Raw genomic sequence first — 57671 nt, forward strand, 5'->3', positions numbered from 1 at the left:
GGCGCGAACATGCTGCCGCCCGGGGTGCAGCTCAGGAAGCGCAACGCCTCGCTGGACACCTCCGCCGCGCCGAGCGCCTCGGCCACGGGGGCCGTCTCCGGCGCCTGCGACGCACACGCCATCGACAGGGAGGACAGGGCGGCGATGAATCCCACGGACCACGACTTGCTCGGCGTGAAGCGCTGCATGCGGCGTCTCCTTTGTTGGAGACACCATCGCCTCCCTGCTCGACGGCCGCATTGACGATGGGATGAACGGTGGAGCTTCCGGGACGAACCGTGGAGCCCGCCCCGACCAACGCTCAGGAGGGCAGGTCCAGGGCCCGCTGCAGCCGGGCACGGTAGCTGCGTCCGGAGGTCAGCTTCGTGCCGTCCCGCAGGGTGAGCACCATCTCCCCGGGCGCCAGCGGCTCCACCTCCTCCACCCGGTCCAGCCGGACGATGAGCGAGCGGTGGATGCGCACGAAGTCCCTCGGGTCCAGCTTCTCCTCCACCGCGTTCATCGTCTCGCGCGTCAGGAAGGACTGCTTGCCCTGGTGGACGCAGACGTAGTTGCCCTCCGCCTCCAGGTAGTCGATGTCCTCCACGCGCAAGAAGCGCATGCGCCAGCCCACCTTGGCCACCAGCCGCGTCGCATACCGCTCCGGGGCGGGGGACAGTCTCGAGGACAGCGACTCCAGCCGCTCGACCAGCTCCGCGTCCAGCTCCGTCGCCCCCGTGCGCCTGCGCTCACGCACGCGCGAGAGGCTCCGCCGGAAGCGCTCCTGGTCGAAGGGCTTGAGCAGGTAGTCGAGCGCGTTCGCCTCGAACGCCTGCACCGCGAAGTCCCGGTGCGCCGTCACGAAGATGACCGCCGGCGGGTGCTCGCGCGACACCGCCCGCAGCACCCCGAAGCCATCCGGCTCCGGCATCTGCACGTCCAGCAGCACCAGGTCCGGGCGCTGCCTGCCGATGGCGTCGATGGCCTCGTTGCCGTCCCGGCACTCACCGATGACGGCCATGTCCGGCTCCTCCGAGAGCAGCTCCTTGAGCCGCGCCCGGGCGAGCGGTTCGTCGTCGACGATGAGCACGCGGATGGGCTGCGTCACGCCGCACGCTCCGTCCGGAAGGGAATGGCCAGCGACACCCGCGCCCCACCCTCCTCGCGAGCCTCCAGCTTCAGCCGATGCGCGGGGCCGTAGAGCTGCACCAGGCGCTCGCGGGTGATCCACAGCCCCTTGCCGCCCCGCTCGGACTTCGCCGCCGCGCCCTCGCGCAGCCCCACGCCGTCGTCGCGGACCTCCAGCAGCAGCTCCGGCCCCTCGCGCCTGGCCGTCACCGTCACCGTGCCCGGCGCCGAGCGCGGCGCGATGCCGTGCTGGATGGCGTTCTCCACCAGGGGCTGCAGCACCAGGTGCGGCACCCGCGCGCCCAGCGCCTCCCGCGAGATGTCCTGCTCCACCCGGAGCCGGTCGTTGAAGCGCACGCCCTGGATGTCCAGGTAGAGCTGGAGCGTGCGCAGCTCGTCGCGCAGGGGCACCTCCTCGCGCCCCGCCGCCTGGAGCGTCTCCCGCAGCAGGTCACTGAGGCGCGCAATCATCCGCTCGCTGCCCAGCGGGTCCCTGCGCACCAGCGCGCAGATGGAGTTGAGCGTGTTGAAGAGGAAGTGCGGATGCAGCTGCGCCTCCAGCGCGTGGAGCTGCGCGCGGGCGAGCTGGGTGTCACGCAGCCGCAGCTGCTCCGCGTAGTAGATGGCGTGGGCCACGCCCAGGAGCGTCAGGTAGATGAACGGGTTGTAGAGCAGCGCATGCTCGAGCACCGCCGTGTACGCGGGCGGCGCGTCGTACCAGTGGAAGTACGGGTCCAGCGAGTAGATGACCGTCGCCCGGAAGAACGAGACCGCGAGCGCGCCACCCACATGCAGCGCGAGCCGCGAGCGCCACAGGCGCCGGTCGAACGGAAAGCGCAGGCCGAAGTGCACCACCGCGATGGTGACGGGCGCCCACAGCGCCGTGGCGAAGCCATCCGTGAGCAGCGCATGCGTCCAGGACACGCCCCGCACGGAGTGCGCCTCACTGGAGGCCGCCAGTCCCTGCAAGGTCCAATAGGAGAAGGCCCCCACCCACAACAGCCAGCCGCGTCCGCGTGACATGGCAGCAAGGTACACAAACTCACATCGACATTCCCACCCGCGCGCATTCCTCCTCGGAGGCACGAACCCTGGCGAGCCCCTCCAGGACCTGACTTTCCTTCATTATGGCAATCGAGTGACAATAGAAACATGCCACTCCTTCGCGCCCTCTTCGCCTCGCTCGCCGTGGTCCTCGTTGGCTGCTCCGGGTCGCCCGCTCAACCAGAGGGGGAGGGCCCGCTGGACGAGGCGCTCGGCCAGGAAGCCCTGGGCGACGCGGGGACTCCCGACGCGGGAGACAGCCTCGCGGGGCTGACACACATCGCCACCGCGGAGTATCAGCTGTTCTACCTGGTGGACGGACGCGTGCTGGGGCTCGGCTCCAACCGCGCGGGGCAGCTCGGCGTGGGGCACTCCAACCCGTACAACCAGGTCCCGCCGGTGGACATCGCCCTGCCCCAGGGACTGCGCTTCAAGGACGTGGCGGGCGGCGGCTTCCAGAGCGTGGCGCTCGACACCCTGGGCCGCGTGTGGACCTTCGGGCAGAACCTCTACGGCCAACGCGGGGATGGCACCACGAACGACCAACCCAACCGCGCTACCACGCCGAACAACGGACAGCCGTACCTGGTCCTCACGGACTCCACCGGCGAGACGTTCGACAACGTCATCAAGGTGCGCAGCGCGCTGCTCTTCAACATGGCGCTCAAGGCGGACGGCTCCTTCTGGGTCTGGGGCATGAGCGGCACCGCGATTGGCAACACGCTGGGCATCGCCGGGGACGGGAACACGGCGCCGCGCAACATCACCCGGCCCACGAAGGTCCCCCTGCCCCAGGGTGTGCGAATCACGAGCTTCACCACCAACGACACCTCCATCTTCGCGCTGGATGACACGGGCAAGGCATGGGCCTGGGGCGGGAGCGCCGCGGCGGAGACGCTGGGCACGGGCAGGTTCAACGACTACGCGCGCCCCAACCCGCTGAGCATCCCGACGCGCGTGAAGGAGCTCGCCGCGGGTGGCAGCCGCTGGGCGGTGGCGCTCGATGAAGCAGGTGACCTCTGGGGCTGGGGCCTGCAGGGCACCTTCCTGGGACTCGGCCCGCCGGCGGGCGGCTGGTACCCCGTGGCCACGCCGCGCAAGCTGTCGTTCCCGGAGTTCGGCTCGCGCAGAATCGTGGACGTCACGGCGAACGGCCACGCCACGCACGTCATCCTGGACGACGGCTCGCTGTGGGGTTGGGGCGACAGCGCGATGGGCGAGGTGGGCAACGGCGTGATGCTGGACTTCGCCACCTACCACACGCCCTACCAATGGGACTGGTCCAACCACCAGAAGATGGTCTTCCGTCCCGTGCAGGTCGCCCCGGGCGTGACGTTCAAGGCGCTGCACAACACCGCGCAGTCCTTCTACGGCTACGCCACCGCCACGGACGGCACCCTCTACTCCTGGGGCCGCAACAAGACGGGGGTGCTGGGCAATGGGGTGCTGCCCACCGGAGACGTGGCGGGCCGCCCGGACAGCTGGAACGTGGCCACCGCCACGCCCGTGCCCGCGCACAGGCTCACCGTCGGCATCCCCACGCCGTCGAAGTAACCAGCGCTCATCCGGCGTTCAGCACGACGGCCCGTCCATGGATGAAGGGCTGGGCCGACGCGAAGCGGGGCGTCAGCGCCCAGCTCCCATCCGGGTGGACGTAGCCGAACAGGCCGCCCTCCTTCGCGGCGGCCAGCCCTTCCGAGAACCCGCCGTTCACCGCCTCGAAGCGGGGCTCGATGACCTGGGCCCCCTTCTTGTCGATGAAGCCGTAGCGTGTGGCGGACATGACGCGGACCCTAGGCAGCGGGCCCGCGCCCGTCCACGCTCAGGGCCTCGTGCAGGAGCGTCCACCGCCCGCGTGATACATGAGGTCTTGGTAAACGGTTTGCGCGACGACGGGTGTGGCGCTCTGGAGCCGTTGCACCGTGACGCCGTTGCGCTGGAGCTCGAACACGGGCGTGGTGCCGGGAACGAGCGGCGCCTGGAAGGCCGTCACGCCGGCGCTCGTCACGTCCAGCGTGCGCACGTCCGTGCCTTGCGTGATGACCAGCCGGCCCGGCTCCTTGAGGAACGCGAGCAGCTCCACCTGGTTGGACGCGGCCACGCCGCCGCGCAGCTTCATGGCGCGCGCGGTCTGCTTGGTGGCATCGAACGGCGCGTCGGTGCGGTGTCGGCGGTGCGTGTAGTAGAGCGTGTCGCGGACGATGGTGGGCCGCTGCCCCGTCTTGAACCAGGTGGTGTAGTACGCAATCCAATCCATGATGACGTAGCCGCGCTCCTGCGACGCCGTCATCCACGACTCGCCGTAGTCCGTCAGCGTCAGCAGCGTCACCCAGTCCGCGTCGCCCTCCATCGCCTTCTCGAACTGCGTGCGGAACGCCAGGCTGTTCTGCGCCTCCCAGTACACGCGGCTGCTGTTCTCGCTGTCGGTGAGCTTGTGGCGCACGTCCTCGAACGCGACGGGAGACATCCACCGCTTGCCGCGCCGGTGCGACTCCACGCTCCAGCGGCGCATCGCCTCCCCGGACTGCGCGGTGCGCTCACCCCAGGTGGAGAAGCCCGTCACCAGGTTGTTCCACTCCGCGTACTTCGTCACGTCTCCCGTGTACGAGAGCAGCGGCCAGTAGGTGACCTGGATGCCCTGGGACGCAAGCCGCGTCTTCACCTCCGTCCACCAGGCCACCGACTTGCGCTCCGGGTTGAAGCTGGCCAGCACGACAGCGCCGTCGAGCCTGTGCACGGACGGGTGGTTGGCGACGGAGGCAATCATCGACACCAGGCCGTCCGTGGTGCCCGTGGCCTCGGTGGGGAAGTCGGGGCTGAGGACGATGCGGAACTCCGGGTCCACGGCCGCCGCGGCGGCGAGCATCGTGGTCAGCTGGTTGTTCCGCGTGTCGGACGAGACGCGGTACGGGTGCTCGTAGAGGAAACCGTCCATGCCGGCGGCGATGGCGCGGCGCACCTCCACCTCGAAGTCACGCTGTCGCCACGCGCTGTCGGCCCAGGGGGCTCGCGGCAGCGGCCGGTCACGCATCAGCCCGCCGATGTTCGCGTACTCCCCCCCGCGCGCCTCGGGCGTCAGCCAGCTGGTCCAGTGGTCGTCGGCGGGCGCCTTGTTGTCGATGGAGATGGGGAAGATGGGGTAATAGAAGCCGAAGACCTTCTTCGGCGCCGCGCGCAGCACGCTCGTCGCGGGCATGTCGAACGGGTAGCACTGCGAGATGGGCGAGGGCGCGGGTGCCACCGTCGCGCTCAGCTCCAGGTCGAAGCGCGCATCCGACGTGTTGGCCGCGGACTGGTGCAGCTCCACCGCGAGCACGTTCGTGCCCGTGCGCAGCGCCGCCGTGTCGAGGGCCTGCGCGTGCCACGTCTGCTCCTCCACGGGCAGGGAGATGGTGGCGGGCGCCAGCGTGCGATAGCCCACCGTGCCCGAAGGCAGGTTGCTGCGGAGCACCTCCACACCATTCAGGTAGACGATGGCGCCGTCGTCGCGCTGCAAGCGCAGCCGCAGCTCGCGCACCGACGCCGCGTCCGTCACCGTGAAGGCGCGCCGGAAGTACGTGGTGATGTGCTTGCTTGCCGTGTTGCTCCCGAAGGAGACCGTCGTGGCCAGGTCCGTCTCCGCGTAGCCCAGCGGTGACGCGCCCGAGGCCCACGCGCCATCCGCGTAGCCCGGCGCCGTCCAGCCCGTGCCCAGGTCCACGCCCGTGTCCAGGTAGCGCCACGTCGCGCCCGACGCGACGAGCACCGTCTCCAGCGCGTCAGCGGCCGTCCCTAGGGAGCTCGCCTCCCCTGGCGTCGAGGGAGCCTCGTCCTGGGGAGTGCCGCCCGAGGAGACGTCCTGCTCCTCCGGTGCTCCACCCGCGCAGGACCACGAGAGCAACGGCACCAGCAAGGACACGGCGAGCCGTGCCCGGGGGAAAGCCCAGGGTGTGTGCATATGGATTGGACCTCGGAGGGCTCTTCGCCTTGGAGGACGAAGAGTGGGGGGTTGCTCCTCGGACACACGCACGCTCCGGATGGCGCGAACAATCCGGAGGTTTCCTGGTTTATCGACAGCGCGCCGTGCGGGGTACCCGCCTCACGCCAGCAGCGCTTCCTTCTTCAGCAGCCTCTTGGCGAGCGTGGTGTAGGACCACTCGCCCTCCTCGTCGACGAGGCCCTTCTGGAGCAGCTTGCTCAGCTTGGGACCGATTTCGCTCGAGTGACCGACGAGGTGGTTCTCCGCGCTCACCTTGCCGATGGCGTCCTCGCGGTCATCCGCCACGACGAGCCGGGCCGTCAGCGTGTCGGCGTAGGTCGAGTAGTCGCTGTAGTACGTCCACGCGACGCCCTGGACCTTGAAGGCGCCGAGGACGACGACCTCGCCGTGCACGAGCAGGTTGCCCGCCTGGAGCGCGCCGCCGACGAAGAGCAGCGAGTAGTCGAAGCCCTCGTGGATGATGCTGCCTTCGACGACCAGGTTGCCCGCGACGAGCAGCCGCCCCTGGTCCTCGAGCACCAGGTTGCCCTTCACCACGAGGCCGCCGCCCACGCGCCGGTCCTCGCCCTCGCAGATGCGCAGGTCGCCCGACACCTGCTCGACGGTGTCGGTGGGTGTCAGCTTCGCCTTGAGCGCCGCCCGCTTGGAGGCCGAGCCGGCCTTGTCATGCAACGAGGCTTCCTGCAGCAACGTATCGAAGAGCTTCATGGAGCCAGGGTAGAAGTCCGCGGCCCGGGTGACGAGGACAATGTCTTCGGCGGACTGCCTGGACGGACGTGGGAGCGCCGACTCCCTGTATAGTGGGGGCTCGGCCGGGAAAACCGTGGTGAGGTCCATGTGTCAGTGACCAGGGCTGTGCGCTGGGCGCCCCTCCAACAGGTGCTGCTCGCCTGCGTGCTCGTCTTCGCGGGGACGGGTTCGGCGCAGACGACGGAGGACCGGGCCTATGTCGGCATCACCGTCGCGCGGGGGACCCGCATCGGCTCGCAGGGCGGGCGACTGGACGAACGACATCAGCTGGATTTGCGCCTGCCGCTTCCTCCCCTCTTCCTGGGGAAGACAGTGCTGGTGCCCTCGTTCGGGTACGAGACGCGCTTCATGGGGCTCGAGCGACGCGGCCCGCTCGCGGACGTGTCCGAGGAGGACCTGAGCCGGCGCTTCCATCGCTTCAGCCTGGGGCTCACGGTGATTCGTCCGCTGGCGCCCCGGTGGATGCTCATCTCGGGCGTGTCCGCGAATCCGCGCACGGACTTCAAGAGCTCGTTCGACGTGGGGCTGGATACGTCGTGGGCGGGCTTCGCCATGGCGAACTACCTGATTGGCGGAGACCCGGACGTGCGGCTCACCTTCGGGCTCGTCGCCCTCTATCCGTTCGACGCCACGCCCGTCATTCCCATGGCGGCCTTCACCTACCGCAAGGGCGCGTACATCCTGGAGCTGGGCCTGCCCCGGCTCACCGCGATGCTCAAGGTGGGCGACGGTCTGGAGCTGGGCCTCAGCGCCATGTTCGACCAGCAGGTGTTCCGCACGCGCCTGCCCGAGGGCAGCCAGGACCTGGCGGCCCGCTACGTGCGGGAGACGGCGCTGCGCGCGGGCCCCACGGTGAACACGCGATTGGGCGGCAGCAGCCTGTGGTTGAGCACTTCGCTGGGGCTCGACTTCCTGAACGACTACGCGCTGCTCGACAGGAACCGGGACCGGGTGGAGCTGGGGATGCTCCAGTCCACGGGCCCGGCGCCCTACCTGCGGGTGTCGCTCGGGTGGCGGCCCCCGAAGCGGGTCGCGGCCACCTCGCGTCCGGCCGCGAACAGCCTGTCGGGGGTGCCGCCGTCGAAGGGCAGCACGCCTCCGCTCATCCGATGAAGGGCGTGAGCGCCTTCACCCAGACGACGACGGCGGCGGCGCCCGCATCCGGGACACCGAGCGCGCGGCTCCCCAGGTAGCTGGCGCGCCCCAGGCGGGGCTGCATGCGCGAGGTGGCGTCGGCGCCCTGCTCCGCCTCGCGCACGCACGCGGCCCAGGCCTCGGCGGGTGCCTGTCCCGCCTTCAGCGCCTGGGCGAAGGTGTCCGCCGCGGGACGGAGCGCATCCAGCATGGTGCGGTCTCCGGGCCTGGCGCCGCCGAGGTTCGCCACGGCGTCGACGGCGAGGACGAACGCCTCCGCCCAGGCCGGCGCATCCACGGGCCCTTCCGACAAGCGGCGCGCGGCGCGCAGCAGCGCCGTGGCATAGAACGGCCCGGAGCTTCCGCCGATGGCGCGGCGCAGGGCCTCACCGATGGAGGTGAGGGCTCGCGAGGGGCTCGTCCACGAGGACTCGGGGAGCGCGCGGATGGCCGCGGCGCCGCGCGACAGGCTGATGCCCAGGTCGCCATCTCCCGCCGCGCTGTCGAGCTCCGTCAGGCGCGACTCGCTCGCCTCGAAAGCGGACGCCACCGCGAGCGCCGCCGCGTGGACCTTCTCCATCCCCGGTGGCTTCGCGGCGGGGGCCGAGGACACGGAGGGCGCGGCGGTGACGGGCCTGGGCGCACGCTCCGGAGCGAGCCGCCCTTCCCCGCCCCATGCGGGCGCGGACGTCTTCGCGTCCAGCCGGGTCAGCAGGGTGTCGTCGACCTTCAACAGCGACAACGAGCAGCCGGGCATCTCCAGCGCGGAGAGGAACGTCCCGCTCCAGGCCCGCTCGACGCGAAGGCCTCGTTCGCGCAGGACGGCCAGCGCACGGCGCGTGACGATGGCGAGCTCCATCGGCGGCGTGCCACCGAGTCCATTGACGAGCAACGCCACGCGCGCGCCCGAGGTCAGACGGCGGTCCTCGACGATGGCGGCGAGCAGCGTCTCCACCAGCGCGTCCGCGGACTGGAGCTCAGCGCGCAGAACGCCCTGCTCACCGTGGATGCCCAGGCCCAGTTCGATCTCCTCGTCGCCGAGGGTGAAGCCGGGGCGCCCCGCCGCGGGCACTGTGCAGGGCCCGAGCGCGACGCCCATGGTGCCCAGCTCCGCTGACGCGGCCTGGGCCTCGCGGAGCACGTCCGACAGGGGAAGTCCGGCGGCGGCCGCGGCGCCCGCGACCTTGTGCACGAGCACGGTGCCGGCGATGCCGCGACGGCGCGAGGGCTCCACGGTGTCGCGCAGGGCGACATCATCGGCCACCACCACGACCTCCACGGGAATGCCCTCGGCGCGGGCCAACTCCGCGGCGAGGCCGAAGTTGAGCCGGTCTCCGGTGTAGTTCTTCACCACGAGCAACGAGCCCGCGGGGCCGGACACCGCGCGGATGGCGGTGAGCACGGCGTCGGTGCTGGGCGAGGTGAACACGTCACCGGCCACGGCCGCGTCCAGCATGCCCGCGCCCACGTAGCCGGCGTGAGCAGGCTCATGGCCACTGCCGCCGCCGGAGATGACGGACACCTTGCGCTGTCGGGGGTCCTCGGGCGTGTCGCTCCGGATGACCACCGTCTCGTCATCGAGCAACACCTGTCCTGGAGCGAGCGCGACGAATCCCTCCAGCATCTGCCTCACGACGGCCTTGGGCTCATTGACGAGCTTCTTCACCGGTTCCCGCTCCTTGGCGACCTGTGCTGTCCAGGGGCGGGAGTAAACCACGCGCGTGGCGCGCGGGTGCCGGGGACCCGCGGGCGACGGACCGGAATCGTCCGTCAGCGGGCACGTCACCCTCGCGCGTGACGCGCTCGCACAGGACACACAGGCGACGGACCGGGCTCGTCCGTCAGCGGGAACGTCACCCTCGCGCGTGACGCGCACTGAGGACACGCGAGCCAAGGACCGGAGTCGTCCATTACCGGGCGCGTCACTCACGCATAGGACCCACACATGTGCCGAGGACTCGCGGGCGCCGGACCGGAGTCATCCGTCGGAGGTCACCTCACGAGCATCTCGCCACCGGCGAGGTACTGCTTCAACCGGAACCACTCGCCTCGAGACCTCGCTCAACGCTCATCGCGCGCCCGCGCTTCGCGGAGCTGGGCAACCCTCCTCGCGACGTCGACCTCCGCGGAGCTGCGAGCCAGTGCCTCGGCCCCGTCCAGGCAGACCTGGGCTCGGGCGACCTGCCCCGAGCGCCGATGCACCTCCGCCAGGGCAAGCAACAGGAGCGGCTCGCGCTCCGCCGCAACGGCAAGGGCCTCCTCGTAGTAGCGCACCGCCTGTGGCAGCCTCCCAGCCTCCTCACAGAGCAGCCCCGCCGTCCTCGGCAGGAGCGAGGTGTTGGCGGGGCGCTCCGCCATGGAGCGGGTGCGCCCCAACGCAGCTTCCAGGCACGAGATGGCCTCGTCAATCCTGCCCGCCCGCGCGAGCTCGGACGCGAGGCGCAGGGGATGTTCATCACCCATGATGCGATTCCTCCCAGGTGCGAGAGCAGACACCCGGAGGTGTCGCTCACGCCAGTCTCTTGCCCTGCACGAACTCCAGGCCCAGGGGGTTGCCGCGGTAGTGGACGGGGTCCAGGAGCACCTTCTCGATGCGCCAGCCCTCGGCCGTCTTCACCACGTCATGCGTGTAGCGCGCGACGATGGTCCACTCCTGCTGCACGCCACCGAGCATGAAGTAGTGGGCCACCTCCGCGTAGGCCATCACCTGGGCCTGCGTCTCGTTCTTGAAGTGGATGCGGATGGTCGTCGCCGTGGCGTGCTGGACGCGGCTGAAGGCGCTGACCGCCACCCGGCCGTACTCAGCGGCCTGCTCGCGGGTGATGTGGATGGGCTCGCCGCCCATGAAGCGGCTGTAGTCCGCGGTGAGCTGGGGCGTGAAGACGTTCGCCCACCGGCTCCAGTCCCCGGTGTCCTTGCCGAAGTCGATGGCCTGCCCGTACTCCGCCACCAGCTCCTGGATGGCAATCCAATCCAATACATACTGCGTGTCTTTTTCGCGCATGGACGGGAACTCTAGGCCTGGCCCGTCAGCATGGGAATACGCGTGAAACTGCCAACAAGGCGCTCAGGGCTGGGGGAGGATTCCTGGGAGCTTCCAGTGGAAGAGGACGGCGAGCGTCCTCAGCCCGAAGCACACGGCCGCGCCCACGCTCGCGGCGAGAACGGCAGAGGCGCCCAGTCTGCGCGCCAGGAGCAACGCTCCCGCGCCCAGGAGCGCCGCCACCGCGTAGACATCCGCGCGCAGCACCAGGGGGACTCGCGCGAGCAGCACGTCCCGAATCGTGCCCCCGCCCGCGCCGGTGATGGCGCCCAGGAGCATGGCCGCCAGCGGAGTGGCCTTCAGCGAGAGGGCCTTGCCCGCGCCCGTCAGCGTGAAGAGCGCGAGCCCCGCCGCGTCCAGGATGAGCAGCGGCGTCACGGGCACGTGTCCCAGGGGGCCGCTCATCAGCATCACCAGCGCGCCTCCGCCGAAAGCCGTGGCCGCGTAGCGCCAATCCTGGAGGGCCAGCGGAGGCACCGCGCCGAGCAGCACGTCCCGCACCATGCCTCCGCCCAGCGCGGTGGCGAAGGCGAGCACCAGGATGCCGAGCACATCCAGGCCCGCGCGCGCCGCCGTCAGTCCGCCCTCGACGGCGAAGACGAAGGTGCCCGCGAGGTCTCCCGCCGTCAGCAGCGTGCGCGACATCCGGCGCGAGGGTGACATCTCCATCGATGCTGGCCGCATCCCATCCCCCTGGAGGCTCCAGGTCTGACGCAGCGCCCGCATCGATTCAACGCGGCCCGCGTAACGGAGGGTGTCTTCTGAACAGCACGGCACCACGGGCTGTCAGCCGCCGCCCAGACCCAGCTCACGGATGCGTGGGAGAGTTCTTCCGCGCTCACGTCTCCCGCGGCGCGAAGCAACGCGGCTCCAGCAGTTCGTGCTCCCCACGTCCGAGGGCTTGCGTCGCGCGCGGGGCTTCGCGGGCGGGTGCTCCAACTCGGGCATGGGAGCCAGCGACAAGCTCCCTCCCGACCGGCGGCCTCAATCCCCTCGCTGGGTCCAGGTCCGCACTGGAGGTCCCCCGCAGCGGAGCCCGCGCCATCTGGCGGGGGAGCGAGTGTTGACCCACCACCAATGCGCGAGCCCCAGGGAACGCTGCCCTCCGTCCCTGCCGACCGCCACACTCCTCCCGGCTCAGGAGGGCGGGCCGACCCGTTCGGCGGTCGTCAGGGGGACCGGAATGAGTGACCGTCGACGCACGGATATCTCCGCGGGGGATGCATCCGTCCCGTACGAGGATGTCGACGGGATCATCCGCAAAGCCACCGAGTTGATGCAGGCAGACCCGTCGCTGGAGACGCTCACTCCCGAGGAGCTCCAACGCATTGGCGAAGAGCTGGACATCCCCGCTCGCTACATCGAGGAAGCCCGGGCGCTTCGAATCGAGCGACTCCAACAAGCAGCGCGGTCGCGACGTGCGATGGAGCTCGCCCGACAGGCACGGCGCCAACGCTATCTCCAGCGAGCACGTTGGGGCGCGGTCCTCTTCGCGGGCGCAAGCGTCCTGCTCGGATTGGGAACGGGCGCCATCCACAATGACCTGGGAACGCGGGCGTTGGAGGTGGCTCGACAACGGGCCCAGGTGCACAACGTGATGGTACGGCGTGAAGGAGTTCGAGCGCGCTTCGCCGCCGTCGAGGCGAGCCCGGAACGAGACGCCGAGCTGTCCGGTGCCGACAACCGCGTGTTCGTGGAGCAGCGCCGCTACGACCAACTGGTGGCCGACTACAACGCCGCCGCGGCCTCCATTCCGAACCGCTGGGTGGTGGAGCGCACCCGACTGCCTCGAAGCCTTCCTCTGTCCACCGAGCTGAAGTCATGGTGAAGCCATCGCTGCTGTTGCTGCTCCCCCTGCTCGCGCTGGTGGCTTCCGCCGAGTCCCGCGTCCCGGACATCACCCGACCTGTCGTGGACCTCGCGGACGTCCTGTCCGCACAGGACGAGGAGAGCATCTCCACGGAGCTGGTCCGACTGCGAGATTCCACCGAAGCCCAGATGGCGGTGGTTCTCGTCGAGACGACCTCGGGTGAGCCCATCGAGGACTTCGCGCTGCGCAGCTTCGATGCCTGGAAGGGTGGAAGCCGGGAGCGGAACGATGGGCTCCTGCTCGTGGTGGCGGTGAAGGACCGGCGCGTGAGGCTGGAGGTCGGCTACGGCCTGGAGGAGCCCATCCCCGACGGCGTCGCGCAGGCGCTCCTCCAAGCACAATCGCCCTTGTTCGCCCGCGCAGACTGGCGTGGTGGCATCCTGAACATCGTCGAGGAAATCCAAGGACGGCTTGCGGAGGCATCCACGACCACCAGCCGTGGGAGCGCAGTGGCCACCCCAACGCCACGGCGGCGCTCCGCATCCCAGCAAGTCCTCTTTCTCATGCTGATTTTCGGCGCGGCAACCGCCGCAGGGCTGCGCGGCCGGGGCGGCGTGGTGAGCAAGGACAGCGGCGGCATGTATTGGTTCCTCGCAGTCGAGGCCGTTGTCATGGCGACGTCGGCATTCGCCCATGGCCTATCGATTGTCGAGGCCCTGGGCATCTTCGGAGCCTTCGTGGGCTACTTCTTCATGATGGGTCACTGGGTGAACTCGCATCCCCCCAGCGCCATCGTTGTCGCCAGTTGCACGCCACTGCTCATCTATTGGCACGCGGCCAGCGACATCGCGCGAGCGCCCACCTTATGGGCCTGCGTCATGGCTCCGAACCCCTTCGTTGTATTTCTGATCGTTGTGGGTGTCCGCTACACCCTCGGCACATTCACGAACGCCATGAACATCCATTGCAACTTCAGGCCGAGGCCTTTGTCGCTCAGTCTGCGAGCAATGATGTGGTTGGGATACAAGCCCGAGCATCTTCGTAGACATCAGGCGCGCCTCGAGTCTGCCTCGGCGACAGGCGTTTTCTACGACTCCAGCGGGTCTCTGGGCGGAGTTGACAACGGAGGCTGGGGTGACGGCGGAGGCTGGAGTGGCGGTGGCGGCGGAGGCTGGAGCGGAGGTGGAGGCAGCAGTGGTGGTGGCGGTGGCAGCTCCAGCTTCTGATTCCTCCCTGAACTCAGGAGCCGCCCAGGGACTCCTCTCGCGGCGTCTCCAGCGTCTCCTCCTCCGGCGGCGCCTGCACCACCGTGAGGATGGGACGCGAGTCCACGAGTGACGGCGTGAAGAGCGAGGGCTGCCCCGGGTCGTCGAACACGGTGGAGAAGTCCAGCGGCGTCAGGCCCCGCTCCAGGCGCGCGGCGAAGGTGTCCTTCAAGAGCCGCACGTAGTACTCGACGTCGTAGTCCCGCGGGTCCTCGGCGCCCTGCGCGGACACCTCCTCCACGTCATCCGGCTCCGGCTCGGGCAGCAGGCCCGCGCGCCCGCCCACCGCGCGGTAGATGCGCACGCGCTCACCCGCCGCCCACGACGTCCTGCCCGCGGTGAGCATCGCCTCGTACGCCAGCTCGCGCCTGCGCTCACGCACCGCCGCGTACTGCGCGGAGTCCTTCGTCAGCCGCACGTGCGCCGCCACCTCCGTCGTCGGCACCCGCCGCCTGCGCAGCGCCATCACCGTGTCCACGTACACGTCCCGCACGCCCGCCACGTCTCCCGCCAACAGACACCGCAGGGCCTTGCGCAGGAACGCCTCGCCGAACGGCTCCGCGCGGCTGGAGCGGAAGGCCACACCCTTGAGGTGGAGCGTCCCGTCATGCGACTGCAGCGCGTAGTTCTTCGGTTCGTGCGACAACATCGCCGCATAGCGCCCGTCGAACTCCAGCTGCACCCGGCGAGGCAACAGCGCGGCCACCTCCGCCACCACCCGCCGCTCGTCCTCCTCGCGCCAGTCCTCCGGCACCGCGAAGTACACGCCGTCCGTGTCCGCCTCCAACAACGTCACGCCCCGCCGCGCGAGCTCCCGACACAGGAGCGCCAGCACCGCGCGCCCGCGCCGCGTCACCTCGTTCGCCGCGTGCACGTCCGAGAAGCGCGTCAACCCCACCGCGCCCATGTACCCATAGGCCGAGTTGACGATGATCTTCATCGCCGACGACAGCGCGTCGTTCTCGTGCCGCTCCGTGGAGCCCGCGGGCGCCGCCCGGGCCCGCTTCTTCGCCGCCAGCCGCTGGTCCACCAGCCGGTCCACCATCGACAACAACGCCCCCAACCTGTCCCGCTTCGGCCCGATACGGTACTCGCGCATCAACGACGGATACAGGCTGGCCACGTCCGCCTTCACCACCCGCCGCGCCACCCCCGTGGCGAACAGGTGCAGCGCCGCGCCGCTGTGCGCCGTGCCATCCCCGCCCTCGTGCGCCGGAATCGCCGCCCCCGAGCGCAGGTACGCCCGCACCAGCAACGGGTCCAACACCCCCGTGGCCGGCCCCGCGTCCGCCAGGCGCTCGTACCGGCGCGGCGCCATGCGCGCCAGGGCGAACGCCGCCCCGCCCAACAGCCGCGCCACGCCCTCCGCCTCCGCCACGTCGTCCCGCGCGTAGCGCCGCACCCGCTCCGGGTCCGTCTTGAAGACCTCGTGCACCCGCGCCCCGGGGATGTACTCACGCGCCGGGCCCGCGATGCCGAAGTGCCGCGCCACCACCTTGAGCCCATGCCCCGGCAAATCCCGCGCCGAGAAGTCGTGCCGCAGCACCGCGTCCAACGTGTCGATGAACTCGCGCCCCGGCACCGTGTACCGCGCGCGCCGCATCGAATCCGCGTTGCGCTCCGCCCCCCGCCCCAACGCCGAGCCCCGCGCGGATGGACGGTGCCGCAGGCCCGGTGAGCCCGCGCGCCCCAACGCCAGCGGCACATCCAGCCGCCGCGCGCGCCGCGCGACGAAGGGCAGGTCGAACCCATGCAGGTTGTGGTTCTCGATGACGTCCGGGTCCCACTGGCGCACCCGCTCGACGAACCGGCGCAGCAGGTCCGCCTCCGCCGCGTCACCGTCCCCGTGCGCCTCCAGCACGTCCGTGTCCCCGCGCGGCCCCCGCATCGCGATGAGGAAGATGCGGTCCTTGCCCGGGTCCAGCCCCGTCGTCTCCAGGTCGAACTGGAGCCGGTGCAGCGACTCGAAGGAGAGCCCCCGGAAGTACGTCCGCCCGGACGCCGTGAGGTACTGCTCCTCCGGCGGCAGCGACAGCACCGTCTCCGCGCTCAGGTCCCGCAGGTTCGCGAACGGCCGCCCCAGCCGCCGCGACGCGCCCTGCAACACGTCCGACGCGAGCGCGCGCCCGTCCTCCGCGCGAATCAGGAAGCGCAGCGCCCCCGGCCCCGACAGCTCCTGGTACGTCACCCGACGCGGCGCGGGCCCCTCACGCTCCGGTCGCAGCCGCGGCCCCAGGTGCTCCAGGTCCTCCAGGTTCGACAGCACCAACCACGGCCGGAAGCGCACGTCCTCGCGCACCAGCGCCCCCGACTCCGGGAGCCTGCGCCACACGAAGGCGCGGCCGTCGGGCTCCGCCCACACCGAGACGATGCCCGGCGTCGCGTCCCAGCCCCACAGCCATTCGTCCTCCACCATGCCCGCCATCATGCCCCACACCTTGCCGCTCCCGGGTGTCAGCGGTATGTCAGGAAACCCACGCCATGCAACGCACCGAGCGACTCTTCGCACTCGCCGAGTACCTCCGGGGCCGCCGCACCGGCGTCACCGCCGAGACGCTCGCCGAGCGCTTCGGCGTCACCATCCGCACCATCTACCGCGACCTCGACACGTTGCGCGCCGCGTCAATGCCGGTGGCGGCGGAGCGGGGACGGGGCGGCGGCTACGCGTTGGACCGCAGCTACAGCCTGCCGCCGGTGAACTTCACCGCGCGCGAGGCGGCGCTGCTGGTGGCGCTGGGACGCTTCGCCATCGACATGCGGCTGATGCCCTTCGCGGGCACGCTCGAGTCGGCGTTGGACAAGGTGCGCGCCGCGCTCTCCACGTCCGCGCAGCGCGAGCTGCTCGACCGGCTCAAGGAGCTGAGCTTCCTGGGCGTGCCGTCGCTGCCGAGCAAGCCCGCCGTTCGAGCGGCCATCGAGCGCGCCTGGTTCGAGCAGCAGCCGCTGCGCCTGACGTACGTGGACGGCAACTTCCTGGAGACCACGCGCGAGGTGCGCATCCTCTCCGTCGTGATGGACCGACACGAGACACGCCTGGATACCCAGGACATGCAGAGCGGCGCGCGGCGCCCCTTCCGGTTGGACCGCATCGTCCACGCCGAGGTGCTGCGCGCCTTCGAGCCCTGAATTCCCCGCGCGCCGGCTGTCATGCCGCACCGCATCAAAGGCAGACAACGAACATCGGTGACGTGAAGGGTCGAACAGGAGCGCAATCGGGATACCATCCGCGTCCCCCAACCCAACCCCCACGACACGCGCCTTGGAGGCGAGCCGATGGAGAAGCCCTGGTTGAAGCACTATCCGCCTGGAGTTCCGGCGGAGATCGATGACCGTCAGTACCCGACGCTGACACACCTGCTGGAGGAGGCCTTCACGAAGTACGCGGACCGGCCGGCCTTCAAATGCATGGGCAAGATCATCACGTACCGTGAGCTGGACGCGCTGTCGCGCCGGGTCGGCGCGTGGCTGCAGTCGCGCGGGCTGGAGCGTGGGGCGACCATCGCCATCATGATGCCCAACGTGTTGCAGTATCCGGTGTGTATCGCCGCCATCCTGCGCGCGGGCTACATCGTGGTGAACGTCAACCCGCTCTACACGCCGCGCGAGCTGGAGTACCAGCTCAAGGACAGCGGAGCCCAGGCCATCTTCATCCTGGAGAACTTCGCCACCACGCTGCAGCAGGTGCTGGACAAGACGCCGGTGCGCCACGTCGTGGTCGCGACGATGGGAGACCTGCTCGGCGGCCTGAAGGGCACGCTGGTCAACTTCGTGGTGCGCAAGGTCAAGAAGATGGTGCCCGCGTACGAGCTGCCGCGCGCGGTCAGCTTCAAGCAGGTGCTGTCGGAGGGGGGCTCGCGCACGCTGACGCCGGCCACCACGACGCGCGACGACATCGCCTTCCTCCAGTACACGGGCGGGACGACGGGCGTGTCGAAGGGCGCCATGCTGCTGCACCGCAACGTCATCGCCAACCTGCTGCAGGTGGAGGCGTGGCTGGCGCCGGCGCAGAAGGGGCGCAACATCGACCAGGTGAACATCGTCTGCGCGCTGCCGATGTATCACATCTTCGCGCTCACCGTGTGCGGGCTGATGGGCATCCGCATGGGCGCGATGAACATCCTCATCCCCAACCCGCGCGACATCCCGGCGTTCATCAAGACGCTGTCGGAGCAGCCCTTCCACATCCTGCCGGCCGTCAACACGCTCTACAACGCGCTGGTCAACCACCCCGAGTTCGCCAAGCTGGACTTCTCCCACCTGATGGTCTCCAACGGTGGCGGCATGGCGGTGCAGAAGGCGGTGGCGGACAAGTGGTTCGCGCTCACGCGCGTGCCGCTCATCGAGGGCTACGGCCTGTCGGAGACGTCCCCGGTCGCCACGAGCAACACGCCCGTCGCCACCGAGTACTCGGGCACCATCGGCCTGCCCGTGCCGGGCACGGAGATCGCCATCCGCGACGAGGACGGCAAGGACGTCCCGATGGGCGAGTCGGGCGAAATCTGCATCCGCGGTCCGCAGGTGATGGCGGGCTACTGGAACCGCCCGGACGAGACGGCGAAGGTGATGTTCCCGGACGGCTTCTTCCGCTCGGGCGACATCGGCATCATGGATGAGCGCGGCCACACCCGCATCGTCGACCGCAAGAAGGACATGATTCTCGTGTCCGGCTTCAACGTGTACCCCAACGAGGTCGAGGGCGTGGTGGCCATGCACCCCGGCGTGCTGGAGGTGGCCGCGGTGGGCATCCCCGACGAGCACTCGGGCGAGGTGGTGAAGCTCTTCATCGTGAAGAAGGACCCGTCGCTCACCGAGGCGCAGATCATGGACTTCTGCCGCGAGCAGCTCACCGGCTACAAGCGGCCCAAGTCCATCGAGTTCCGCACGGAGCTGCCGAAGACGAACGTCGGCAAGATCCTCCGCCGCGAGCTGCGCGAGAAGAAGGTCGCCTGATTCAGGCGGCGCGCCGCTCGTCACGGCGGCCCGGGGCATGCTGGCCCTGGGCCGCCGGAAGAGGCGCGCTAACGGGACGCTGACGCCTCTACCCGGGGCGTCAGCTTCCGGAAGTTGTCCCCGCGCTCCCGCTCGATTCGCAGGAAGCCCGGGTCCACGCCCACGTACGCGGGGCGCTCCTCCACGATGAAGGTCACCTCCGTGGACGGGCCCTGGAAGCGGTGGCGCTCCACGCGCAGCGGGACGTCCTCCACGGCGCCGTCACGCGGCGAGCCACGGTAGACCGCGAGCTCGAGCACCTCGTCCATGGGCAAGGGCACGTCCTCGCTCCCGCGCCGCGCGTGCTTGGCCGTGGCCACGCGCGCCCTCACCCGGAAGCGCCCGTCCTCCAGCGCCTCCACGGTGGCCGACTCCACCTTCAAGTCGTAGAGGACGACCTCCTTCATCCACTGGTCGATGAGGACGCGCTGCTCGGCGGACGCCTGGGCGTGCAGCGCGGCCAGCAAGTCCAACGTCGTCAGCGTGTTCTCACGCGTCTGCGAGACCAGCAGGTGGCGCAGCGCCGCGTCCAGCCGCGATTCGCCCAGCAGGTCGCGCAGCGCGTTCATCACCAGCGCGCCCTTGCCGTAGTAGAGGTAGGACTGGCCCGCGCCCTTGTAGAGCGGCGGCTCGGCCTCCGCCTCCTCGCCCCGGCCGGAGAGATAGCGGTCCCTGTCGAACGCGAGCACGGGCAGGAGCGAGCGCTCACCGTCCTGTCCCGCCAGCACCCGCTGCTCGGCGTACTTCGTCAGGGACTCCACCAGCATCGTCGCGCCCTCGACGGGAGCCGGGTCCAGCAGGTGGCCGAACCACTGGTGGGCGACCTCGTGCGCCGTGCGCCGCGTCACCAGGTCCACCGCGTCGTCCTCGCGCCCCATGTCCGTGAGGAAGCCCCGGTCCTCCACGAAGTAGATGACCTGTCGCAGGGCCAGCGCGCCGAAGTCCCAGTACGAAGGAATCTCCACCACGCGCAGCTGCGCGTCCGGGTAGCGCTGGAAGCGCGCGCCGAAGTCGTCCAGCGAGCGTGTCATCGCCGCCTGGATGGCCTTCACGTTGTAGGGGTGCGACGGGTGGTAGTACACCTCCACGTCCACGCCCTGGTGCCGCGTCCGCTCCACCGCGTAGCGCGCGGAGACGATGGCGAACATCGGCGTCATCGGCCGCGCCTCCACGAAGTGGAAGTGGCGCCGGCCCGCCTCGGTCCACTCGCGTCGCAGCGCACCCGGCGCGACCGCCGTCTGGTCCCCGTCCGTGGACACGGTGAGGTCCAGCGTGTGCCAGCCCTGCTCCACCGGCGCGGGCACGGCGCCGCGCTCGTCCAGCCTCGGCAGCCTCGGCTGCTCCGGCAGGCCCCGCGCGCGCCGCTCGGCCGCGTTGCCCAGCTCATACGTGCGGCGGTAGCCCAGCGAGGGGAACACCTCCGTGTTGCGCAGGAAGGTGCCGTTCTCCACCAGCGACAGCTCGAAGTCCGTCGCCCTCACGCCCCGCTCCTCACGGGTGACGTCGAACGACAGCTCGGACACGCCGCCCGGTGGCAGCGCGGGCGACAGCGCGAAGCGGACCATGCCGAAGCGCTCGTCGTGGGACACCTGCTCCGCGCCGCGCAGCGCCAGCGACACGGGCCGCGCGGACCGGGGCACCGCGACCCACAGCATGTCGATGGGCTCCTGAGTGCGGTTCTCCAGCCGGTAGCTGCCCGTGACGCGGTAGCGCGCCTCCTGGGGGAAGAGGTCCACCTTCGCCGTCACCGCGGTGATGCTCGGCACCGGGAGCGCCTCGTGCACCTTGTACGTGCGCTCGTACGCCTCCTTCCAGTCGCGTGAGGCCTCGCGCGACTCGTACGTCCCCTGGAGCACCGTGTCCCGCAGGATGACGCCGCCCATCAGCACCAGCACGCCCCCCGCGACGCCCGCCGCGAGCCACCCGCCCCTGCCCCACCGCGCCGGAACACTCCGCAGGCGCGCGAGCAGGCAGAAGCCCAGGCCGCGCCGCCACAGGCCCCAGGTGACGAGCGCCAGCACCACGGCGAAGGCGCTCCAGTACACCATGAAGGCGGTGAACGAGCCCGCCATGGGCCCCAGCCCGTTGAGGTCCGTGTGCACCACGCCCGGCGCCGCCGCGAAGCGCGTCAGCGGATGCTCCAGGCCCCAGCCCGCGCCCTGGCTCGAGACGATGGCCAGGGCCAGGCTCAGCACCATGCCGACATACCGATGCGGGCTCAAAGCCTGCAGGAACAGCACCGCCACCGCGAAGAGCACCAGCGGCAGCCCCGCGAAGTAGAACGAGGACAGGTACAGCCCCGGCTCCAGCGCCGTCACGCCCCGCGACAGCTGGAACGCCATGCCCAGCAGGATGGGCGCCCCCGTCAGCACGCCCACCAGCGCCACCAACGCCAGCAGCTTGGAGGCGACGAACACCGCGCTCGACACGGGCGTCGCGTCGAGCAGCGCGTCGAAGCGCGCCATGCGCTCGCGCCACGCCAGCTCCGCGCCGAAGTAGATGAGCACCAACGTGCCCAGCTGCGACAGGGGCGTCCAGAGGTGCTCCACCACCCGGCCCGTGGTGGGGATGCGAAGGGTGCCGTACTCGCCCCGGCCCGCGCCCGTCACGACCTCCATGCCGACGATGAAGAGCCACAGCACCAGCAGTGCCAGGAACGGCCAGCTTCCGAGCACGTGCCGCAGCTCCAGCCGCGTCGCGGAGACGAGCGCCGCCCACCAGGAAGCCTCACGCACCTCGACGGGCCGGTACGTGGACGGCGCCCCACGGGAGAGCTCATCCGCGCTCGCGTCGGGCCGGCGCTTCACCGCGGACTTGCGGAAGGAGAAGCGCGCGTGCACCCAGCCCAGCACACACGCCGCGACGCCCAGCCACAGCAGCCGGTTCCACAGCAGGTGGCCCTCCAGCGCGAAGAGGCGGGTGTTGCGCTCGGCCTCGGTCCAGTAGCGCGTCTGCTCGAAGAAGGCGGACAGGCCGAACGGGTCCAGCAGCGCGGCGCGCGCCAGGGCCTCCGGCGTCTGGGGCGACGTCCCCGCCATCAGCGGCGAGTCCGCCCACATGGAGCCCACCACGTACACCGCGTAGACGAGGATGCCGCCCACGTACGTCGCCAGCGTGCTGCGCGACAGCGCGGAGACGGCGAACAGCAGCGACGCGGCGAAGACGATGTTGGGCAGCACCAGCACGACGAGCGGCCACAGGTAGCGGCCCACGCCCACCGGCCCCACCCGCTCGGGCGCGAGCGACACCAGGAAGGGCGCCGCCATCAGCGCGAGCGTCGCCACGCCGAACACCGCGAGCGTCGCCAGCGTCGCGCCCAGGAACCGGCCCAGCAGGTAGTCCCGCTTGCGCACGGACGTGGTGTAGATGAGCTCCGTCATGCCGTGCTCGGCGTCGCGCTGCACGGTGTTCGCGCAGAAGATGCCCAGCACGAAGAGCGACGTCAGCGACAACAACCCCAGGGACTGCGCCACGCTGTGCGGCGAATTGACGTGGAGGTTGTCCCCCCCGTAGCCGGTGGAGACGAAGAGGAACGCGAGCGCGACGAAGGCCGCCGCCGCCGCGAAGAAGACGGCCTGGCGCGTCTGGTGGCGCCACTCGAAGTGGAGGATTCCGCCGAGCATGCCCGCCTCCCTCACGCCGCGCGCCGGGCGGACAGCGTGGAGAAGTAGACGTCCTCGAGGTCCGGAGCCACCGGCTCGAAGCCCTCCTCCGGTCGCGCGTCCGCCAGCACGTGCACGCGCGTGCGCCCCGCCCTCAGCTGCGTGGACAGCACCGGGAAGTCCGCGCGGTAGCGCTCCACCGCCGCCTTCTCCACCGTCTTGCGCCACACCCGCCCCTCCAGGGACGCCACCAGCGCCTCGGGCGCGCCCTCGCACAGCACCCGCCCCTCCGACAGGATGGCCATGCGCGGGCACAGCTGGCGCACGTCCTCGACGATGTGCGTGGAGAGCAGCACGACGACGTTCTCCCCCACCTCGCCCAGCAGGTTGTGGAAGCGCTGGCGCTCCTCCGGGTCCAGGCCCGCGGTGGGCTCGTCCACGATGAGCAGCCGGGGGGCGCCCAGCAGCGCCTGGGCGATGCCGAAGCGCTGCCGCATGCCGCCGGAGAAGCCGCTGACGGCCTTCTTGCGGTGGGCGTACAGGTTCGTCAGGTGCAGCAGCGCGTCCACCTGCTCACGGCGCGCCTTCGCGTGCGACAGGCCCTTGAGCAGGCCCAGGTGGTCCAACAGCTCCACCGCGCTCACGCCCGGGTACACGCCGAAGTCCTGGGGCAGGTAGCCCAGGTGACGGCGGTGCGCCTCCGGGTGGGCGAGCACATCCAGCCCGTCGAACGTCACCTGCCCCGCGTCCGGCGCCTGCAGCGTCGCGAGGATGCGCATCAGCGAGGACTTGCCGGCGCCGTTGGGCCCGAGCAGGCCGAACAGCCCCCGCTCGATGTCCAGGTCGATGCCGCGCAGGGCCTGGACGCCGTTGGGGTACGACTTGGAGACAGCGGAGATTCGCAGCATGGGGCGCCGGAGGAAGCGTTGGGGAGGACCTCCCACCTACGCTCCCACCCCACGTGCGATTGCACGGCCGCGCGGGCGAGCGGCGCGCTTTCAGTCCAGCGCGCGGACGTTGGCGGCCTGCAGCCCCTTGGGGCCCTTGGTGACGTCGAACTCCACCTTCTGCCCGTCCCGCAGGGTGCGGTGCCCCTCCGACTGGATGGCGGTGTGGTGGCAGAACACGTCGGCGCCCCCATCGTCCTGCGCGATGAAGCCAAAGCCCTTCGAGTCGTTGAACCACTTCACGGTACCCGTCGCCATACTCGGCATCCTCCCTGTCGCGACGTCGGACGTCGCCGCGTGCCCGGAACGTGGCACGGGAGTGGACGCGTAGCCCACACCCGGAGGGCGTGTCGACGGGGCGAGGGGGCGATCATCCACCAGTGAGCGATTGCCCCCAGGACGCTTCAGCTCCGGACACGACAAGGCCCACCACGAAGACGCGTGGTGGGCCTCGATGGGGAGACCACGACTCAGTACTCCACTTGCGGCTGCGGCCCCGGAACGATGTCCGCGATGTCGGGGTCCACGTCGCCAGGCTGGCGGGGTCCCTTCTCGGCCTTCAGGCGCTTGCGCTCCTCGCGCTTGACGTCCTTCTCCTGCTGATGCTGCTTGCGCGCCTGCTCCTTCTGGCGCTTCGTCGACCTTCCTTGCATGCCGCCTCCCTCCTGAAAGTAAAGGCCCGGCCCCTCGCGAGGAGACCGGGCCACGGGTTACCAGGCGACGCGCTCAGATGGGACGAACGTTGGACGCCTGCAGCCCCTTGGGGCCCTTCGTAACCTCGAACTCCACCTTCTGACCCTCGGCCAGGGTCCGGAACCCGTCCGCCTGGATGGCGGTGTGGTGGCAGAACACGTCAGGGCCGCCATTGTCCTGCGCGATGAAGCCAAAGCCCTTCGCGTCGTTGAACCACTTCACGGAACCAGTCGCCATATGCGTCTTCTTTCTTCTCGCGGCATCCAAGGCCGCCCTGCCCCCCGAACCTGGGGAGCGGAACTGCCCTTAGCCTGATAGGAGGCCCCTGTCATCTCCCGGGTGACCTCGAAAAAACCCACCGACCCCAACCCCGCGCGGAAGAACGCACGGGCACCCCGAACAATTCTCGTTTCAGCTTAATGGTCGCCCCTCCGGTCCGCCGCATCTCGGAAGGTAAGGCGCGCGCGCGGACGGGACATGTGGGACGCTTGGACGAAGCATCCAGGCAGACAGGCGAAACGCCGGGTCCGCCCTCGAAGTGACGAGGGCCGACAGCGTCTTCAACGCACAGTGTGGGGCACTCGACGTCGCCCCTGGACGCGGGGGTGTTGACGGGCGGCCAACGCCTCCAGGAGCCCCTGTCGCCCGCCGAAGTGGTAGCGCGGGGCACCCCGGCCCGCGTGGGCGCGTCGGGCCACGGCCTCCAGCGTCAACGCCTGGGGGCCCTCCTCGCGCAGCAGGGATTCGGCGGCGCGCAAGAGGCGCTCACGCATTCCCTCGATTCTCGCGCGCGGTGGCGCGACGATGAAGTGGAACCAGGGCACCCCGAACATGACGCTCCCCCTTCCCTCGTTGGATGGGCGCTACGCCCCCCACCTAGCCCGCTTGCGCGCGTTTCCAACAGTGATGGCTCGTGATTCAGGACATCACCCCGGTGAATTCCCCTGGACCCGGCCCGGCCCGGGTTCCAGCGCCGGGTGGGAGCGGGCGCGATGACGTCCGCGAAGCCCGCGCCTCGCGGCGGCAAGCCCGCTCGGCGTCGCGCGCGCAAGCGACCTCCGGTGATGGCGGCCACGTCGGTGGTGTTGGACGGCTCCACGGGCGCTTCGCTGCAGACGCAGCTGGTGGAGGCGCTGCGCTCGGCCATCGTCTCGGGGCGGCTGGGGCCGGGCACGCGGCTGCTCTCCACGCGGGCGCTGGCGGAGCAGGTGGACGTGTCGCGCAACACGGTGCTCAACGCGTACTCGCGGCTCTTGTCGGAGGGCTATCTGCGCGGCCACCTGGGCTCGGGCACGTACGTGGCCAGCGAGCTGCCGGAGCGGCTGCAGTCCTCGCGGCGCGCCCGGCAGGAGGCGCCCGGGGCCCGGCACACGCCGGGAATCTCGCGCCGGGGCAGCGCGGTGGCGGGCCTTCCGGACGTGCGGCTCAGCGCGCCGGGCATCCCCGAGAGCCGCCTGGCCTTCCGCATGGGCACGCCCGCGGTGGACGCCTTCCCGAGCGACCTGTGGGGCCGGCTGCTGCACACGCGCTGGCGGCGCTCGTGGGGGGACCTGCTCAAGCGCGCGGACCCCGGAGGGCACCCGCCGCTGCGCCGCGCCGTCGCGGACTACCTGGCCACCTCGCGCGGGGTGCGGTGCGTGCCGGAGCAGGTCATCATCGTCAACGGAGCGCAGCAGGCGATGAGCCTGGCGGCGCAGGTGCTGCTGGACCCCGGTGACGCCGCGTGGGTGGAGGACCCGGGCTACTTCGCCAGCCGGGGCGCGCTCGTGGCCGCGGGCGCCACGCTGGTGCCCGTGCCGGTGGACGACGAGGGGCTGGACGTGGAGGCGGGCGCGCGGCTCTCGCCGCACGCGCGGCTGGCCATCGTCACGCCCGCGCACCAGTTCCCCCTGGGCGTGGCGATGAGCCCGGCGCGGCGGCGGGCGCTGCTGGCGTGGGCGGCGCGCTCGGATGCATGGATTGTCGAGGACGACTACGACAGCGAGTTCCGCTACGAGGGCCGGCCGCTGCCCGCGCTCCAGGGGCTGTCGCCGGACGCGCGCGTCATCTACATCGGCACGTTCAGCAAGGTGGTGTCCCCGGCGCTGCGGGTGGGCTACCTCGTCGTCCCGGAGTCGCTGGTGCGGGCCTTCTGCGCGGCGCGGCGGTTCATCGACACCCACACGCCCGTGGTGGAGCAGGCGGTGCTCGCGGACTTCCTCCACGAGGGCCACTTCAGCCGCCACGTGCGGCGCATGCGCGTGCTGTACGGGCGCAGGCAGCAGGCGCTGCTGGAGGCGGCCCGACGCGAGCTCTCCGGACGGCTGCGGCTTGAGCCCCTGCACACGGGCATGCACCTGGTGGGCTGGCTGCCAGCGGGCGTGGACGACGGGGTGGCCGCGGCGCGGGGCATCGAGGCCGGGGTGATGACGCAGCCCCTGTCCGCCTTCCGCGTCGCGTCGCGGGGGCCCGGGGCGCTGCTGCTCGGCTATTCCTGCGTGCCCGAGGACCAGATTGAAGAAGGGGTCCGCCTGCTCGCGCGGGCCCTGCGCTGAAGTGGCTCCATCGACGGGTGCGCGAGTGGCCCTCGCGCCGTGGGCGCCGCCCGGTTACTTCACGCCCATCGACGAACGGACACGACGTCCCGCTCGCCACGGAGGAATCACCATGGAAGCGCAGCGTTTCGACATCGCGAAGCTCGCCCCGGGCATCTACACCGCGATGATGGGGCTGGAGAAGTACCTGCACCAGTGTGGCCTGGAGGCGGGCCTGCTGCACCTCATCAAGCTGCGCGCCTCGCAGCTCAACGGGTGCGCCTACTGCATCGACATGCACTGGAAGGACTTGCGCGCCCTCGGCGAGTCGGAGCAGCGGCTGTACGGGCTGGACGCCTGGGAGGAGAGCCCCTACTACACCGAGCGCGAGCGCGCGGCGCTGGCCTGGACGGAGGCGGTGACGAACCTGAAGGAGGGCCACGTGTCCCACGCCGTCTTCCAGGCGGTGAAGCCGCACTTCACGGACAAGGAGCTGGCGGACCTCACCGGCGCGGTGGCCACCATCAACGCCTGGAACCGCCTGGCCATCTCCGCCCGCACGCTGCCCGGCACGTACCAGGCGCCGAAGACCGCGCAGAAGGCGGGCTGAGCCGGAGGCCGTCGGGCGTGGGCGCCTCGTATCGACGCGGGCCTGGGTGACGCACTAACGTCCCCGGTCCATGGCCGAGACCCGAACCCAGTCGCCGCCCACCCACTTCACCGAAGCGGAGGCCGCGGACCTCATCCGCGAGGCGAGCACCCACGCCCTCAAGAGCCGCGCCCACGAGCGGAAGCTCACGCGCGAGGAGGTGCTCGCCATGGCGCGCGAGATGGGCTTGAGCGAGGCGTCCGTGGAGGCCGCGCTGGCGACCCGCGGGAAGAAGAACGAGGACCGCCTGAAGCTGCGCAAGGACCTGCTGGGGCTCGCCACGCACGGCCTCAGCTACACCATCGTCATCGGCGCGCTCACCCTCATCGACATCCTCTCCGGCCCCACCTGGTTCGTGGTCTGGCCCGCGATTGGCTGGGGCATCGGCCTGGCGTTCCACACCATGGGCGTGACGATGGGCATGGCCCGACGCGCACTGAACGTCCCGGAGGATGAGTAGCGCGCGAATGCGCGTAGGATGGACCTCGAGATAAGGCAGACTCAGCCTCGCTTTCCCAGAATTGGGTTGAAACCGAGCGAGGCCACCGTGTCGACCGAGCAGCTCCGGGTATCTCAGTCCATCTTGTTGATGATGAACGCGCAGGGGCAGATGACCGCCATCGGGTCCATGTCCCAGCCGCCGTTGACGCTCACCCCCGCGCAGTGGTGGTTGGTGGGCTCGCTGCAGGCGGCGCTCCCGAAGGAGGCGCTGCTGTCGAAGCCGAGCACCTTCTCGCGCGAGCAGCTCACCGAGGCGCTCGACACGCTCGTCGAGCACTCGCTGGTGGTGCCGGTGGAGGGCGCGGCGGTGGACAGCTCGCGCTACCTGATGGGGCCCGGGGGCTTCGCGGACATCACCGAGCACCACCGGATGCTCTACGACACGGTCCGCGTGCACGCGTACCGCTCGGCGCTGTTCCGGCACGCCAGGGACCAGGTCGTCCTGGACATCGGAACGGGGACGGGCGTGCTCGCGATTCTCGCCGCGAAGGCAGGGGCGCGGCATGTCTATGCCATCGACGAGTCCGCCATCGCGGAGGTGGCGCTGGAGATGTACGCCGAGAATGGCGTCGCGGACCGCATCACCCTGTTCCACGGCAACAGCCGGGACGTGGAGCTGCCCGAGCGCGCGAATGTGATTGTCCATGAGCTGCTCAACGTGGACCCGTTCGGGGAGAACCTGCTGCCCGCGATGCAGGACGCGACGCGGCGGTTCCTCGCGCCCGGAGGCAGGCTGATTCCGCATCGCATCGAGGCGATGTGCGTCGGCGTCCAGATGACCGAGCCGGTGAGCTCCGGTCAGCGCATGCTGCGCGAGGCGGAGAACCTCGACGACTTCTACGGCCTGTCCTTCCGCCCCGTGCTCCAGCGCCTGCGCGAGGCGTACGACGTGGCCGGACCGAACTTCGACCTGGGCGGGATGAACGTGCCGCCAGGCCCGCCGCAGACGCTGCTCACCAGGCCCTGCGTGCTGCGGGACGTGAGGCTCGACCAGGACTTGACGGAGGCGATGGACGAGGCGCCCGTCGAATCCGTGCTCGAGGCGGACGCGCCCGGCACCCTGGGCGGCGTGGCCCTCTACTTCCGCGCGCACATGGACGAGCACACCGTGCTGTCGACCTCCCCCACCGCGCCCGCGACGTGCTGGGGCTTCCTGGTGAAGGAGTTCCGGGAGCGGGTGCAGGTGAAGCCCGGGGACAAGGTGCGCATCCGCTCCAGCCTCCAGCGCTCACACGGACACCGCTTCAAGGTCGAGCTGGCCTGAACGACCTCCAGGCCCTCGGGGCTCAAATCCCCGGGGGCGTGCGCGGCAGCTCCGTGCCGAACACCGCCTGGAGCAGGTCGACCAGGCCGGGCCACGCCTCCGCGCCCAGCCACAGGCCCTCCTCGACGTGCTCGACGCTCATGGCGAGTGACGCGTTCTCGAAGAGCTTCGCGGACAGCACGCCCTCCGGAGGCAGGCGGCCCTCCACCTGGAGCACCTGACCATCCCAGCGGAAACCCGGTGGCAACAGGCGCTCCGCCATGGCGCGCAGCGCGGAGCGGCCGGCCCCCGCGCGCAGCAGGCCCATCACCAGCGACGAGGCGCCGCGCGACTCCTCCAGCTCGACGCGGCCGGGCGTGCGCAGCCACAGCCGGTAGCGCCCCGAGGCGAACTCCACGCGCTCCAGCGTCGTCTCCACGCGCACCTTCCAGCCCTTCACGGACAGGCGGATGTCATAGAGCTCCGGGCGGGCCTCCCAGTGGCGCAGCTCCACGTTCTTCGCCTTGACCAGCAGCTGGCGCACCACCGTCTCCACGCGCACGTGGGACAGCCGCAGCCGCTTGCCGCCCACGTCCACCGCGACGTCTCCGGAGAGCGGGGACGGCAGGCGCTTCGCCCACTCCCGAGCGCCCTCCAAGAGCTTCATCGCCAACGACTGACCCGACATCCATGTCCTCCCGAGTGCGCGCGCAGCATGCACCGGATTCGCGTCGTGCGAAGGAAGCCCTCGGGTGCGAGGGCCTGTCACCCCGGAAGCTCAGGGGGCGAGCGGCGGGAAGCGACCGGCCTCCCAGTCCGCCAGCCGCGCGCGGCCCTCGGCCACGCTGTCCACCACGAAGTTCCACCAGATGACCAGCGGGTCCGGCAGCGGCTCACCGCCCAGCACCACCGCCCGGCCGCCCCGCACCGAGTGCAGCGCCAGCGCGGCGCCGCCGTCCTCCAGGTGCGCGAGCACGCCCCGCTCCACCGTCGTCCCGCCCACGGCCACCTCCCCGTCCGCCACGTAGAGCGCGAGCGCGTGCGTGGGCTCCACGGGCAGCGACACCGAGGCGCCCGCCTCCAGCTCCACGTCCAGGTACGTCAGGGGATGGAAGGTGGGCACGGGGGACACGGCGTCCCCCAGCCGGCCGGCGAGCACGCGCACCCGGGCGCACTCGTGCTCGACGAGGGGCAGCTTGGAGGCGGGGACATGCTCGAAGGACGGCGTCGTGTGGCGGTGCTCGCGCGGCAGGGCGACCCAGGTCTGCAGGCCGTGCAGCGGGGCGGCGCCGGGGCTCGAGTCGACGTCCTCGGCGTGGACGATGCCGCGCCCGGCGGTCATCCAGTTCACGTCCCCCGGGTGGATGTCCTGCACCGAGCCCACCGAGTCGCGGTGACGGATGGCGCCGGAGAACAGGTACGTCACCGTCTGGAGTCCCACGTGGGGATGGGGCGGCACGGACATGGTGCCCGGCGTGGCGGGGGCGGGGCCGAAGTGGTCGCAGAAGACGAAGGGGCCCACGCGCCGCAGCTCCACCCTGGGCAGGGCGCGCAGCACCCGCGACTCGCCCACCAGCTCCGTCGGCTTCGCGGTCCACAGGGCCGCGACGCCGCGCTCCACCGAAGGGTCCACGCGCGCCGCCACTGATGACTCCTTCCCCATGCTCGATTCTCCTGGCCGGGCGCCCCGTGTCGTGGAGCCCGGATGCCGGATGCTAGTATCACCCGGCCTTCTCCTCGCGCATCCCCCCGGACCCATGGCACGAGCCTCCGCCGCACTCCCGGTCGAACCGTCCCTCGCCCTGCCCAGGGCCTTCTGGAAGCGCTTCGCCCGCGAGCACTGGGACGTGGGGCCTACCCTCTTCCCCAGCCTGTTCCCCCGCCACTTTCCATCGCCCGCCGAAGTCTTCGAGGCGCTGGTGGACGTGGGCACGCGCTACCGCCAGGGCGAGGTGATGCTGCCGGTGCGCTTCTACGTGGAGCACGAGGCCACGGCGGAGGGACCGCCGGAGGTCTTCGCGGCCGTGGCGATGTCGCGCTACCTGCCCCTGGCGGAAGACGGCGACGTCGACGGGTACGCGCGGCGGATGGAGCACCTGCTCCACGGACGCAGGTTCGGGCTGGTGCTGAGCAACACGCAGAGCCACCACTGGAGCCACTGGCTCCAGATGCGCACCTTCCTGTCCGGCGTCCACGGCGCGCTCGGCGTGCCGCTGGGGGGCGCGGACTCCGCGCTGTTCCTGGGCAACTACCGACACACGCCCTTCGGCATCCACAAGGATGACCTGCACGTCTTCTACTTCGTCATCCGGGGACGTCGACGGATGAGCTTCTGGCCGCTGGAGGCGATGCTCTCCAGACCGGAGGTGGCGCCGCACGCGGACCCGGGGCTGAAGGACCGGCCACATGGCGTGGTGCTGCGCGACGCGGAGGACACGCGTCAGGTGATGGCGCAGGCGAGCTTCCTGGAGGCCGGCGCGGGCGACATCATGTACTGGCCCTCGTCGTACTGGCATCGCTCGGAGCCGAGCGAGGGCCTCACCATCGCCGCCTCGCTGGGCTTCAACTTCCGCGCGCCCATGTTCCTGGACCGCGCGCCCGAGCAGCCGTGGCCGCAGCGGCTGTCCCATGGAGAGCTGCCCCGGGTCGAGGGTTGGGCGCTGCCGAGGTCGGTGCGCGACGCGCTCGGCAAGCAGGGGCGCGGACAGGGCTTGCGCACGACGCGCAACACGCTCACCGAGGGCTGGGTGCGCTTCCTCACCAACGGCGCGCTGGATGGGCCGCCTCCGGAGGCGCGGGGGCTCTCGCCGCTCACGCCCGAGGACACGGTGGTGGGCAGCCCCGCGCGGCCCATCGTCACCGTGCCGCTGGAGGGCGGGCAGGTGGTGGTGGCGGCCAATGGGTTTTCGCGGACGCTGCGCCCTTCGCCGGTGGCGCGGCGGCGGCTCGAGGCGCTGACGGAGACGCTGAGCTCCGGCAGGCCGGTGTCGGTGGGGACGTTGGAGGAGGACTTCTTCCGGCGACTGCCGCCGCGTGCGTTTCCTCGCGCGGGGGTACGCTCGCTGCTGGATGAGCTGGCGAGGTGGCGCGCGGTGTGGCGCCACGAGCCCGTGCGTCGGCGCTGACGGCTCAGCCTCCCGGCGGAGGGAGGACCAGGGTGGGCGTGCCGCAGCCCTCCGCCGAGGGGAAGAAGGCCAGGTCCGAGCCCACGCCGCGCAGGGAGCGGAACGTCTCGAGCACGGGCAGCTCCAGCTCCAGCGGCTCCACGCGGTGCACGCGGCGGCCGTCGCGGACCTCCCAGCCTCCCGCGATGAGCGACACGATGCCGGGCGTGGGCATGGTGGAGAAGTTCTCCACGCGCGCCACCAGCTCCGTGTAGTCGGCGGGCAGGGTGTCCTCGCGCGGCAGGACGCAGAAGTTGAGGGCCGTGGGCGTGGCGGGGTGCACGAGGTCGCGGAGCCCTCGGCCTCCAGGTTCGACGCCGAGGCGCGCGGCCGTCTCCTCCGAGTGGAGGAAGCCCACGAGGCGCCCCTCGTCGACGAGGCGCAGGACGCGGGTGGGCCGGCCTTCGTCATCGAGCTGACGGCGCTGGAGGCCGCGCGGGTCCAGCGGGTCGTCCTCCACGGTCAGGATGGACGGGAAGAGCTTGCGGCCCACGGCGCGCACGAGCGCGGGCGTCGCGGTGGCGATGTCTCCTCGCAACAGCCACGTGAGCCCCGCGACGAGCGGCGCCGCGACCAGGGGCCGCAGCACGAGCGGGAGCGCGCGGTCCGCTTGCTTCGCGGGTCCTTCGAGCGCGGCCACGGCGTCGGCCAGCCGGGCGCGGATGGGCTCGAGGTCGCCCTTCCCCTTCGAGGCCTCCCAAGAAAGGGGCACGGCGTCCACCACCGCGCCGCGAGCGGTCTCGCAGCGCAGGAAGGCGACCTCCTGATGGGTCCGACGGAACGCCTCGAAGCCGTCGCTTCGCACGGACAAGGCGCCCGTGCATTCCTGCTTCACCACCAGGGCCTGCACGACGACGCCGGGGGGCAGCACGTCCTTCACCATGCGTTCGGCGCACCGGTGGGCGCGAGAGAAGTCCGTCGCCCCGCGCCATGCGTCCGTGGGCAGCGGGGTTCCTGGCGACGGTGTCGTGGGGAAGACCCCGGTCGACCCCGTGCGAGCCTTCTCCTCCGCGGACAGCAACACCTGCTCCAGGGTCGCCCGGTCATGCACGCACTCGATGGCGGTGCCCACGGCCTCCCCGAGCCAGACCCGGGCCGAGACGGTGAGCGCACCACCGGAGCTGCTGGAGAAGGTCTTCGAGGCGACGTCGTAGTCCAGCGACAGGTTGTCGTACGACAGCAGGTAGAGCTCCACGCCCCGCCAGCCACGCTCGCGGCCCAGACGGTCCATCACCTCCCGCGCCAGGACACTCCAGTCCTGGGGCGACAGGCCGCCCGTGTAGACCAGGCTGGCGTCTTCCAACCTCACGTCCTCGTCATGCTCCGACATGCAGACTCCCGACTCGCATCGCTCGGCACATCCGAAACCTGACGACCTGCCCACCGTCATCACGGGATGAAGCCCATCATGAATCAACCAACGAGACCGAGACAGATGCATCACGGAAGTCCGCCACGGCCCTCGACCGGAGGCCCCGCGCACCACGAAGCACGCTCTCCGTGGAGATCGGCTCCCATCGGAGCCCACGGGACTGACCGAGCCAGTCTCATCGCGGGAACCTGGCTGGAGTCCATCGCCGTTCTCGACCCGACACCTTGCTCGCCACGAAGCGCGCGAGCGGCGGAGGCCGGCTCCTATCGGAGCCCGAGGGCCAGACCGAGACAGGCTCGTCGCAGAGACCTGTCCGAAGTCCGTCGCGGCATCAACCCGATGAACTGCTCACCGTGAAGCGCCCCGTCGTCAGGGCTCGTTGGCTCCCATCAGAATCAGTCGGCGCGCGCCATCGCGCATGACCGAGGGCCCTCTCCCTGGGGCCGTCGTGCCCCTCGGCCTGAGACCCGCCCACCGCGAAGCACCCTGTCGACACGGGCTGGCGGGCCTCATCGGAATCAATCGGTGCACCCAGACAGGCTCGAGGCCGAAGCCGCCCGGAGGTCATGCTCGACATCTTCGCGGCGCGTGCGCGCGGGTGGGGTCTCGGTCCAGCAGCGCGCAGCGTGATACAACCTGGAGGGACGCGTTCCCTCGCGCGCCCCCGACGCTGACACAAGGAGCCCTCGTCTTGGATTGGTTCGTGGAGCGGCGCGAAGTCTCCGACGTGCTCCACCTCCGCTCCGGCACACGGATTCTGCCCGCGACCTTCGAGCGTGGCGCCTGTGTCCGCAAAGGCCCCCCGAGCCACGGTGAATACACGTGGACGGAGTTGTCTCGTGGGACACCCGCTCCGGGGCTCCTCCCGTCCGAAGTGCTCGAACGGGCACGTGCGCCGCTCGCCGAGACCTCCAGGCTCTCGGAGGGCGCCGCGCTCCGTGAGGACGTGGTGCGCCGGCTCGTGGACGTCGCACGCTCAGCCGGGGCGCTCCACCTCGAGGTGACGCTGCGTGAGGTGGACCGCTGGACGCTCCACGCGCAGCCCGAGCGGATGGTGGAGGACCACACGCGCCATGCCTTGCTGGAGGTGAAGGCGTTCCATGGCGAGGCCGGCGGTCCCCGGTTCGATGCGTGGCGCTGCGTCACGCATCCCGACGCCACGCGCCTCCATGCCGCCCTGCCCTCGCTGGAAGCGTGGGTGGACACGCTGGTGCGTGAGCTCCGGGAGACGACTCCCGCCGTGCCGTGCCCCGACGAAGCGCTGCCCGTGCTCTTCCCCCCGGGCGCGGCGTCCGCGTGCTTCTTCCATGAGGTCTGCGGCCATCCCCTGGAGGGCGATGTCGTCGCGCGCGGCGGCTCCTTCCTCGCGCGCAGACTGGGACAGCGCGTGGCCGAGCCCTTCGTCCACGTGTCCGACGACCCCACGGATGCGCAGGGTGCGCTCGGCTTCACGTGGGATGACGAGGGGCACGCTGCGCGCGCGGTGCCCCTGCTGCGTGGAGGCATCGTCACCTCGCCCATGCTGGATGCGCGCAGCGCCCGCGCGCTCGGCCTGGAGCCCAACGGTCATGGCCGGCGCGTGGACTTCCGTCACCCGCCCCTGCCACGCATGGCGCACACCCGCGTGGAGCCGCATGAAGGCGACCTGGCGTCCCTCCTCGCGGACGTGGGCCACGGGCTGCTCGTGCAGCACCTCACGCCGCGGCACATGAACCTCCTGTCGGGGGACTTCAGCTTCCACATCGTCGAGGCGCGCCTGGTGCGCGACGGGCGCGCGGGCCCTCGCGTGGGCCCAGGCGTCCTCTCCGGCAACGGGCTGACGGCGCTGGCCCACATCGATGCGGTGGGCGCCGACGCGCGCAACCTCTTCGCCACGCGAGGGTGCCGCAAGCTGGACCATGGCCCGCTGCCCGTGTCCTTCGGGCAGCCCTCGGTCCGCTTCCGCGAGCTGCGCGTGCGGCCCGGGACCTGAGCGGAGGCCCGAGGCGGGCACCTGCCGCCACGAGCTCGCTCCTCCAGCCGAGGACGCGAGACCTCGGGGCGAATGCTCGCGTGGCCTACCGCCCTCCGGGCGCGCGCCTCATGGCCGCGGCATCCGAGCTAACCAGGCGGAGACCGGGTGCATCGAAGTCGGAGCGCGTGCTCACGTGGCGTACCGCCCCTACACACGAACCCTCACGACCGAAGCATCCCCACGAAACGAACCGAGGACGGCTCCTCGACATCGGAGCGCGTCCTCGTGTCACGACCCAAAGGCCTGGGGGCCCTCGTCGCTACTCCGCCGGCGGACCCTCGGGGTCGACAGGCTCCTCGGGCAGATCCACGGGCGGAGGCGGGATGTAGCAGGTCCACGTGGGCTCCGGCTCCGGCGGCGGCGGGTCCTCGAGCCCACCACCGGGAGGCGGCTCCTCGCCCGGCGGCATCGGAATCTGCCCGAAGGCCCGGTACACGCTCACCTCACCCGGACGCGGCTCCACGATGACCGGCGGAATCAGGTACGGCCGGGGCGGCGCCTCGGGGTCCGGCTCCGGCTCCGGCACGAAGGTGTCCACCAGGTTCACCGTCACCGGCTCCGTGGCGTTGGGCGGCAGCACCAGCGCGAAGTAGCCCAGGAAGCTCTCCGAGCCGGGCAGCACCATGAAGCCCATCGGCGACTGCCCCGGCAGCGGAGCCTCCTCCACCGGCGCCCAGTCGAGCGGGAAGAGCCGCCCCGCGGACGCCTCCGCGATGCTGGACACCGGCGTCTGGAACAGGTCCGCCAGGAAGCTCATGTCGTGCACGAACAGGAGCGCGACACCGCCCGTCTTCGTCGGGTCCAACAGGTCCGCGGGCGTCGTCGGCGTGCCCGCCTCCGTCATCGCCTGCGCCACCGCGTCCAGCGCGCCCGTGTTGCCCACGAGCACCGCGGCCTGGCCGTAGCACTGCGTGACGCTCGCCAGGATGGGCCGCACGTACGTCGTGGGGAAGTACGTCGTCGTCGGCATCGGGACGGGGAAGTCGGGGTTCGGCTCCACCGGCTCCTCGGGAGGCGTCGCGGACGCGAGATAGGCCGTCGTCTCACCCGACGGAGCCCCCACCACCGACCAGGTCCCTCCGAAGTCCGACGGCGCCGACACCAGCGCGCCGCCGCCCTCCGGTGACGACAGCGACACCTGCCCCCCCATGATGGCGGACAGGAAGGTGTACGGCCCCTCGAAGAGGCCGGGCAGCGCGTTGCCGGCCTCCTCCTCGGGCACCGTCATGAAGGCGACGAGGAACGCCTCCGGGTCGTAGAGCACGCCGGAGACGTTCGTCGTGCGCGCCGGCAGGTCGACGACGGGCGCGGTGTCCGGCGGGATGTTGACGGGCGCGTCGGAACTGGAACACCCACCGGCGGCGGCGAAGAGCAGGAAGCTGGAGGCTAGGGAGCGGAGCTTCATCGCGGTCCTCGAAGGGCTCAGCGCGCCGGCAGCACGTGCTCGGCGGGAACCGTCGTCACGTGGCAGGCGTTGGCGCAGTTGCCAAAGGCGTTGGGGGGAGAGTTGAGCTCCTGGAACTGCAGGTCGAAGTACTCGGTGCCGTGCGTGCCCGGGTGGCAGCCCGCGCACGCGTTCATGCTCGGACGCAGCGTGCTCTCGCGCGTCAGGTGGCACAGGGTGCAGTCACCCTTGTTCTGCGCGTACTTCGGCGACGAGATGTGCAGCCGGTGGATGAAGTCCGACACGTGCCCCACCACGTCGTCGTGGTGACACACCTTGCACGTCTCCACGTGGTCCACCGAGACGCCGTGGTGCACGTTGCTCAGCGAGCCCACGCCGTTGTGGCACACCTGGCAGTTGCCGATGCGGCCCGGGTACGAGGTCGGCGCGGCCTGGCCCACCTGGAAGAAGAACGGGTCCAACCGGTTGAGCCGCTCACCCTCGTAGTTGCGGTGCCCCTTGAGCAGGATGGCGTAGGTGCCGGGCTTCGCGTCCGGAGGCAGCGGCACCGCGTAGCGCGTCGTCGGACGCACCGCCATGCCGCCAGCGACGGCCATGATGTCCGGCGGCACGTAGAACTGCGGCTCGCTCGCGGCCGGATAGGCGAAGTAGTCCTTGGGCACGTAGTCCCCGTTGACCACCTTCAGGTTCTGCAGCGGACCCACGACCTTGAAGCCGGACTCGGACGCGCTGCTGTCACGCCACGTCAGCAGCATCTGCTCGTTGAAGTAGGCCAGGCCGTTGGAGCCCTCCCCCAGGTAGTCGAAGTACGACGGCATGGAGTCGCGCGGGTGCAGGCCGTGGCCGTCGCCGTCCTGCAGCGACACCACGAAGTCCACCGTCTCACCGGCGTTGAAGAAGGTGCCGTTGGCGGGGCGCGACACCTGCACCTGCTGCTTGAGGCCGAAGCCGCACGGCGTGGGCACGTCCGTGGCCAGCCCGTCCGGCCCCAACTGGTAGCACGTCGCGAGCCGCTCCGAGGAGGGCTGGAAGGTGACGGGGAAGAGGAACGGCTTGAGCGGCAGCTGGCTCCAGGTGAGGCGGATGACGCCCTCGCCCCGCAGGTCCGGCATGGTGAAGGACTTGAACGGGTTGGTGGAGTTGGCGAGCGACACCTTCACCGCCGTGGCGAACTCGAGCGCGTCGTAGTTCTCCGCCCGGCGCGGCGTCGGGTCTCCGGGGAACAGCGGGCGCTGCAGGCCCGTCACCGTGAAGCTGGCGCGGGTGCGGCCCGTGACGGCGCTCTCCGCGAGGAAGTCCCGGCGCGAGTACGTGATGCTGGTGCGCACGTTGCCGTCCGCGTCCAGCACCTCCAGGAGGAACGTGTCGTCCGTGGCCAGCATCCACGCGGCGTTCTCGTAGAAGGTCTCGCGCAGGAACGTCTTCGGCTCCAGGCGCTTCCACGCGTCGCGCCCCGAGGACAGGCCGGACCAGTCCAGGTCCTTGAAGAGCGACTCCATCCGCATCCACGCGGCCGGCGTGCGCCTGTCGTTGGGGTCCTCGAAGCGCGCCAGCTCCACGTCCATCGCGGAGAACTCGCGCAGGAAGTACAGCTCCCCCGGCGTGACGATCATCCGGGCGAAGGGCTCCACCGGCTCGAAGGGATTCGTCTCCGAGGGGTAGCCGTTGTTCAGGTTGTAGCAGGTGGCGCCATAGTCCGGCAGGTTCAGGTCGCCCTTCGTCACGGGCTCACCCGTGGGAAGCATGGCGCAGCCCTTGTACCAGAGCAGGGACAGCGAGATGGCCCCGGAGGCGGAGCTCGAGTACGGGTCGAACGCTCGCGCACCACGGCCACGCGTGCCTTCCACGTCGGACGTGTCGAGCAGGTTGCAGCCCGAGGCAACCGCCAGCACCGGGAGCATCAGGACGCACTTCTTGAAGGACAGGGTCATGAGATTCGAGTCCAGCGCGGCTCACCAGCGCAGGGCACGGTGACGTTCAGCGGAGGGCAAGGCGTGTATCCTACTTTCTCAGAAAGCGCCGCGCCAATTCATGGGCCCGTGGCGCGCTGCGTTGCCACGCCCTGGGTCTTGAGGAAGCGGTACACGGCGCGAAGGTCCTCCTCCTTCATGGAGGAGAAGGCGCGCCAGGGCATGGACAGCTTGTTGACCTGGCCCTTCTTGCTGGGGGCGGGGGCCAGGTCCTTGAAGGCGGTGAAGCGGGCGACGAAGGCGTCCTCGCTCAGGTCCTTCAGGATGGGCCCCTCCGGGAGCAGGGACGGCACGGGCTCCTCGCCCAGGGGCGTGGGGGCGGCGCGGCCTCCGGCGAAGGGCCTGGGCTCCTCGTCCGCGCTGGCGTGGCAGAAGGCGCACTGGGCGATGGTGGCCAGGTAGCGGCCCCGGGAGACGTCGTCCTGGGCGGGCTCGGCCACGGGTCCGGGCAGGGGGCCGGCCAGGTCCTTGATGTCCGCGAGCACCTCGGGCGCGAGCTGGGAGGGAGGCGTGGGGAGGGCCACGGCGGGCACGGTGCGCAGCCACGCGACGACGGCCTTCGCGTCACCGTCGGACAGGGTGGCGCGCCACTCCATGTACGGCATCATCGGGAAGAGCGTGCGGTCGCCCTGGCCGTAGCCCTCGCGCAGGGTGCGCAGCAGCTGGGCGTCGGTCCACCTGCCCACGCCGTGCACCGGGTCGGAGGTGATGTTGGGCGCGCACAGCGTGCCGGGGAGGTCCCACTCCGGGCCGAAGCACGCGCCGGCGAGCGGGGGACCCGACAGGGGTCCACCGAAGCGGCCCGTGTCGCGTCGCGTGTGACAGTCCACGCAGCCGAGCACCGACTCGCCCAGGTAGCGGCCCCGCTCCACGAGCGCGGCCTGGGCGGACACGGGCTTGGGGGCGGGAGGTGCGGCGGGCTTCGCCTCGACGACGGCGGGCGGCGGCGGCTTGGGGGCCGCGTCCTTCTCACGGCAGCCGCTCACGGCGACCAGCAGCGCCACCACGGACACGCACCTCTCCCAGCTTCGGCCCCCGGCATTCACGTTCGAGCGACTCCTGTGGCTAGTCCAATGCGGGCGCGTCCGGAGGACGGCCCAGGCGCAGGGCCGCGAGGGCCCGGCGGTATTCGATGGGGAGCCGGTCCGCCTTCACGGGGACCTCTCCGGAGAAGTCCAGCGGGTGCGCGCGCGGGCGCTGCCCCTCCGCGACGCGGCGGTCCTGCTCCAGGATGGCCGACTCCGACTTCACGAACAGCTCCGCGAAGTTGCGGATCCTCGGGTGGTACGAGGCGAAGTAGAAGCACTGCATCTTCTCCTCCGACCAGGGCGAGGCCACCGCGTAGACGGTGTGCGGATAGAAGAGCGTGGGCTTGAAGGTGAGCCGCGCGGTGAAGGGGAACGTCACCTCGTACGTGAGCGTGGTGCGGTCCACCCGGGGTGGAGCGCTCCCCACCGAGGGCGCCAGCGCCGGGTAGACAATCTGCGCGCGCAGCCCGTCCGGCAGCTTCTCCACGTCATACGCCGGCACCTCCGGCTGCTCCGGATTGCCGAACGTGCCCTCATGAACGAACGATAGGTGAGCCACGTCCAGGACGATCTCCACCATGCGTCCGGCGGACGTGTCCCAGTCCAGGCGGGGCAGCGGCACCGTGGCCACCGTCGCGCTGTCGGCCAGCTCCGGCCACTCGGGCAGCGGCGCCGCGGGCTCGGGGGAAAGACAGACCCAGATGAGCCCATGCCGCTGTGCGGCAAGGTAGCTGCTCACCCGGGCCCGCTCGGGGACGGGCGTCTGGGGTTGAGAGGGAATGCGGACACACGAGCCGCTCTGGGCGTATGTCCATCCATGGAACGCGCAGCGAAGTCCCTGGGGTGTAACAGTCCCGGCGGAGAGGTCTGCTCCGCGGTGCGCGCAGTAGCGTTGGGTGGCCGCGACACCGGAGGCGGTGCGCCAGAGGACCAGCTCCGTCTCCAGGAGCCGGGCGGCCAGGGGGCCTTCCCGAAGCTCATGGGCGTACGCCACCGGATGCCAGTACGGGACGAAGGTGTCCCGGTACGAGCGGACCTCGCCAGCCGTGCTCATGCCAGGGCGAGCGGGGCGATCTTGCTTTCAATCTCCTCGAGGAGGAAGTCGATCTCCTCTATCTCATCGAGCTTCTCGGGAGCAGCTGACACCGCCTCGGGAGCCTCGGAGGGATTCGGAGTGGATACCGCGTTCGCCGCTGTTTCGGATGGGGACTGAACCGCCTCTTCCGACGCCATGTGGGTGGCCTCCACTACGCAGGGGGAGGTGGATGCTCGGAGGAAGAGCGGGGGAATGTCAACCCACCGTGGGTTTCCACGCGTGTCACAACACCACTAGACTGCGGCCCTCCATGCCCCCTGCCCCCTCTGTCGTGCGCATCGTGGCCATGTTGTGTCTGATTCATGGCACGGCTCACGCGGAGCCCTGGAAGAAAGCCAGACCGGGCGTCACGACCGAGGCGCAGCTGCGCATCCTGTTCGGCGAGCCCGACGCGAGACGCCGCGAGGACGGCGCGCTGGTGCTCGACTATCAGGGGCAGTCCTCGCCAGCGGGGACGCAGCGCGCGCGCTTCACCGTCGATACACGCACGCGCAAGCTGCGGCGCATCGATGTCTTCCCCACCCGCGCGCCCACGCGCGCCGCGGTGGAGAAACAATTCGGCCCCGCGTGTCCCAAGACGGGCTGGAGCAAGAAGCCCTGCTACGTGGTGAAGGCCACGGCGGACACCTCGCTGTATTTCCATTATCCGTCGCGGGGCCTCGCGGTGTTCTTCGCCGGTGGCGACGTGCGCGCGCTGACGTATCAGAAGCCCGTGCGAGGCAAGCTCGCGCTCACCGCGAGCGTGGAGCCGCCGCCGGAGCTGTCCTCCGCCGGCACCGTGGACCCGGAGGAGGCAGGCGACACGGTGTCCGCCTCCGGCACCGCGTCCGAGGACGATACGGAGACGGCGGACGGCAACACGGTGGAGGCCTTCGCGGAGCCCGCCGCCGCCACGCAGCCCGCCGTGGCGAGCCTGGAGCTGGCGGTGCCCACCATCGAGGGCGAGACGGAGGCCCCGCGCCCCGCGCCGCCCATGGACGTGGACACGTCGCTGCGGCCGGTGGTGGTGGATGACGTGGCCGCGTCGGGCACGAGCGTCGCCTCCGCGGCGGGAGGTCCCACCGCGGGGCCCCAGCCGGTGACGGAGGACGCCGTCGAGGAAGACCCGCTGCACCCCTCCGCGTTCCTCAAGGTGCCCGAGCTGCTCACGGTGGGCGGCTTCTATCTGCAGCGCGCGGAGGTGGCCGGGGCCAGGCGCGCGAGCACGTCGGCCACGGGAGTGGACCCGTTCTTCCCGGCGCTCCTGGATGTGTACCTGGACTTCAAGCCGTTCGACGGGCTGCGCAGCTTCGCGGTGGGCCGCATGGCGTACGACCCGCTGGACCCGGTGCTCTCCACGCCCGCGACGAGCCTGGACCGGCTGTGGATCTACTTCGGCCTGTTCGACCACGTCTTCATCACCGCGGGGCGGCAGCACATCAAGTGGGGCAGCTCCAAAATCTGGAACACCACCGACTTCCTGCGCGCACGCAACCCGGACCCGCTGTTCCTCTATGACTTGAGGCCGGGCGTGGACATGGTGAAGGTCAACGTGCCGTGGGAGGAGATGGCGGCCAACCTGTGGCTCATCGGCACGGCGGACCTGTTGGACGAGGTGACGGCGGACGGGGACCGCGTGCGCTACGGCGGCGCGGTGCGCGCGGAGATGGCGCTGGGCACCAGCGAGCTGGCGGTCTCGGGCTCGTTCATGGAGGGCCGGCGGCCCCGCTACGGCGTGGACTACTCGATTGGCCTGGGGCGACTGGACTTCAACACCGAGATTGCGCTGGTGCACGGCGCGGACGTGGCCACGTGGGAGCGCTCGCAGGCGGGGGGCTTCCAGGTGCGGGCGCTCGACGGGCTCCAGGTGCAGGCCAGCGGCGGCGCGCAGGTGGAGCTGCGCGTGGCGGACACGTTCAAGACGGTGGTGCGGCTGGAGGGGTTCTACAACCAGCTGGGCAGCGACGACCGCGAGCTGCTGACGTGGGTGCAGGCGGTGGGTGACTTCCAGCCGCTCTACTTCGGCCGCTTCTACGGCATGGCGCAGGTGGCCGTCACCGCGCGCAACATCTACGAGCCCACGACGACGCTCACGGTGATGGGCAACGTGGGAGACCCGTCCTACGTGGCGCGCCTGGACATCAATGCCTCCCGGCTGCGCGACGTGACGGTCGCCGCCTACGTGGAAGTTCCTTTTGGAGAGCGCGGCGGCGAGTTCCGCTTCCAGCCCGACGCCGGCATCGCCCCCAGCGCGCCGGTGGACATGGGCCTGTTCCGCGCCGGCATCAACGTTCGACTCCGGCTCTGAGAGCACAGACTTCACGATGACCGCTCACGACGATTCCGCCCCGACCTCCCCCGGTCCGCACGGACGGAAGGCTCCCCCTGTCGACTCCGCCGCCGCGCCCGACGCCGCCCCCGTGGCCGAGCGCGCGATGGCCCCACGTCCCGTCCTCACCGAGGCGCTGCGGCACCGGGTGCTCGTCACCTTCAATGCCTCCGAGCAACACCTGGAGGGCGGCGACACGGTGGTGGCGTGCTTCGAGCAGCAGGTGGACCGCGCGCCGGACGCGACGGCGCTCGACTTCGAGGGCACCCGGCTGACGTACCGGCAGCTCGACGAGCGCGCCAACCAGCTCGCGCGCTACCTGCGCTCGCTGAGCGTGGGGCCGGAGACGCGCGTCGCGCTGTGCGCGGAGCGCTCGGTGGAGCAGGTGGTGGGGATGCTGGGCATCCTCAAGGCGGGAGGCGCGTTCGTTCCGCTGGACCCGGCGCATCCCGCGGAGCGGCAGGGCTTCGTGCTCTCCGACAGCGGCGCGCCCGTGGTGCTCGCGCGGCAGCAGATGCTGGACGAGCTGCCGCTGCGAGGCGAGCTGACCGTGGAGCTGGACGGGCTGCTGCCGCCGTTCGCCCGGCACTCCGTGGAGCGGCTGGAGGCGGTCGCCTCGGCGGACCATCTGGCGTACGTCATCTACACGTCCGGCTCCACGGGGCGGCCCAAGGGCGTGCTGGTGGCGCACGCGGGTCTGCGCAACACGGCGCTGGCCGCGGTGCGGGCGCATGGGTTCCGGTCCGAGGACCGGGTGCTCCAGTTCGCGTCGATGAGCTTCGACGCGTCCGTGTGCGAGGTGTTCGCCACGCTGCTCGCGGGCGCGACGCTGGTGCTCGCGCCCCGACAGCGGCTGCTCCCGGACGCCCCCCTGCGGACGCTGCTGCGTGAGAGCGCCGTCACCGCGGTGACGTTGACGCCGTCGGTGCTCGCGCAGCTGGAGACGGACGGGCTGGAGTGCCTGCGCACCGTCATCTCCGCGGGCGAGGCCCTTCCCATCGCGGTGGCCGAGCGCTGGGGCCAGGGCCGGCGGCTGCTCAACGCGTATGGACCGACGGAGGCGACGGTCTGCGCGGCGATCACGCCGTACGCGGTGGTGCCGGGCGCCATCACCCTGGGCACGCCGTGGCCCAACACGCGACTGTACGTGCTCGATGAGGCGCTGGAGCCGCTGCCTCCTGGCGTCGCTGGAGAGCTGTTCATCGGCGGCGTGGGCGTGGCCCGTGGCTATCTGGGGCGACCGGACCTGACGGCGGAGCGGTTCCTGCCGCATCCGTTCGGCTCGACGCCGGGTGAGCGGCTCTACCGCACGGGAGACCTGGCGCGGTGGACGGTGGACGGCGAGCTCGAGTACCTGGGCCGCATCGACTCGCAGGTGAAGCTGCGCGGCATGCGCGTGGAGCCGGGCGAGGTGGAGGCCGTCCTCGCGCGCCATCCGGAGGTCCGCGAGGTCGCGGTGGTGGCTCGCGAAGTCGCGGAGGGCGAGCTGGCCCTGGTGGCCTTCCTCGTCCCCGCCGAGGGACAGGATGAGGCCCGGGTGAGCGCGGTGCTGCGCCCGTGGTTGAGGCAGCAGCTCCCCGAGCACCTGGTGCCCTCCGCGCTCGTGACGCTCACCGCGCTTCCGCTGACGTCCTCCGGGAAGGTGGACCGGAAGGCGCTGGGCACGCTGTCGCTCGGCCGCGTCGACGCCGCGAGCGCGTTCGCGGACAGCGCGCCGCGTGGAGAGCTGGAGGTGCTGCTGGCGGGGTTGTTCCAGCAGGTGCTGGGCGTGGAGCGGGTGGGCCGGGACAGCGACTTCTTCGAGCTGGGCGGGCACTCACTGAGCGCCACGCGACTGCTGGCGCGCGTGCGGCACGCGGTGGGTGTGGACCTGCCGCTGACAACGCTGTTCTCGCACGCGACGGTGGCTCGTCTGGCCCGGGCGCTGGGTCCCATCTCCGAGTCGCTCTCTGCGTCACTCGCCGGCCCCACGCCGCTCCCCGCGGACGTCGCGCCGATGCCGTCCCTGGCGCAGGAGCGGCTGTGGTTCCTCCAGCAGCTCCAGCCGGATTCGGCGGCGTACCTCGTCGTCGATGCGCTGGAGCTTCGGGGCACGCTGAACAGGACCGCGCTGGAGGACACGCTGCGGCGACTGGTGGAGCGGCACGCCGCGCTCCGCGTCACCTTCACGCCCGTGGAGGGGAGCCCGCGACTGCGCGTCCACCCGGTCCGCGAGCCGCTGCTCACGGTGGAGGACGTGTCACGCCCGCCGAATGAGAGCGGGACCGCGGAGGCGTGGCTCCAGCGCAGGCTGCGCGAGGAGGCCTCGCGACCGCTCTCGGTGGAGGAGGGGCCGCTGTATCGGTTCCACCTGTTCACGAGCGGCCCCGAGCACCAGGTGCTGCTGCTGGTGCTGCATCACCTGGTGGTGGATGGCCTCTCGATGGGCATCCTCCTCAACGAGCTGGCGACGACGTACTCCGCGCTCCAGGAAGGCCGCATCCCGCCTCCCGCGCCCGCCTCCCTGGACTACGTGGACCTGTCCGCCTGGCAGCGCACGCCCGAGGTCCGCGCGCGCGAGGACATCCACCTCGACTACTGGAAGCGACAGCTCGCCGACGCGCCGTCGCTGCTCGCGCTGCCCACGGACAAGCCTCGGCCGCCGGTGTTGTCCGACCGCGGCGCGTACTCGCGTCGCCACGTGTTGCCTCGCGAGGTCCGGCTGCGGCTGGAGGCGCTCTGCCGAGAGCACCAGGTGACGCCGTTCATGGCGCTCTACGCCGTGTTCGCCACGCTGCTCCAGCGCTACTCGGGCGAGCGCGAGCTGTGCATCGGCACGCCGGTCTCCGGACGCACGCACGCTGCCTCCGAGGACATCGTCGGGCTGTTCATCAACACGCTCGTCCTGCGGACACATCTGCTGCCTTCCGCGCCGTTCTCCATGTTGCTGGCGCACGTGTGGGCGACCGCGCTGGAGGCCTTCAGTCACCAGGATGCGCCGTTCGAGCGGGTCGTCGACGCGCTCCACGTCGAGCGCAGCCTCAGTCACGCGCCCCTCTTCCAGGTGATGTTCGACCTGCGCCGCGTCGACTCGCCCCTCTCCTTCTCCGGCCTCTCCTCTCAGCACGTCTTCGTCGACAACGGCACCAGCCAGCTCGACCTCGCCCTCACCGCCACCGAGCTGCCCGACTCCTCCCTCCAGCTCTTCTTCCAGTTCCGCACCGACCTCTTCGAGCACGCCTCCGTCGAGCGCATGCTCTCCCACTTCGTCATCCTCCTCGAACAGGTCCTCGCCTCGCCCCAGGCGCCCCTCTCCAGCCTCTCACTGCTCTCCGTCGAAGAGCGCCAGCGCGTCCTCTTCGACTTCAACGACTCCCACCGTCCCTTCGACTCCGACGGCACCGTCGCGTCCCTGCTGCTTGCTTCCTTCGCGAGGACTCCGGACGCCGTGGCTCTCGTCGCTCCCGACGCCACCCTCACCTTCTCCCAGCTCCACTCTCGCGCCTCGCGGCTCGCCGCGCATCTGGCGGCTCTTGGTGCGCGTCCGGAAGCTGTCGTCGGTGTCTGCGTCGAGCGCTCGTCCGAGGCCGTCGTCTCCCTCCTCGCCGTCCACCTCTCCGGCGCCGCGTGCCTCCCTCTGGAGCCTTCGCACCCGCCGGCCCGGCGCGCACAACTGCTTCAGCAGTCCCGTGCCTGCCTCGTCGTCTCTTCGCCTGCTCTCTTCGAGGGCGTGGCGCTCGACGCGGTGCTGGTGCAGCCAGGAGATGCGCAGCGTGCTGACGCGGCGCTGGCGGAGCCTCTGCGCGCCCTGCCCGACAACCTCGCCTACGTCCTCTACACCTCCGGCTCCACCGGCACTCCCAAGGGCGTCCTCTCCACCCAGCAGAATGTCGTCCACTGCTTCGACGCCTTCGACGCCCTCTACTCCACCTCCACGGGCCACACCTGGGCCGCCTCCGGCAGCCTCTCCTTCGACATCCACCAGGAGGAAATCCTCTTCAGCCTCTCCCGCGGCGCTCGCGTCATCCTCCGCGACGTCGGCCCTCTTGGCCTCGCCAACGACATCCGCCGCCACTCCGTCTCCCACGTCGTCATCACCCCCTCCTCCCTCGCCACCGCCCTCGAGGAGCCCGGTGCCCTCGACGCCTTCCGCTCCCTCTCCGTCCTCGTCACAGGCGGCGAAGTCCTCCCAGACTCTCTCGTCCACTCCCTCGCGCTGACTTCCACCCGCCTCGTCAACACCTACGGGCCCACTGAAGCCAGCATCAACGTCGCCGCTGAAATCTCCCTCCCTCACCGGCCCGTCCGTCTCGGCAGCCCTCTTCCCCGCTGCCGCCTCTACGTCCTCGACGACTCCCTCCAGCCCCTCCCCCCAGGCGTCCCCGGCAACCTCTTCATCGGCGGCATCTGCCTGGCTCGCGGCTACCACTCACTCCCCCACCTCACCGCAGAGCGCTTCATCCCTGACTCCTTCAGCACCTCTCCCGGCGCTCGCCTCTACGACACCGGCGACAGGGCCCGCTGGAATGACGACGGCTCCCTCTCCTTCCTCGGCCGCTCCGACTTCCAGCTCAAACTCCGCGGCGTCCGCGTCGAAGTCGAAGAAATCGAAGCCGCTCTGCTTCGCCTCTCCGGCGTCCGCCAGGCCGCCGTCCTCCCCTTCCGCCCCTCTCGCGACACCTTCCTCGTCGCCTTCCTCGTCCTCGACGACGGTGCTCCTCCGCTGGCTTCCCTCCGCGATGCGCTGGCTTCCTCCCTCCCTGAAGCCCTCGTCCCCTCTCGCTTCCTCTCCCTCCCCTCTCTCCCCTTCACCACCAGCGGCAAGGTCGACAGGACGGCCCTCTCCTCCTTCGACATCTCCTCCGCCGAAGTCCCCTCCTCCGACGCTTCTCCTCGTGGACAGGCCGAGGCGCTCCTCGCCCAACTCTTCGCCGACGTCCTCTCCCTCTCTCACGTCCCTCGCGACGCGGACTTCTTCTCCCTCGGCGGCCACTCCCTCTCCGCCACCCGCCTCGTCTCCCGCATCCGCCTCGCCTTCGGCGTCGAGCTTCCTCTCGCCGCCCTCTTCTCCTCCCCCTCCGTCGCAGGACTCGCTCTCCTCCTCTCCCAGCACCACGACGCGCTCCCGCTCCCTTCTCCCGCGCCTTCCGCACTGCCTCCTCAGCCCTCCTTCGCGCAGGAGCGCCTCTGGTTCCTCCATCAACTCCTGCCTGACTCCGCCGCGTATGTGATTCCGGAGGCGATCGAGCTGACGGGAGTCCTGGATACAGCCGCGCTGGAGGCCGCGCTGCGACTGCTGCCGGAGCGGCACTCATCGTTGCGCGCGGTCTTCGGTTCGTCGGAGGGGATGCCTCGGTTGGCGTTCCAGCCCGTCCCCGAGCAATTGCTCGACGTGGAGGACCTCCGGCCTCGCGTCCGTGGCGAGGAGGCACTGCGCGCACTGCTCCAGCAACGTCTGGAGGAGGAGAGCTCGCGCCCGTTCTCACTGGAGAAGGGGCCCCTGTATCGCTTCCGTTTGTTCAGGGTCGCGGTCGATCGCCATGTCCTGCTGATGGTCATCCACCACATCGTCGTGGATGGCCTGTCCATGGACCGGCTCCTGAGCGAGTTGGCGCAGTCGTACTCAGAGCTGAGCCGGCAACGAGCGCCGCTGCTCCCCACGCCGCCCCTCACCTACTCGGATATCTCCGCGTGGCAGCGGACCCCCGAGTTCCGCGCGCGTGAGGATGTCCACCTCGACTACTGGAAGCGGCAGCTCGCCGATGCCCCCGCGCTGCTCGCGTTCCCCACGGACAAGCCGCGTCCGCCGGTCCTCACGGATCGAGGCGCCTTCTCGCGTCACCAGGTCCTGCCTCGTGAAGTCCGCCTCCGGCTGGAGGCGCTCTGCCGACAGCATCAGGTGACGCCGTTCATGGCGCTCTATGCCGTGTTCGCCACCTTGCTTCACCGTTACTCGGGTGAGCGCGAGCTGTGCGTCGGCACTCCCGTCTCCGGCCGCACGCACGCCGCCACCGAGGACATCGTCGGCCTCTTCCTCAACACGCTGGTCCTTCGCACGCAGCTTCCAGCAGGGATGACCTTCGCCTCGCTGCTGGCGCAGGTCCGGAGCACTTCGCTCGACGCCTTCAGCCACCAGGATGCGCCGTTCGAGCGGGTCGTCGACGCGCTCCACGTCGAGCGCAGCCTCAGTCACGCGCCCCTCTTCCAGGTGATGTTCGACCTGCGCCGCGTCGACTCGCCCCTCTCCTTCTCCGGCCTCTCCTCTCAGCACGTCTTCGTCGACAACGGCACCAGCCAGCTCGACCTCGCCCTCACCGCCACCGAGCTGCCCGACTCCTCCCTCCAGCTCTTCTTCCAGTTCCGCACCGACCTCTTCGAGCACGCCTCCGTCGAGCGCATGCTCTCCCACTTCGTCATCCTCCTCGAACAGGTCCTCGCCTCGCCCCAGGCGCCCCTCTCCAGCCTCTCGCTGCTCTCCGTCGAAGAGCGCCAGCGCGTCCTCTTCGACTTCAACGATTCTCACCGTCCCTTCGACTCCGACGGCACCGTCGCGTCCCTGCTGCTTGCCTCCTTCGCGAGGACGCCTGACGCCGTTGCTCTCGTCGCTCCCGACGCCACCCTCACCTTCTCCCAGCTCCACTCTCGCGCTTCGCGTCTCGCCGCGCATCTCGCGGCTCTTGGTGCGCGTCCGGAAGCTGTCGTCGGTGTCTGTGTCGAGCGCTCGTCCGAGGCTGTCGTCTCCCTCCTCGCCGTCCATCTTTCCGGCGCCGCGTGCCTCCCTCTGGAGCCTTCGCACCCGCCGGCTCGGCGCGCACAACTGCTTCAGCAGTCCCGTGCATGCCTCGTCGTCTCTTCGCCTGCTCTCTTCGCGGATGTGCAGCTTGGGATTCCGCTCGTCGAGCCTGCTACGGCGCAGCGTGCTGACGCGGCGCTGGCGGAGCCTCTGCGCGCCCTGCCCGACAACCTCGCCTACGTCCTCTACACCTCCGGCTCCACCGGCACTCCCAAGGGCGTCCTCTCCACCCAGCAGAATGTCGTCCACTGCTTCGACGCCTTCGACGCCCTCTACTCCACCTCCACGGGCCACACCTGGGCCGCCTCCGGCAGCCTCTCCTTCGACATCCACCAGGAGGAAATCCTCTTCAGCCTCTCCCGCGGCGCTCGCGTCATCCTCCGCGACGTCGGCCCTCTTGGCCTCGCCAACGACATCCGCCGCCACTCCGTCTCCCACGTCGTCATCACCCCCTCCTCCCTCGCCACCGCCCTCGAGGAGCCCGGTGCCCTCGACGCCTTCCGCTCCCTCTCCGTCCTCGTCACAGGCGGCGAAGTCCTCCCAGACTCTCTCGTCCACTCCCTCGCGCTGACTTCCACCCGCCTCGTCAACACCTACGGGCCCACTGAAGCCAGCATCAACGTCGCCGCTGAAATCTCCCTCCCTCACCGGCCCGTCCGTCTCGGCAGCCCTCTTCCCCGCTGCCGCCTCTACGTCCTCGACGACTCCCTCCAGCCCCTCCCCCCAGGCGTCTCCGGCAACCTCTTCATCGGCGGCATCTGCCTGGCTCGCGGCTACCACTCACTCCCCCACCTCACCGCAGAGCGCTTCATCCCTGACGCCTTCAGCACCTCTCCCGGCGCTCGCCTCTACGACACCGGCGACAGGGCCCGCTGGAATGACGACGGCTCCCTCTCCTTCCTCGGCCGCTCCGACTTCCAGCTCAAACTCCGCGGCGTCCGCGTCGAAGTCGAAGAAATCGAAGCCGCTCTGCTTCGCCTCTCCGGCGTCCGCCAGGCCGCTGTCCTCCCCTTCCGCCCCTCTCGCGACACCTTCCTCGTCGCCTTCCTCGTCCTCGACGACGGTGCGCCTCCGCTGGCTTCCCTCCGCGACGCGCTGGCTTCCTCTCTCCCTGAAGCCCTCGTCCCCTCTCGCTTCCTCTCCCTCCCCTCTCTCCCCTTCACCACCAGCGGCAAGGTCGACAGGACGGCCCTCTCCTCCTTCGACATCTCCTCCGCTGAAGTCCCCTCCTCCGACGCTTCTCCTCGTGGACAGGCCGAGGCGCTCCTCGCCCAACTCTTCGCCGACGTCCTCTCCCTCTCTCACGTCCCTCGCGACGCGGACTTCTTCTCCCTCGGTGGCCACTCCCTCTCCGCCACCCGCCTCGTCTCCCGCATCCGCCTCGCCTTCGGCGTCGAGCTTCCTCTCGCCGCCCTCTTCTCCTCCCCCTCCGTCGCAGGACTCGCTCTCCTCCTCTCCCTGCACCACGACGCGCTCCCGCTCCCTTCTCCCGCGCCTTCCGCACTGCCTCCTCAGCCCTCCTTCGCGCAGGAGCGCCTCTGGTTCCTCCACCAGCTCCAACCCGAGCTGCGCGCCTACAACATCCCCGAGGCCGTGGAGCTTCGCGGCGCACTGGACATCCCGGCGCTCGATGGCGCGCTGCGGTTGCTGCTCGATCGTCACCCGGTCCTGAGAACGACCTTCATCGCGGAGGACGGGCGGCCGGTTCCACGACACAACCCGCTTCCCGTGGAGGTGCTCCACGTCGAGGAGCTCTCCGCGACCAACGCTGACAGTCCCGCGCTGCACCTCCGGCTGCGCGAGGAGAGCACTCGCGTCCTGTCACTGGAGCAGGGGCCGCTCTACCGCTTCCACCTGTTCCGCCTCGCCCCCGAGCACCATGTCCTCCTGCTCGTGCTGCACCACGTGGTGGTCGATGGCCTGAGCATCGACCTGCTGTTGAGCGAGCTGTCCCTGGCCTACGCGTCCCTGAGCCAGCACCAGACGCCCTCCCTGCCGACGCCTTCGCTCACCTACGCCGACGTCGCCGCGTGGCAACGCTCCGCTCCCGTCCGGGCCCGTGAGGACCACCACGTCGAGTACTGGAAGCGCCAGCTCGCCGGCGCTCCCACGTTCCTCGCCCTGCCCACTGACAAGCCGCGTCCCTCCGTCCTCGGTGACGCGGGCGCGCTGAGCCGCTTCCATCGACTGTCTCCCGCGCTGGAACAGGCACTCACCCAGATCTGCCGGGAACACCACGTCACACCCTTCATGGTGCTGAGCGCGGCGCTCGCGGCGCTGCTGCATCGACACTCCGGGCAGGACGACGTGTCCGTGGGCACGCCCGTCTCCGGACGTCCGCACCCCGCGATGGAGTCCATCGTCGGCCTCTTCACCAACACGGTCGTCCTCCGCACCCGCTTCGACCCGGGGACCACCTTCGCCGAGCTGCTCGCGAGCACACGGACCACGGCGCTCGAGGCCTTCACGCATCAGGATGCCCCCTTCGAGCGGGTCGTCGAGGCCCTCCAGGTCGAGCGCAGCCTCGCTCACGCACCCTTGTTCCAGGTGGGCCTCTTCTGGGAGCGCGCGGAGAACACGCTCGCCGGGACCTTCCCCGGCCTCCAGGCCCGGCCCCTCGTCGTCGACGGCCTGAACACCCAGACCGAGCTGGCCCTCACCGTCACCGAGAATCCCCAGGGCCACGAGCTGTCCTTCCAGTACAGCACCGACCTCTTCGAGGCGCCCACCATCGAGCGCCTGCTGTCCCACTACGTCCACCTGCTCGAGGACGCACTGCGCACCCCGAGTCGGCAGGTCGCGCACCTGTCCCTCCTCGATGTCGACGCGCGCCGCCAGGTGCTCCGCGACTTCAACGACACCGGGCGGGAGTACGACGCGGACACGACGCTCGTCTCGCTCATCCAGGCCCAGGCGGAGCGCACGCCCGGGCTCCGTGCGCTCACCTTCGAGGGACACCACCTCACCTACGGAGAGTTGGAGGCCCGGGCCAATCAGCTCGCACGGCATCTCCAGTCCCTCGGGGCGGGGCCCGAGGTCCTCGTGGGCGTGTTCCTGGAGCGCTCCCTGGAGCTCGTCATCGCGCTGGTGGGCATCCTCAAGGCCGGCGCGGCCTACCTGCCGCTGGACCCGGAGCTGCCTCGCGAGCGACTGGCCGGGATGCTCGAGGACGCAGGGGCCGCCGTCGTCCTCACGCGCCAGGAGCTCGCGAGCCACCTGCCTTCGCACCCAGGCCACACGGTCCTCCTCGACGCGGAGGCCACGCGGCTCGCGAGCCTGCCGAGCACCCGCGTCTCGGGCAGGCCGCACCCCGACTCGCTCGCGTACGTCATCTTCACCTCCGGGAGCACGGGGCGCCCCAAGGGCGCGATGAACGCGCACCGCGCGGTCGTCAATCGACTGACGTGGATGCGCCAGGTCCACCCGCTGGTCGCGGGTGACAGCGTGCTCCAGAAGACGCCGACCAGCTTCGACGTCTCGGTGTGGGAGCTGTTCTGGCCGCTCACCGTGGGCGCGCGGTTGGTGCTGGCACGGCCGGGCGGGCACCGCGAGCCCGCCTACCTCGCGCGAGTCCTGGCCGACGAGCACATCACCGTCACCCACTTCGTCCCCTCCATGCTCGCGGCCTTCCTCGAGGAGCCCTGGCAGGAGTCCTTCCCGGACCTGCGCGCGCTCGTGTGCAGCGGCGAGGCGATCTCCGCCGACCTCGTCCAGCGAGCCCACGAGCGGCTGCCTACGACGGAGCTCCACAACCTCTATGGCCCCACCGAGGCCGCGGTGGACGTGACCCACTGGCGCTGCCCTCGGGGCGACCCGCGCACGAGTGTGCCCATCGGTCGCCCGGTGGCGAACACGCACCTGCTCGTCCTCGACACCGCGGGGCACCCCGTCCCGGTGGGCGTGCAGGGGGAGCTCTTCATCGGCGGCCTCCAGGTCGGGCGCGGGTACTGGCGTCGCCCCGAGCTCACCGCCGAGCGCTTCCTCCCGGACGCCTTCAGCGACACGCCCGGCGCGAGCCTCTACCGCACCGGAGACCTCGCACGCTGGCGTGGCGACGGCACGCTGGAGTACCTGGGCCGCACCGACTTCCAGGTGAAGGTGCGCGGACAGCGCATCGAGCTGGAGGAGATTGAGGTCGCGCTGAGGCGACTGCCCGCCGTGCGCGACGCGGTCGTCGTGGCTCGAACGAGCCCACGGAGTGATACGCGCCTCATCGCCTACGTCGTCCCGCGAGAGGGGCGCGCGGAGGAGGCCGAGGCGTCACGCGCGGCGCTCAAGCCCGTGCTCCCCGAGGCCATGGTCCCCTCGGCCGTCGTCGTGCTCGACGCGCTGCCGCTCACGCCCTCCGGGAAGACGGACCGCCGAGCCCTCACTTCGCTCCCCCTGCCGGAGCCGGAGGTCACGCGAGGCGCTGGCGATGCGCCGCCGCGCGGACCGCTGGAGCAGCTGCTCGCGAGCTTCTTCCGCCAGGTCCTCGGACTGGAGAGCGTCTCCCGCGACGCGGACTTCTTCGCGCTGGGTGGCCACTCGCTGAGCGCCACGCGGCTGGTGTCGCGCATCCGCCGGGCGCTGGGGCAGGAGCTGCCTCTCAAGACCCTCTTCCTCGCGCCCACGGTGGCGGGCATCGCGCGAGCCCTGACCGAGCTGGCGCCGGGACAGGCCCTCCCGCTCCCCGAGCCCGTGCCCCGGCCCGGTGACGCGCCCACCGTGCCGTCGTTCTCGCAGGAGCGCATGTGGTTCCTCCAGCAGCTCCAGCCTGACTCCGCGTCGCTCGCCATTCCGGAGGCCACGGAGCTGCGCGGACCGTTGGACGTCGAGGCGCTGGAGTCCGCGTTGTTGTTCCTGCTGGAGCGACACACCGCGCTGCGCGCCATCTTCACGCCCGCCGAAGGGGGCCCGCGGCTGGGGCTCGAGCCCGTGCCGATGCGCGTGCTCGACCGCGAGGACCTGTCAGCCGAGGCCGCGATTCGCGACGTCCTGATGCGGCGGCTGACGGAGGAGTCTGAGCGTCCCTTCCGCCTGGACACGGGGCCGCTCTACCGCTTCCACCTGTTCCTCCTCGCGCCCGAGCACCATGTCCTGCTGCTCGTGTTCCACCACATCGTGGTGGACGGCCTGTCGATGGACCTCCTCCTGCGCGAGCTGGCGGAAGCGTATGCGGCCTGCCGCGAGAACCGCTCGCCGACGGCGCAGCCCCTGACGCTCGACTTCGCGGACGTCGCCGCCTGGCAGCGCACGCCGGTCGTGCTCGCTCGACAGGATGCCCACCTCGAGTACTGGCGGCGCAAGCTGGACGGCGCGCCCACCGTGCTGGAGCTGCCCACGGACGTCCCCCGGCATCCGGGGCGCGGACACGCGGGTGCCTTCACACGGCACCACCCGCTGCCGGTGCACCTCGCCGAAGCGCTGCGGGAGCTTTGCCGCGAACACCAGGTCACGCCCTTCATCGCGCTGTACGCGGCCTTCACCGCGCTGCTCCATCGCTACACGGGACAGTCGGACCTGAGCATCGGCACGCCGGTGTCGGGGCGGGTCCATCCGTCCCTGGAGCCCCTGGTCGGCCTGTTCATCAACACCGTCGCGCTGCGCACGCAGGTCGACCCCGAGGCCTCCTTCGCTTCACTCCTGGGTCAGGCACGGACCACGGCGCTGGAGGCGTTCGCGCATCAGGAGGTCCCCTTCGAGCGGGTGGTCGAGGCCCTCCAGGTGGAGCGCAGCCTCTCCCACGCGCCGCTCGTGCAGGCGATGTTCGAGCTGAGCCCCAGCCCGCGGACGCTGTCGGATGGGTTCCCCGGCCTGGAGGCGCGCCCGGTGCAGCTCGGCTCGGCCGCCAGCCTCTATGACGTGATGCTCACCGCCGAGGAGGACGGAGACCGGTTCGGCTTCTACCTCGAGTACCCCACCGCGCTGTTCGAGGCCGCGAGCGCGGAGCGGATGGTCTCGCACTACGTGCGCCTGCTCGAATCCGCGCTGCTCGCGCCCACGACGCCCGTGCGCCGGCTGTCCCTGCTCACGGAGGCGGAGCATCGACAGGTGCTCTTCGACTTCAACGCCTCCGCACGCGCCCGCGACGCCCACGACACCGTCGTCTCCCGCTTCGCCGCGCAGGTCGCTCGCACGCCCGACGCGGAGGCCCTGGCCTTCGAGGGACAGACGCTCACCTACCGGGAGCTGCACACCCGCTCCAATCAGTTCGCGCACTTCCTGCGGGAGCTCGGCGCGGGGCCCGAGGAGCGCGTCGCCCTCTGCCTGGAGCGCGGCCCCGGGCTCGTCGTGTCCATGCTCGCCGTGCTGAAGGCAGGCGGGGCCTACGTGCCGCTGGACCCCGCGCATCCTCCGGAGCGACTCGCCCAGCTCCTCATCGACGCCGGCGCGCGGGTCCTCGTGACGCGGGAGGGCCTGGGAGACCTGTTCTCGTCCGTCGCCATCATGTCCGCGTACGTCGACACCGACGCCGCGGAGATTTCACGCAAGCCGGTGGAGGAGCTGCCCGAGTCCGCGCAAGGCGCGCAGCTCGCGTACGTCATCTTCACCTCGGGCTCCACGGGCCAGCCCAAGGGCGTGCTGCTGACGCACCAGGGCCTGTGCAACACGGCCCTCGCGGCGCTGGAGGCGCACGGGCTCCAGCCGGGCCGGCGGGTCCTCCAGTTCGCCTCGGCGACCTTCGATGGCTCGGTCTGGGAGATCTTCTCCACGCTGCTCTCCGGCGCCACGCTGGTGATGGCGCCCAAGGAGCGGCTGCTCCCCGACCTGCCGCTGCGCACGCTGCTTCGCGAGCAGCGCATCACCGACTGCGCGCTCACGCCGACGGTGCTCGCCCTGCTCGAGCCCGAGGGACTGGAGTCGCTCCAGGTCATCGTCTCCGGCGGCGAGCCCCTTTCGGCCGAGCTGGTCCGACGCTGGGCCCCGGGCCGCGCGCTGCTCAACTCCTACGGCCCCACCGAGGTCACGGTGGCCGCCACCGTCACGCCCTTCCCGGGACTCGGACATCCGTCGGGCGGCGGGGCCACGGAAGTGTCCCGCGTCACGGTGGGAACGCCCTGGCCCAACACCCGCCTCTACGTACTCGATGAGCGCCTGGAGCCGAGTCCCATCGGCGTGCCCGGTGAGCTGTACGTCGGCGGCACCGGCCTCGCGCGGGGCTATCTGGAGCACCCGGAGCTGACGGCGGAGCGCTTCATCCCGCATCCCCTGGCGACCACGCCGGGCGAGCGGCTCTACCGCACCGGAGACCGGGTGCGCTGGCTCGCGGACGGGCAGCTCGAGTACCTGG

At 70.7% G+C, this 57671-nt stretch carries 39 protein-coding genes (2 of these 39 only partly in view); 14 read left to right on the forward strand and 25 right to left on the reverse strand.

Annotated elements, in window-relative coordinates:
• The 3 genes from VZQ01_RS10135 to VZQ01_RS10145 form a co-directional block, all read right to left on the reverse strand.
• On the reverse strand, positions 1 to 188 hold the beginning of the coding sequence (locus tag VZQ01_RS10135; RefSeq protein WP_426747701.1) for a TolB family protein. 787 nt of this gene lie to the left of the window's left edge; the window shows 188 of its 975 coding nt (coding positions 1-188); the start codon lies at positions 186 to 188; its stop codon lies off the left edge, out of view.
• A 113-nt stretch (positions 189 to 301) separates the two neighbouring features.
• Complete coding sequence (locus VZQ01_RS10140) at positions 302 to 1087, reverse strand: LytR/AlgR family response regulator transcription factor (RefSeq protein WP_141327534.1); 786 nt, start codon at positions 1085 to 1087, stop codon at positions 302 to 304.
• On the reverse strand, positions 1084 to 2130 hold the full coding sequence (locus VZQ01_RS10145; protein WP_267697479.1) for a sensor histidine kinase: 1047 nt from the start codon (positions 2128 to 2130) through the stop codon (positions 1084 to 1086). The genes VZQ01_RS10140 and VZQ01_RS10145 overlap by 4 nt, the downstream gene beginning before the upstream one ends.
• A 129-nt stretch (positions 2131 to 2259) precedes the next feature.
• Here VZQ01_RS10145 and VZQ01_RS10150 point away from each other — a divergent pair, with 129 nt between their 5' ends.
• Positions 2260 to 3705 (forward strand): RCC1 domain-containing protein, encoded by a 1446-nt coding sequence (locus VZQ01_RS10150; RefSeq protein ID WP_426747702.1) that lies wholly within the window; start codon positions 2260 to 2262, stop codon positions 3703 to 3705.
• Between the two features lie 7 nt (positions 3706 to 3712).
• Here VZQ01_RS10150 and VZQ01_RS10155 read toward each other — a convergent pair whose 3' ends face one another.
• The 3 genes from VZQ01_RS10155 to VZQ01_RS10165 all read right to left on the reverse strand — a co-directional run bounded on the left by VZQ01_RS10155 (position 3713) and on the right by VZQ01_RS10165 (position 6838).
• The gene (locus VZQ01_RS10155; RefSeq protein WP_426747703.1) at positions 3713 to 3934 is read right to left on the reverse strand and encodes a WG repeat-containing protein; all 222 of its coding nucleotides are present in this window, start codon (positions 3932 to 3934) and stop codon (positions 3713 to 3715) included.
• Between the two features lie 39 nt (positions 3935 to 3973).
• Positions 3974 to 6049 (reverse strand): endo-1,3-alpha-glucanase family glycosylhydrolase, encoded by a 2076-nt coding sequence (locus tag VZQ01_RS10160; protein ID WP_426747704.1) that lies wholly within the window; start codon positions 6047 to 6049, stop codon positions 3974 to 3976.
• Between the two features lie 180 nt (positions 6050 to 6229).
• A complete protein-coding gene (locus tag VZQ01_RS10165; RefSeq protein ID WP_426747705.1) occupies positions 6230 to 6838 on the reverse strand; it encodes a hypothetical protein in 609 nt (202 codons plus the stop codon).
• Between the two features lie 135 nt (positions 6839 to 6973).
• Here VZQ01_RS10165 and VZQ01_RS10170 point away from each other — a divergent pair, with 135 nt between their 5' ends.
• Complete coding sequence (locus VZQ01_RS10170; protein WP_223747943.1) at positions 6974 to 7993, forward strand: DUF6268 family outer membrane beta-barrel protein; 1020 nt, start codon at positions 6974 to 6976, stop codon at positions 7991 to 7993.
• Here VZQ01_RS10170 and VZQ01_RS10175 read toward each other — a convergent pair.
• The 4 genes from VZQ01_RS10175 to VZQ01_RS10190 form a co-directional block, all read right to left on the reverse strand.
• On the reverse strand, positions 7983 to 9680 hold the full coding sequence (locus VZQ01_RS10175) for a dihydroxyacetone kinase family protein (RefSeq protein ID WP_223784571.1): 1698 nt from the start codon (positions 9678 to 9680) through the stop codon (positions 7983 to 7985). The two genes, VZQ01_RS10170 and VZQ01_RS10175, sit on opposite strands and share 11 nt — an antisense overlap.
• A 395-nt stretch (positions 9681 to 10075) precedes the next feature.
• Positions 10076 to 10477 carry a tetratricopeptide repeat protein gene (locus tag VZQ01_RS10180; protein WP_223784570.1) on the reverse strand — a complete coding sequence of 134 codons (402 nt, stop codon included), beginning with the start codon at positions 10475 to 10477 and terminating at the stop codon, positions 10076 to 10078.
• A 46-nt stretch (positions 10478 to 10523) separates the two neighbouring features.
• Entirely contained in the window at positions 10524 to 11018 is a 495-nt protein-coding gene (locus VZQ01_RS10185; RefSeq protein ID WP_223784569.1) for a nuclear transport factor 2 family protein, read from the reverse strand.
• 63 nt (positions 11019 to 11081) lie between these two features.
• Complete coding sequence (locus VZQ01_RS10190; RefSeq protein WP_426747706.1) at positions 11082 to 11741, reverse strand: trimeric intracellular cation channel family protein; 660 nt, start codon at positions 11739 to 11741, stop codon at positions 11082 to 11084.
• Positions 11742 to 12240: 499 nt separating this feature from the next.
• On the opposite strand from VZQ01_RS10190, the gene VZQ01_RS10195 reads away from it, so the two are divergent.
• Together VZQ01_RS10195 and VZQ01_RS10200 are read left to right on the forward strand one after the other, a co-directional pair.
• A complete protein-coding gene (locus VZQ01_RS10195) occupies positions 12241 to 12885 on the forward strand; it encodes a LemA family protein (protein ID WP_223784567.1) in 645 nt (214 codons plus the stop codon).
• Positions 12879 to 14093 carry a TPM domain-containing protein gene (locus VZQ01_RS10200; RefSeq protein ID WP_426747707.1) on the forward strand — a complete coding sequence of 405 codons (1215 nt, stop codon included), beginning with the start codon at positions 12879 to 12881 and terminating at the stop codon, positions 14091 to 14093. Before VZQ01_RS10195 ends, VZQ01_RS10200 begins: the two co-directional genes overlap by 7 nt.
• A 13-nt stretch (positions 14094 to 14106) precedes the next feature.
• Here the strand turns inward: VZQ01_RS10200 and VZQ01_RS10205 are convergent, their stop codons facing one another.
• Entirely contained in the window at positions 14107 to 16557 is a 2451-nt protein-coding gene (locus tag VZQ01_RS10205; RefSeq protein WP_426748949.1) for a DNA polymerase domain-containing protein, read from the reverse strand.
• Between the two features lie 56 nt (positions 16558 to 16613).
• Here VZQ01_RS10205 and VZQ01_RS10210 point away from each other — a divergent pair, with 56 nt between their 5' ends.
• Together VZQ01_RS10210 and VZQ01_RS10215 are read left to right on the forward strand one after the other, a co-directional pair.
• Entirely contained in the window at positions 16614 to 17258 is a 645-nt protein-coding gene (locus VZQ01_RS10210; protein ID WP_141332990.1) for a helix-turn-helix transcriptional regulator, read from the forward strand.
• A gap of 147 nt (positions 17259 to 17405) precedes the next feature.
• Positions 17406 to 19082, forward strand: a complete 1677-nt coding sequence (locus VZQ01_RS10215) for a long-chain fatty acid--CoA ligase (protein ID WP_426747708.1) — start codon at positions 17406 to 17408, stop codon at positions 19080 to 19082.
• Between the two features lie 68 nt (positions 19083 to 19150).
• Here the strand turns inward: VZQ01_RS10215 and VZQ01_RS10220 are convergent, their stop codons facing one another.
• The 6 genes from VZQ01_RS10220 to VZQ01_RS10245 form a co-directional block, all read right to left on the reverse strand.
• Complete coding sequence (locus tag VZQ01_RS10220; protein WP_426747709.1) at positions 19151 to 22744, reverse strand: ABC transporter permease/M1 family aminopeptidase; 3594 nt, start codon at positions 22742 to 22744, stop codon at positions 19151 to 19153.
• 11 nt (positions 22745 to 22755) lie between these two features.
• A complete protein-coding gene (locus tag VZQ01_RS10225; protein ID WP_426747710.1) occupies positions 22756 to 23667 on the reverse strand; it encodes an ABC transporter ATP-binding protein in 912 nt (303 codons plus the stop codon).
• 54 nt (positions 23668 to 23721) lie between these two features.
• Positions 23722 to 23928 carry a cold-shock protein gene (locus VZQ01_RS10230; RefSeq protein ID WP_141332413.1) on the reverse strand — a complete coding sequence of 69 codons (207 nt, stop codon included), beginning with the start codon at positions 23926 to 23928 and terminating at the stop codon, positions 23722 to 23724.
• Positions 23929 to 24140: 212 nt separating this feature from the next.
• The gene (locus VZQ01_RS10235) at positions 24141 to 24323 is read right to left on the reverse strand and encodes a hypothetical protein (protein ID WP_141332412.1); all 183 of its coding nucleotides are present in this window, start codon (positions 24321 to 24323) and stop codon (positions 24141 to 24143) included.
• A gap of 73 nt (positions 24324 to 24396) precedes the next feature.
• A complete protein-coding gene (locus VZQ01_RS10240; protein ID WP_141332411.1) occupies positions 24397 to 24600 on the reverse strand; it encodes a cold-shock protein in 204 nt (67 codons plus the stop codon).
• A 323-nt stretch (positions 24601 to 24923) separates the two neighbouring features.
• Complete coding sequence (locus VZQ01_RS10245; RefSeq protein WP_223747934.1) at positions 24924 to 25196, reverse strand: helix-turn-helix domain-containing protein; 273 nt, start codon at positions 25194 to 25196, stop codon at positions 24924 to 24926.
• Positions 25197 to 25355: 159 nt separating this feature from the next.
• Between VZQ01_RS10245 and pdxR the strand changes: the two genes are divergently transcribed.
• The 4 genes from pdxR (at position 25356) to VZQ01_RS10265 (ending at position 29290) form a co-directional block, all read left to right on the forward strand.
• Complete coding sequence (pdxR, locus tag VZQ01_RS10250) at positions 25356 to 26897, forward strand: MocR-like pyridoxine biosynthesis transcription factor PdxR (RefSeq protein ID WP_223784561.1); 1542 nt, start codon at positions 25356 to 25358, stop codon at positions 26895 to 26897.
• A 112-nt stretch (positions 26898 to 27009) separates the two neighbouring features.
• Positions 27010 to 27486: a carboxymuconolactone decarboxylase family protein gene (locus VZQ01_RS10255; RefSeq protein WP_426747711.1), complete on the forward strand. Its 477-nt coding sequence runs from the start codon at positions 27010 to 27012 to the stop codon at positions 27484 to 27486.
• Positions 27487 to 27556: 70 nt separating this feature from the next.
• Positions 27557 to 27985 (forward strand): 2TM domain-containing protein, encoded by a 429-nt coding sequence (locus VZQ01_RS10260; protein ID WP_141332409.1) that lies wholly within the window; start codon positions 27557 to 27559, stop codon positions 27983 to 27985.
• 87 nt (positions 27986 to 28072) lie between these two features.
• Positions 28073 to 29290 carry a 50S ribosomal protein L11 methyltransferase gene (locus tag VZQ01_RS10265; RefSeq protein ID WP_267697492.1) on the forward strand — a complete coding sequence of 406 codons (1218 nt, stop codon included), beginning with the start codon at positions 28073 to 28075 and terminating at the stop codon, positions 29288 to 29290.
• 22 nt (positions 29291 to 29312) lie between these two features.
• Here VZQ01_RS10265 and VZQ01_RS10270 read toward each other — a convergent pair whose 3' ends face one another.
• The gene (locus tag VZQ01_RS10270) at positions 29313 to 29957 is read right to left on the reverse strand and encodes a hypothetical protein (RefSeq protein ID WP_141332407.1); all 645 of its coding nucleotides are present in this window, start codon (positions 29955 to 29957) and stop codon (positions 29313 to 29315) included.
• A 90-nt stretch (positions 29958 to 30047) separates the two neighbouring features.
• Positions 30048 to 30932 (reverse strand): pirin family protein, encoded by an 885-nt coding sequence (locus VZQ01_RS10275; protein WP_223747930.1) that lies wholly within the window; start codon positions 30930 to 30932, stop codon positions 30048 to 30050.
• Positions 30933 to 31026: 94 nt separating this feature from the next.
• Between VZQ01_RS10275 and VZQ01_RS10280 the strand changes: the two genes are divergently transcribed.
• Positions 31027 to 32394 carry a cupin-like domain-containing protein gene (locus VZQ01_RS10280; protein WP_426747712.1) on the forward strand — a complete coding sequence of 456 codons (1368 nt, stop codon included), beginning with the start codon at positions 31027 to 31029 and terminating at the stop codon, positions 32392 to 32394.
• Positions 32395 to 32398: 4 nt separating this feature from the next.
• Here the strand turns inward: VZQ01_RS10280 and VZQ01_RS10285 are convergent, their stop codons facing one another.
• A complete protein-coding gene (locus VZQ01_RS10285; RefSeq protein WP_426747713.1) occupies positions 32399 to 33763 on the reverse strand; it encodes a metallopeptidase TldD-related protein in 1365 nt (454 codons plus the stop codon).
• Between the two features lie 1003 nt (positions 33764 to 34766).
• Between VZQ01_RS10285 and VZQ01_RS10290 the strand changes: the two genes are divergently transcribed.
• On the forward strand, positions 34767 to 35777 hold the full coding sequence (locus VZQ01_RS10290; RefSeq protein ID WP_426747714.1) for a TldD/PmbA family protein: 1011 nt from the start codon (positions 34767 to 34769) through the stop codon (positions 35775 to 35777).
• Positions 35778 to 36078: 301 nt separating this feature from the next.
• On the opposite strand, the gene VZQ01_RS10295 is transcribed toward VZQ01_RS10290, so the two are convergent.
• From VZQ01_RS10295 to VZQ01_RS10315, 5 genes are all read right to left on the reverse strand, one after another.
• A complete protein-coding gene (locus VZQ01_RS10295; RefSeq protein ID WP_426747715.1) occupies positions 36079 to 37224 on the reverse strand; it encodes a hypothetical protein in 1146 nt (381 codons plus the stop codon).
• A gap of 17 nt (positions 37225 to 37241) precedes the next feature.
• Positions 37242 to 39155: a hypothetical protein gene (locus VZQ01_RS10300; RefSeq protein ID WP_426747716.1), complete on the reverse strand. Its 1914-nt coding sequence runs from the start codon at positions 39153 to 39155 to the stop codon at positions 37242 to 37244.
• A 98-nt stretch (positions 39156 to 39253) separates the two neighbouring features.
• Positions 39254 to 40207 (reverse strand): c-type cytochrome, encoded by a 954-nt coding sequence (locus VZQ01_RS10305; protein ID WP_228556742.1) that lies wholly within the window; start codon positions 40205 to 40207, stop codon positions 39254 to 39256.
• Between the two features lie 52 nt (positions 40208 to 40259).
• On the reverse strand, positions 40260 to 41276 hold the full coding sequence (locus VZQ01_RS10310) for a Rieske 2Fe-2S domain-containing protein (protein ID WP_426747717.1): 1017 nt from the start codon (positions 41274 to 41276) through the stop codon (positions 40260 to 40262).
• Complete coding sequence (locus tag VZQ01_RS10315) at positions 41273 to 41455, reverse strand: Xan family putative trans-acting RiPP leader peptide (RefSeq protein WP_046711779.1); 183 nt, start codon at positions 41453 to 41455, stop codon at positions 41273 to 41275. The genes VZQ01_RS10310 and VZQ01_RS10315 overlap by 4 nt, the downstream gene beginning before the upstream one ends.
• Before the next feature lie 113 nt (positions 41456 to 41568).
• Between VZQ01_RS10315 and VZQ01_RS10320 the strand changes: the two genes are divergently transcribed.
• Positions 41569 to 43605, forward strand: a complete 2037-nt coding sequence (locus VZQ01_RS10320) for a hypothetical protein (protein ID WP_426747718.1) — start codon at positions 41569 to 41571, stop codon at positions 43603 to 43605.
• A 127-nt stretch (positions 43606 to 43732) separates the two neighbouring features.
• Positions 43733 to 57671, forward strand: partial view of a non-ribosomal peptide synthetase gene (locus tag VZQ01_RS10325; protein ID WP_426747719.1) — the 5' portion only. It continues 4613 nt past the right edge of the window; the window shows 13939 of its 18552 coding nt (coding positions 1-13939); the start codon lies at positions 43733 to 43735; the stop codon falls past the right edge of the window.

It is taken from the genome of Myxococcus faecalis, from assembly GCF_050039385.1.
Taxonomy (GTDB): Bacteria; Myxococcota; Myxococcia; order Myxococcales; family Myxococcaceae; genus Myxococcus; species Myxococcus fulvus.

Coding starts and splice junctions, on each gene's coding strand:
- VZQ01_RS10145 (WP_267697479.1), bottom strand. CDS start 2,130: ATGTCACGCGGACGCGGCTGGCTGTTGTGGGTGGGGGCCTTCTCCTAT.
- VZQ01_RS10150 (WP_426747702.1), top strand. CDS start 2,260: ATGCCACTCCTTCGCGCCCTCTTCGCCTCGCTCGCCGTGGTCCTCGTT.
- VZQ01_RS10155 (WP_426747703.1), bottom strand. CDS start 3,934: ATGTCCGCCACACGCTACGGCTTCATCGACAAGAAGGGGGCCCAGGTC.
- VZQ01_RS10165 (WP_426747705.1), bottom strand. CDS start 6,838: ATGAAGCTCTTCGATACGTTGCTGCAGGAAGCCTCGTTGCATGACAAG.
- VZQ01_RS10180 (WP_223784570.1), bottom strand. CDS start 10,477: ATGGGTGATGAACATCCCCTGCGCCTCGCGTCCGAGCTCGCGCGGGCG.
- VZQ01_RS10185 (WP_223784569.1), bottom strand. CDS start 11,018: ATGCGCGAAAAAGACACGCAGTATGTATTGGATTGGATTGCCATCCAG.
- VZQ01_RS10190 (WP_426747706.1), bottom strand. CDS start 11,741: ATGCGGCCAGCATCGATGGAGATGTCACCCTCGCGCCGGATGTCGCGC.
- VZQ01_RS10195 (WP_223784567.1), top strand. CDS start 12,241: ATGAGTGACCGTCGACGCACGGATATCTCCGCGGGGGATGCATCCGTC.
- VZQ01_RS10200 (WP_426747707.1), top strand. CDS start 12,879: ATGGTGAAGCCATCGCTGCTGTTGCTGCTCCCCCTGCTCGCGCTGGTG.
- VZQ01_RS10205 (WP_426748949.1), bottom strand. CDS start 16,557: ATGGCGGGCATGGTGGAGGACGAATGGCTGTGGGGCTGGGACGCGACG.
- VZQ01_RS10210 (WP_141332990.1), top strand. CDS start 16,614: ATGCAACGCACCGAGCGACTCTTCGCACTCGCCGAGTACCTCCGGGGC.
- VZQ01_RS10215 (WP_426747708.1), top strand. CDS start 17,406: ATGGAGAAGCCCTGGTTGAAGCACTATCCGCCTGGAGTTCCGGCGGAG.
- VZQ01_RS10220 (WP_426747709.1), bottom strand. CDS start 22,744: ATGCTCGGCGGAATCCTCCACTTCGAGTGGCGCCACCAGACGCGCCAG.
- VZQ01_RS10230 (WP_141332413.1), bottom strand. CDS start 23,928: ATGGCGACGGGTACCGTGAAGTGGTTCAACGACTCGAAGGGCTTTGGC.
- VZQ01_RS10235 (WP_141332412.1), bottom strand. CDS start 24,323: ATGCAAGGAAGGTCGACGAAGCGCCAGAAGGAGCAGGCGCGCAAGCAG.
- VZQ01_RS10240 (WP_141332411.1), bottom strand. CDS start 24,600: ATGGCGACTGGTTCCGTGAAGTGGTTCAACGACGCGAAGGGCTTTGGC.
- VZQ01_RS10245 (WP_223747934.1), bottom strand. CDS start 25,196: ATGTTCGGGGTGCCCTGGTTCCACTTCATCGTCGCGCCACCGCGCGCG.
- pdxR (WP_223784561.1), top strand. CDS start 25,356: ATGACGTCCGCGAAGCCCGCGCCTCGCGGCGGCAAGCCCGCTCGGCGT.
- VZQ01_RS10255 (WP_426747711.1), top strand. CDS start 27,010: ATGGAAGCGCAGCGTTTCGACATCGCGAAGCTCGCCCCGGGCATCTAC.
- VZQ01_RS10260 (WP_141332409.1), top strand. CDS start 27,557: ATGGCCGAGACCCGAACCCAGTCGCCGCCCACCCACTTCACCGAAGCG.
- VZQ01_RS10270 (WP_141332407.1), bottom strand. CDS start 29,957: ATGTCGGGTCAGTCGTTGGCGATGAAGCTCTTGGAGGGCGCTCGGGAG.
- VZQ01_RS10275 (WP_223747930.1), bottom strand. CDS start 30,932: ATGGGGAAGGAGTCATCAGTGGCGGCGCGCGTGGACCCTTCGGTGGAG.
- VZQ01_RS10280 (WP_426747712.1), top strand. CDS start 31,027: ATGGCACGAGCCTCCGCCGCACTCCCGGTCGAACCGTCCCTCGCCCTG.
- VZQ01_RS10285 (WP_426747713.1), bottom strand. CDS start 33,763: ATGTCGGAGCATGACGAGGACGTGAGGTTGGAAGACGCCAGCCTGGTC.
- VZQ01_RS10295 (WP_426747715.1), bottom strand. CDS start 37,224: ATGAAGCTCCGCTCCCTAGCCTCCAGCTTCCTGCTCTTCGCCGCCGCC.
- VZQ01_RS10300 (WP_426747716.1), bottom strand. CDS start 39,155: ATGACCCTGTCCTTCAAGAAGTGCGTCCTGATGCTCCCGGTGCTGGCG.
- VZQ01_RS10310 (WP_426747717.1), bottom strand. CDS start 41,276: ATGAGCACGGCTGGCGAGGTCCGCTCGTACCGGGACACCTTCGTCCCG.
- VZQ01_RS10315 (WP_046711779.1), bottom strand. CDS start 41,455: ATGGCGTCGGAAGAGGCGGTTCAGTCCCCATCCGAAACAGCGGCGAAC.
- VZQ01_RS10320 (WP_426747718.1), top strand. CDS start 41,569: ATGCCCCCTGCCCCCTCTGTCGTGCGCATCGTGGCCATGTTGTGTCTG.